Consider the following 55,744-nt stretch of genomic DNA (forward strand, 5'->3'; position numbering starts at 1 on the left):
CTCGCCGCCCACAACAATTTGAACAGGTTTGTGCTGGTGTTGTCGGTCACCACCATTTCGCCCGCATCGGCCCCGATCAGCGGGGCGAGCCGGTCGCCCAGCGTCACGGGCAGATCGAACCAGCCGGCACTGTTCCAGCTCCGGATCAGATCGCCGCCCCATTCGCGCTCGATGACGCGCGCGGCATGGGCCGGCGCGGCATCGGCCATCGCGCCGAGCGAATTGCCGTCGAGGTAGATCACACCATCGGGGATCAGGAACGCATCGCGGAAGCCCGCCAGCGGGTCCGCCTGATCGCGCGCCACGCACCAATCGCGCGTGAGTTTTCCCTGTTCTTCAAGCAGCATTGAAACACACCGTTTTTGTCTGAGACATTTCGCGGATCGCGAAACGCACGCCCTCGCGCCCTATATTCCCGCCCTTCGCCCCGCCAAAGGGCATCGCATCGAGCCGATAATCGGTCGAATCGTTGACCATCACCCCCGCCGCCTCCAGCCGTCGCGCCGCGTGGAGCGCATCGCGCAGGCTTTCGGTGAAGATCGCCGCGTGGATCGCATGATGCGGCGCGTTGGCCCGGTCGATCGCTTCATCAAGTTCGGTGAACGGGAACAGGCTGACGACCGGCCCGAACGCTTCCTCGCACACCAGCGCGGCGGTGTCGGGGGCGTTCTCGATCACGGTGGGCGCGAACAATGCGCCGTCGCGGGTGCCCCCCGTCAGTACCCGCGCGCCCATCGCGCGCGCTTCCTCGATGCGATGTTCGAGCCGCTCGGCCTCGGCCACGCCGATCATCGGGCCGATCCGCGTTTCGGGCAGCGCCGGATCGCCAACCACCAGCCCCTCGGTCGCGGCGACGAAGCGCGCGCGGAAATCGTCATAACAATCGACATGGACATAGATGCGCTGCACGCCGACGCAATTCTGCCCCGCCGCCGAAAACGCGCCGGAAACGCACGCATCGACAGCCTTGTCGAGATCGGCGTCGGCGGCGACGATCACCGGGGAATTGGCCCCCAGTTCCATCGCCAGCCGCTTCGCACCGGCGGCGGTCGCGATCCGCTCGCCGGTGCGCGCGCCGCCGGTGAAGGACACCATCGCGACGCCGGGATGCGCCACCAGCACATCGCCGAACACCTCGCCCCGCCCCGTGAGCAGGTTGAGCGCCTCCGCCGGCAAACCCGCCGCCAGCAGCAGTTCGGCGAGCATCACGCCAACGAACGGCGCCTGTTCCGCCGGCTTGAGGATCACCGCATTGCCCGCCGCGAAGGCCGGGCCGAGCTTGTGGCAAATGAGATTGAGCGGATCGTTGAACGGCGTGATCGCCACGATCACCCCAACCGGCTCGTAGAGATAGAAGCCGCTGCGCGCTTCACCACCGGGCACGCTGTCAAAAGCGAGCGTCTCGCCCGCCAGTCGCACCGCTTCCTCGGCGGAGAGGCGCAGGGTGTTGACCGCGCGCGCCACCTCGCGCGTGGCATGGGCGATCGGCTTGCCGCTTTCCGCCGTGATCGCCCGCGCGAACCGCGCGACATCCCGCGCGAGCGCATCGGCGGCGCGATGGAGGATCGCGGAACGCGCGCCGCTGCTCAGCGCCCGCATCGCCGCCGCGCCGCGCGTCGCGCTCCTCACCGCCTCCAGCGCATCGGGCACGTCGGCGCAGGCGGCAAAGCCGATCACCGCGCCGGTGAAGGGGTTGACGACCGCCATCGTTTTCGCCGCCGACCGCCATTCCCCGCCGATCAGCAGGGTGCGCGCCGCCACATTGGTCTCCGGCGAGCGCGGAGCAGCCGCGATCACTGCTTGTCCTTGCGTAACACCAACCCGTCATATTCGCGGCTGTCCACCAACGCCTCGACGATGCGCGGCCCGTCCGCCGCGAATGCCTCGTCAAGCGCCGCGCGCAACGCCTCGGGCGTCGAGACGGTCGTGACGGGCACGCCGAACAGCGATGGGCCGCCGATCGTCCCCTCCTCGCGCACCGGGGTGCCGTAGATCGGGTTCTGCTTGCGCTGCTGCTTGATGCGGATCAGCGCGAGATCATTGTCGGTCAACACCAGCACGACGATCGGCAGTTTCTCACGCACCGCCGTCGCGAGTTCGCCCACCGTCATCAGGAAGCCGCCGTCGCCGACAACCGCGCAGACCTTCTTTTCCGGTCGGCACAGTTTCGCGGCGATCGCGGCGGGCAGGCCGAAGCCCATCGCCGACCAGCCATTGGTCATGATCTGAAGCCCCGGCGCAGGGGTCGGCCATTTCTGCCCGATCAGATGGGTATGTGCGCCGACATCGCAGGTCATGATGCCGTCCTGCGGCAAAACCTCGCGCAGCACTTCCAGCGCGGCGCACGGCCCCATCGCCCCGGTTTGCGGGCGCATCCGCTGGAACATCGCCGCCTTGCGCGCTTCAAGCTCGGCAAGCGACCATTCCTTGCGCGGCGCCTGCACCGCCTCCAGCGCCGCGAGGCCGGCGGCGATATCGCCTACCACCTCCGCCACCACCGGATGTCGTTCGCGATCCACATCCACCGGCGCGATATCAATGCTGGCAAGCGGCAGCCCGTCGCGCATCCACGATTCGTAATTGAACTCCACGGGGTCATAGCCGATCGCGATCACGAGATCGGCCTCGGCATGAGTCTTCCCCACCTCGTCGCTCAGCGCGTGGAACAGCACCCCGGCGTAATTGGGATGGCTTTCCGGCAGCATCCCCTTGGCCATCGGGGTGAGCACCACCGGCAACGCGAACCGCTCCGCCAGCGCAGCAATCCGCCCCTCGATCCCCAGCCGGGTCGCGCCCAGGCCGATCGCCAGCACCGGCTTGCGCGCCGCGCGAAAGGCGGCGACCAGCGCATCGAGTTGCGCCGCATCGGGCGCGGGCTGCGCGGGGCGGGCCACCGCCTCCCCTTCCGCACCCGCCGGCTCCGCGCTCAAGCCGACCGGCAGGCCGATATGCACCGGGCCGCGCCGCCCCTCCATCGCCACCGCCGCCGCATCGGCAAGGACCGCATCCACGTTCGCCGCGTCGAGCCGCACCGTCTTCTTGGTGATCGGCGCGAACAGCGCCTGATGGTCGATACCCATCTGCGTCACCCGGCCGCGCATCGCCTCGGGCATTTCGTCGGTGAACGCGATCATCGGCGAACGATCGAGCAACGCCCCGCCCACCCCGGTCGAAAGATTGGTCGCGCCGGGGCCGAAGGTGCCGAAGCACACGCCGGGCACGCCGGTCAGCCGGCCGCACACATCGGCCATGAAGCCCGCCCCGCCCTCATGGCTGGTCAGCACGAAATCAATCCCGTCGGTTTCGCGCAGCGCCTCCATATAATCAACCCAGCCGCCACTCGGCACACCGAAGACATGCCGCACCCCCATGTCGCGCAGTTTCCGCACCACCCTGTGCGCAACCGTCTCGCCGCTCATCCCACCTCCTGCGCGTTATGTACCGATCACGGCTAGCGGTTGGGCGGCATGGAAGAAAATACCTCTCTGCGATCCTCTCTATGGCAATTCGATTATAGGAACGGCGGATTTGATCCGCCCTGTGAATAGGAACCCTTTTTCGGCCCCTCGCTGATCGTTGAATTTGATGGATTATTCGTGCCGACCGGCGCCCGGCAATATGCCGGCGCGCCAGCGGCTGGTTTCGTCACCCCGCCCCACGCAGGAGGGCCTGCTTCTTCCGTTACGCGCCGCGCTTTCCCACATTTGATTCCATCACCAGCTTTTCTTTTGGAGACGCAGCTGTCGGTGGAAATATCGCAAACGCTCGGCTGGCCAGCAGGAACGTCCATGTAACGAGGACGAACGGCAACGTCAGCGCAGGCATACCGAAAGGCTCAAATGCGGCAGCGATGGCAGCGGCAACAAACGGGGTGACGATGGCCCCGAACAAGGCATAAAAAATTGCGGATCGGGTTGGCGCGAGGAACATGCTGGTCAGCGCAATGGCGACCAGCACGCTGTTGAAACCGAACGCACCGGCACGGATCGCGCTTTCGGCGGCCCCCATAGCCCATGCGACAATGAGGCCACCCGACGAACCAGCAAGAGCCATTGCAAAAGCCTTCCGGGAAGCCACCAGCAGCCCCGCAAGGAAAAGCAAGCCGGTGACGACATTTTCCTGAAAGAACACCTGCCCGATACCGGACGCCACCCCGTGCGCAATTGTGGATATGCTCACCACACCTTCGACCGTTGCCGATTTCGGTAATCCGGCGGTGGGCAACAGCCCCGTGGGCTCCATGCGGCCGAAGCGCGCGGTCGCCAGAAAGAAGCACAGCGAAACAAGGACGAACGGCGCCGTCAGCACCGGCATTCCGCTGCGATTGAAGGCTGTCAGCATGGCGGCCATCACCAACGTGGAACAGGCAGCGGCAAGGACAACGCAGGCCCAAGTCAGCGGCTCCGGTTGCAGAAAATAGAGGAGGCCTATGCCGACCAGTCCGCCGTTGAAGCCGAACAGGCCATCACGCAGCAATGCTCGATCCGTCCTCAATACCATCGCGGTCAATGTGCTGACCATCGTGCCGACAAGTGCGGCAAGGGCGAACAACCAGGAATTACAGGCGATACCGATCAGGAACAGCAAGCCGGTATAACTGTTGTTCTGGAACATCACCTGACCGAGCCCGCGCTATACGCAGTCGAAGAAGATCAGCAGATGCCGCGACAAGCCCGCGCCTTGGACATCGAGCCCTGTCGTCGAAAAGCGAATGCCTGTCATGGCGCAACCTTCCGCAGCAGCACTTCGGCCTGTGCTGGCATTATCCGCACGATATCGCCTGCAAGGTCAGATCGGCAGACAAACCGTTTGATGATCCGTTCCACCAATACCCGCATCCTGGCACGAACTCTCTCGCGGTGACGCACCTTTTCGAACCGACCAGCGCTGCCACGGTTGACCATTCGGCCTTGGGCGCATGGCCCCGCCTGAAAAGCAAGTCCTATCGGTTATATCAGGCGCTCCATTCACCGAAGCCGTCTATTTGACTTGTTCGTCGAATAACTTCGCCGGATCGCGGGCTGCGGCTGGGAAATTTGGGCTTGGGTAATAAGGCGGCGTGTCCCGCGGATCCTTCGCGGCTGGACAGCCCGCGATTACTGGTCCGTTGGCATAGTTAGTTGATACGCGCTGCGATGCCAGCCCGAACGAGATCGGAGGTTCGCGTGAACAGCACACGCCAGCCATTTTCGATGAGCGCCAGGCCGATCGCTGCCGCCAGATGGCTCTTTCCTCCGCCGGATGGGCCGAACAGGACGAGGTTGGCGCCCTGTTCAAGCCGCATCGCCACACGGAGACCGCATGGCTTCATTTCGCCGGCACTTCGCTCGGCATAGCGGTGCTCACGTCGATTGCTGGCAACGCGCTGTGAAACCGTATGAGCTGGCTGCTGCCGCGCACCCTGGTCTGGCGGATGATCCTGTTCGAAAACCTGTTCGCACTGCTCTATGGTTTTCTCTGGGAACAGTGCTGGCCGACCGGCCTGGAGGCCGGCGCATTCATGCCGGCGGTCCTGAGCGTGACGAGTTGCATCGCCGCCCAGCAGCGCGTCAAGGCGCCCAATCCGACGGCGGCAACCGCTCGCGTCACTGCGCGGTCATGCCGCCATCGACGACGAATTCGGCGCCGGTGATGTAGCTCGCTTCGTCCGAGGCGAGAAAAAGAACGCAATTCGCAATCTCCTCCGGCTTGCCCATGCGCGCCATCGGGACCATCGCGGCGATGCGCTGACGCTGCTCCTCGGGATCGGGCGCGGCAAGCGGCGCGGTCATCCCGGTTTCGATCATGCCGGGATGAACGCTATTGACGCGGATGCCATCCCGCGCGGTCTCCATCGCCAGCGCCTTGCCGAACACGCGCACCCCCGCCTTACTCGCGCCATAGGCATGGGTACGCGCCAGGCCGACGATGCCGCCGACCGAGGAAATGTTGACGATCGACCCGCCATTGCCCGCCTCGCGCATCGTCGCGACCGCAGCGCGCATCCCGAGGAAAGCGCTCGTCATGTTGACGTCAATCTGTCGGGAAAAACGCTCCAGCGTCATCTCCTCGATCGGATAGAGGATCGCCACACCCGCGTTGTTCACCAGAATGTCCAGCCGACCACGATCGGCGACTATACGACACAGCACATCCGCCCATCCCGCTTCGGAGGTAGCGTCATGCGCCAGGCCGATCGCATTCCCGCCGATCTCGGTCGCGCGCGCATCCGCGCCCGCCGCATCGACATCGCCGAGGTAGACCGTCGCCCCTTCTTCCGAAAGCCGGCGAGCGATGGCCTGACCGATCCCACCGACCGACCCCGCGCCGGTTACCAGCGCCACTTTGCCCTCGACTCGTCCTGTCATCGTCAACCTCCTGTGTGAAAAATGTAAAAAGCGTCTGCCGAACGAGATGAGGGGGCACCGCGAACATGCGTCGCCCCTCCCCATCCGATCCGCGGTCGCGATAAGGCGAATGAATCATGATTCTATCACGAACATCATAAATTTCCCGAACATCCGCACAATGGCAGGTTTTGCGCGAGTGAAATTTGCCTGCCGGCGCTCGGCTCAAATAGAAATTGACATGCGTGCGATAAAAAAGTTACCCCATCCCGGCCAGACTAGAAGATCTGCTTTAGGGAGGGGACCATAGCCATGCTGCGTATGGATTGGGCTGCGCTTTGCCCGTCGAAATCCAAAGATTTTTCCGCCTGTTCGGCGCGCGGATTGCTGCTCTGTGCAGCAGCGCCGCTCGCCACTCTGGCGCTGACACCGGGCGCAATCGCGCAAATAACGACCGCCGCGCCCGTCGACAGCGTCGCGGCAGCTCAAACGCCGCCCGTTGCAAATGAGCCCGGCGACGTAATCGTCACGGCGCGGCAGCGCTCCGAAACACTCGCAACCACCCCGCTATCCGTGACGGCAATCGCGCCAGCGCAATTGGAAAATACCAACGCGCTGACGATCCAGGATGTCAGCGGCGCGATTCCGAATCTCGTGATCCAGCAGGTCGGCGCCGGCCCCTCCGCCGCCGCGATCGCGATCCGCGGGGTCGTGTTTGCCGATATCGAAAAGTCCTTCGATCCCGCCGTCGGCGTGTTGGTCGACGGCGTCTTCATCGGCACTAACACCGGACAATTGCTAGACTTCTTCGATATCGGCAGCATCGAAGTGCTGCGCGGTCCGCAGGGCACCCTCTTTGGCCGCAACACGATCGGCGGTGTCATCAACATCCGCCGCACGCGCCCGACCGGCGAGTTCGGCGGCAAGGGCGAAGTCGCCTTCGGCAACTACGGTCTTTTCCAGGCGCGGGGCATCCTGAACCTGCCGATCATCAACGATGTGCTGGCGGTGAAGCTGTTCGAGCAGCACACGCACAGCGATGGCTATTATTACAACGTCACCTTCAAGCGCAGCGAGCCAGGCATCACCGCCGACAATTTCGGCGCCGCATTCCTCCTCACGCCGGCGCCGAATTTTGACGCGCTGCTGACGATCGAGAAACAGACCCAGCGCGGACATACGGTCAATTCGTCAGGAAGCACGACCGGCGATCTGGTCTGCCTGGTAGCGCCCGCCAATCAGTGCAATCGCAACCTGACGACCGATCTGTACACCACCTTCACCGAGTTCGATAACCCCGCAACCTATTCGTCGCCGGCGGCAACTCTCGAAATGAACTGGAACGTAAGCGACAATGTGAAGCTCACGTCCATCACCGGATGGCGCAAGAGCAATGAGCTTTTCTATCAGGATTTTGACGGCACATCGGCGCATCTATACGAAACGATCCGCGATCAATTTTATCGGCAACTATCACAAGAACTTAGACTGTCGGCGAAAATCAGCGATACGTTCGATTTCGTTTCTGGACTCTATTATTTCGATAATCGCTATACCAATCACCAGACGACGTTTCTCGGCCCGATCCTGGGCGGCACCACGGCCAATCAGTTCGCCGAGCAGAATTCGAAATCATACGCGGCCTATCTCGACGCCAACTGGGCGTTTGCGGACCACTTCCGTGTGACCGTCGGCGGCCGTTACACGCGGGACTCCAAGACTTTCCGCAACCGCTTCCCCGGCGCGTTCGACGTATCCGCCAGCAAGGATTGGAACAAATTCACCCCGAAGATCTCGGTCGATTATCGCCCGAACGAGCAGGTGATGCTCTATGCGTCTTACTCGCGTGGTTATCGCGCCGGCGGGTTCAACGGACGCGCCACGTCTATCGTCACGTCGCAGCAATCATATGATCCGGAAACGGTGGACAGCTACGAGGGCGGCATCAAGACGCAGTTCTTCGATCGCAAGCTTTCGTTCAACATCGCCGCATTCAAGACCAAATATGACAACAAGCAGGAATCGATCATCCGTCGCACGCCGCCGGGATCGCCGACCGCGAGCGAAACAGTCGTGGCGAACGTCGCCGCCGCATCAATCAAGGGCATCGAGGCGGATTTCACGGCGCGTCCGATCCGGGGCCTGTCGCTGAATGGCTCGGTCGGCTTTCTGAAATCGAACTACAACGATTTCAAAACGCTTAACCCGCTTACACTCACCCCGGTGGACCTTTCGGGCCTCAGCCTGACCTTCAACCCAAGCTTCACCGGATCAGTCGGCGGCTCCTATACCGCGCCAACAGCGATCGGGGCGATCACGCTGTCAACCAACTACCGTCATATCTCGACCTACTTCACCGCGATCACGCCTGATCCGTCGAACCCGAACCCGGCCGCACCGACACTCAACATCCTCGCCAGCCAGACGCGACCGCTGGATCAGTGGGACATGAGCGTTGCATTGGAGCCCGATCTCGGCACGGGCAATTTCAAGCCGCGGATCAACCTGTACATGCGCAATATCCTCGACAAGCGCGCGATGGCGGCGAACACGATCGTGCCGGGGCTTTTCAAGTCCCCCAGCGCGCGCGAACCACGGACCTATGGCATCGAACTCGGCTTCAACTTCTAACGAGGCTGATCGGGGAGTGATCGGCGGACAGGCGGCGCGAAAGAAGGGGGCGCCGACCGTCCGCCGGTCGTTCGATATAAGGCGAACGACGATGCGCGCGCGACGCATGGTCACATGATCGAGTTGTACCCGGAAAACGAGACCATCCGCGCCATGTATCGCATCGCGCGGAAGGCTCCGAAGAAATGGAACGGACAGGAATTGATCACTCCTTGGAACCACTAAGAGTGATAGCGACGAGCGGAGTCGAAAACCGAGATGACCACGATCGACTATCACGCGAAGATCCGTCTGCTGGTCGCGGTGCGCGGACATCCATTCGATCGCAACGCCTTTGCCGCCTTGTTCAACGATATGCCGGGGATCACGGCCACCTTCGTCGATCAACCGGCGGCGGCGCATATGATGCGCCCGGACTTGATCGACACGTTCGATGCGCTGGTGCTGTATGATATGCCCGGCCTCGACTTCGCGGCGAAACAGCGCGCCGCGCCCGTTCCCCCGCCCGCGGGATTTACCGCGAATTTCACCGCGATGCTCGATCGCGGCATCGGGGTGGTGGCACTTCATCACGCGCTGGCGGGCTGGCCGGCATGGCCCGGATATGCGGAATTGCTAGGCGGCACTTTCCTCTACCGGCCCGGCACATTGCGAGGCCGGAACCGGCCCGATTCCGGCTATCGCCATCAGGTTGCCTATACGGCGGAGGTCGCCGCGCCGGATCACCCGATCATGGCCGATATCCCGCCGACCTTTCCCATGGTTGACGAACTTTATCTCGCCGAGATGTTCGAAGACGATGTGATTCCGCTGTTGCGTGCGCGGCACGCCTTTACGCAGGAAAATTTCTACTCCGCGACCGCCGCGATCGAGGGCCGGATGTTCTCGAACGAGGGATGGGCGCATCCCGAAGGCTCGAACCTGATCGGCTGGGCCAAGCGCGCGGGGAACAGCCCGCTGGTGTATCTTCAGCCGGGAGACGACCAGGTGACGTATGACAATCCCGTCTATCGACGACTTGTCGAGAATGCGATCCGCTGGGTCGCGTCGCAGGCAGCGCGGGATTGGGCGAAATGAGCGCGCGGCTCGGCGGGCGCCATATCCTCGTCACCGGCGCCGCCTCGGGGATCGGCGCGGCGACGGTCGCGCGACTTGAGGCGGACGGTGCCCGCGTGTTCGGCGTGGATCGGGCCGGCGCGGTCGATCTTTCACTCGACGTCACCCAGGCCGGGGCGACCGAGCGGATCGTCGCTGCGGCGGTCAAAGCGATGGGAGCACTGGACGGGCTGGCGCTTTGCGCGGGCGTTTCAGGCGCGGAGAGTATCGACGGGCACAGCGACGATTGGTGGGACGCGGTAATGGCCGTCAACGTGACGGCGGTGTTCCGCACCATCCGCGCCGCGCTCGCGCCGCTGAAGGCGTCGGGCAAGGGGCGGATCGTGACGATCGGCTCGGTGATGTCGAGCTACGGCGCGCCCGGCCTTGTCGCTTATGCCGCGTCCAAGCACGCCGTTCTGGGGCTCACGCGCGCGCTGGCCGCCGAACTCGGGCCGGACGGGATCAATGTCACCTGCATCCAGCCCGGCGCTATCGACACGCCGATGACCGCGCCGGCCTTCACCGCCAACCCCACCTATGCCGCGTTCTGGGAGCAGAAGGCGGCGCTGAAGCGGCTCGGCAAACCGGAAGATATCGCCGACGTGATCGCGTTCCTGATGTCCGACGATGCGCGCTTCGTCAGCGGCTGCGGGATCATGGTGGACGGTGCGGCGATGGCCGCACCGTAGCCGTAACTCGCGTCAGAACTGGACGCGCTTGGTGTATCCGCCATCTACGATCAGGTTGGTGCCGGTGATCCAGGCTGCCGCCGGGCTGGCAAGGAAGGCGATCGCGTTCGCCACGTCCGTCGTCTCACCGAGCCGCTTCACGGCGGTCGCATCCTCGAACGACTTGTACATTTCAGGCGCGCCCTTCCTGATGTCGTCCCAATTGCCGCCTTCGAACCACACCGGCCCCGGCGACACCGCGTTGACGCGAATGCCCTTCGGCCCCCACGCTTGGCTTAGCTGCCCCGAATAGGTCAGCAGCGCGCCCTTGATCGCGTTGAAGGCATTGGGCGCGAAGAAGGTTTCGGTCGCTGCGATGCTGGCGAGGATCACGATCGCGGCCGCCCTTGATTTTTCGAGATACGGCAGCATCGCCTCGCACCCGCGCACGGTGCCGAGCATGTCCATCTTGTAGCAGGCGTCCCAATCCTGCGCGAGCTTCGAGCCGGAGGCGCTGGCCGATGGAATAAAGATATCGCAGCCGCCAAGCTCATCGGCGATTTCGGCCAGCAATGCGGGATAGCGATCGAGATCGGCCAGATCGCCCCGCTTCGCCACCACCTTGCCGCCGTGGCGCGCGTAAGTCGCCGCCGCGTCGTCGATCTGTTCCTGATTGCGGGAAAAGAAGCCGACATCGCAGCCCTCCGCCGCGAGCAATTCCAGCGTGGCACGCCCCGTCCCGCGGCTGCCGCCGGTCAACACCACTTTCAGGCCCTTGAGTTTCAGGTCCATGTCTCTCTCCTCAATATGTTGCGTGGATCGTTGGTTCGGCGCGCTGCTTCAGACGCCTGACATGCCGGCGGTCGCCCCGCCGTCGATCACATAATCCGCTCCCGTCACGAACGCGGCGTCATCCGATCCGAGATACGCGACCAGCCCGGCGATCTCCTCAAGCGTCGCCATCCGTTTCATCGGCGATACGCCCTCCAATACTGCGCGCGCCGCGACCGGATCGGGCGCGCCGGCGATCGCGCCCTCGATCAGCGCGGTCGCGACCACGCCGGGCAGGATCGCGTTGCAGCGGATGCGATAGCCGCGCGCCGCGCAATGCATCGCGATAGATTTGGCGAGCAGGCGGACGCCGCCCTTGGTGGCGGTATAGCCGACATTGCCCGCCAGCCCGAGCATCCCGCTGATCGAACTGTTGAGCACGATCGCCCCGCCCGGTCCGTGGGGATTGTCGCGCATGATGCGGATCGCGGCCTGCGCCGTTAGCATCGGGCCGGTCAGGTTGATCGCGATGATGTCGTTCCACGCCTCCAGCGTGACATCTTCGACATTGGTATCGCCCCCTTCGCCCCCGGCGTTGGCGAATGCGAGATCGAGCCGGCCGAGCGCGCGAATGGCCGCCTCCACCTCGGCCCAGCCATCGCGATCCTCCACCGCGTGGCGCACGAACGTCGCGCCAGTTTCAGCCGCCACTCGCGCGCCTGCGCCCTCGTTGCGCCCGGTGAACACGACGCGCGCGCCCTCGCGCCGCAGCCGCGCCACCGTGGCCTCACCGATGCCGCTTGTGCCGCCCGTGATGAGCGCGACCTTGCCGCGATAACGCTCCATCAGCGCACCTGAAGCACGGTGTAGCCGCGCGACACGAAGCGCCATTCGCCATCGTCATCGCGGCGCAGATCATCGTCGTAGCGCCCCGAGACAAACCGTTCCGCCCCGTCGGTCTGCTTGAGCATTTCCAGCATGTAGCTGCGCGCGGTCGCCGTATCGCCGTCGATCGAGACCGCGCCATGCGCCACATACATGCCCGCGCGCTCAAAGCCGGCCATCAGCTTCACCCACAGATCGGATATCGCCTGCCGCCCCTCGGCGCGATGTTCGCCAACCTCCCAGTGCGCGTCGGCGGCCCAGCATTCGGCGTAATCCGCCAGATCATGCCTGAACACCGCGTCGTTATAGGCTTCGATCCGCTCGCGAATGGCGAGACGATCGGCGACGCTGCCGGTGAACCCGCGCATCAGATCACCACCGCGAAATGCGCCTGCGGCGTGCCGGCTGCGTCATAAACCTGCTCCACCGCGTCGCAGCGATACTTCTGCGAGCGCGCCCGGATCAGCCCGGATTTGTCGACATGATCGCGCATCGCGGCATAGCTCGGATCGCGGAAATGGCCGGCGAGCGCATCCTCGCTCTCCCATTCCTCATAGACGTTGACGCGCCCCGGTCTGGCTGGGTCGAGCGACCAGTCGTAGGCGATGCAACCCTTTTCCGCGCGCGAAGCCTCGATCAGCGGTTGCGCGTCAAGCAGCGCCTGCCGTGCGCCGGCAGGCTCCAGATCAATGACGGCATTGATGATGACCGGCACGGATTCCTCCTCGTCAGGTTCGTTTGAGTTGCCCGCCCGCCGCGATCGTGGGGCGGGTGATGAGTACGGCGGCCAGCGCGACGACGATGCCGCCCGCGAGCGCCAGGAAAGGTATCGTGAAATCGTCGGCAGCCAGCACCTTCGCGCCGGGATCGAGCAGCACCATCGTCACCGTGGCGCCAAGGCCGGTGCCAACCTGCTGGGCGGTGAAAAGCAGCGCGGTGCCCACCCCTTGCTCGCGCGGGGCGAGCGGTGCGGTCGCCGCCTGCATCATGACGATGAAGGCGGTGACGCTGCCCAGCGCGCAGATCACCATGCCGGGCGCAATGCTGGTGGCATAAGGCTGCCCCATCGACATCGCGAGCCAGGTGAGCCCGGCCAGGTTAATCAGCCCCGCCCCCAGCACCGCCGCCCGCGCCGGGGCTCGCGCCAGCAAGGTCGGGGCGAGCTGCCCCGCCGCGATCACGGCGAGCGCGTAAGGCATCGCCGCCAACCCCGCCAGCGCGGGGGCAAAACCTAGCACACGCTGCATGTATAGCTGCGAAAGAACGAGCAGCCCGCCGACCGCCGACATGAAAAGGGTAAGCGTAAAAGCGGAAAGCGCGAACATCGGCCTCCGGATCAGCGCGCCGGGCACCAGCGGCGCGGCGACGCGACGCTCGATCGCGACGAACATCGCGATCATCACCCCCGCGCCGGCCAGCATCCCAAGCGTCGCAGGCGACACCCCGATCCGCCCGAGCAGCGCGATCCCGCCGACCAGCAACGTCATCGCGATCGTCGCGGCAATCGCGCCCGCGCCGTCGATCGCCTCGCCGCGCGTCGTCGCAACCTTGGGCAGCCAGGCCAGCGCCATGGACAAGGCGATGCCCATGAGCGGGACATTGACGAAGAACGCACCGCGCCAGCCGAATGTCGAGACGATCCAGCCACCGACGAGCAGCCCGATGATGAGCGACAGGCCCTGCGTAATCCCGAAAATGCCAAGCGCGCGATGCCGGATCGGCCCATCCGGCAGGAAAGCCGTGATAAGCGCGAACGCGCCGGGCGATAGCAGCGCCACCGCCAGCCCCTGTGCAACACGCGCGGCGAGAACCAGTGCGAAACCCGGCGCGAGGCCCGCCGCCAGCGACGCCGCCCCGAACAGCGCCAGCCCAACGGCAAGCGCGCGGCGATGTCCGTAGCGATCAACCAGCTTGCCGCCCACGATCAGCGTGCCGGCCAGCGCCAGCGTGTTCGCGGTGACGACCCAGCCCAGCACAGCGGGCGATACGCCCAGATCGCGCCCGATCGAGGGCAGCGCGAGGCTGACAATGGCGAAATCCGCCGTCAGGATCAGCTTCGTCAGCGCCATCAACGCGATCACGCGCCGGTGGTGTCGGGCGTCGCTCGCCTCCATCGCCTCCTCCCGCTATCGTTCGCGCCTGATACGCGATAACATGCACAGCGTTATATATTTTGCCGAACAACACAAGGAGAAGATGATGCCGACAAACCGCCGCTTCCTGCTCGAACGCCGCCCGAACGGCGTGCCGGCCCTCGCGGACTTCCGCTTGGCGGAAGCACCCGTCCCGGTGCCGGGGGACGGCGAGTTCGTGGTCCGTACCATCTATGCCTCGCTCGATCCGGCGATGCGCGGGTGGCTGGACGATGCGCCGTCTTACATGCCGCCGATCCCGCTGGGTGACGCGGTTCGCGCCAGCACCGTTGGGCGCGTGGCCGCCTCACGGAACGCGGATTTTCCCGACGGAGCATGGGTCAGCGGGCTCGGCGCGATCGAGGAATATTCCTTGGCGCAGGCTGGCGGCTTCATGCGGCGCGTCGATCCCGATGCGGTCCCCTCCCCTTCCAATTATCTCTCGGTGCTCGGCGCTGTTGGCATGACGGCCTATTTCGGCGTTGTGGATGTGCTGGCGGCGAAAGCGGGGCAGACGCTGCTGGTGTCGGGTGCTGCGGGCGCGGTCGGCTCGCTGGTCGGGCAGATCGGCAAGATCCTGGGTTGCCGCACGATCGGGATCGCCGGTGGGCCGGAGAAGATCGCGCGGCTGACGCGCGACTACAAATACGATGTCGGCATCGACTATCGCGGCAAGGATCGCGTGACGCTGGAGCGGGAAATCCGCGCCGCCGCGCCGGACGGCGTCGATCTGGTGTTCGAGAATGTCGGAGGCGACATCCTGGATGCCACCCTCTCCTGCCTGTCTCCCCATGCAACGATCGCGCTGTGCGGCCTCATCAGCGAGTATAATTCGCCGGAGAAGATCGGCGCGCGCCAATTATGGCAGTTGATCGTCCACCGCGCGTCGATCCGCGGTTTCCTCGTGTCCGATTATCTCGCGCGGTTCGAGGAAGGTGGTGCGCAGATGGCGGCGTGGATGCAGGAAGGCAAGCTCCGCTTCGACGAGCATATAGATCACGGCATCGAGAATGCGCTGCCCGCGTTCCTGCGCCTGTTCGACGGCACGAATGAGGGAAAGATGATCCTCCAGATCGGCGAGCCCTGACCCGCGCGATGATGGGCACAGTCGCGCCGATCACGTCGATCGGCGCGGCAACGTCCGCCTCTTCAGTCGTTCATCCACTTTTCCAGATTTTCGTGAAAATAGCGCACCCGCCGCTCCTGCCACGCCAGATATGCCGATCGAGGTGGCCGACAGCCGATGCCGCGCATCGTAAACTGCGCGCCGGCGCCATTCGAGGCGCGCGCGACGGTGAATTGCGGAGTGGAAGCGGCGATCTTCTCCAGGCTGGTCAGGTCGCGCTTCTGGATCTGTTCGCCGCTGATCGCCTGCACGGAAACAGGAATGTGCTGCACGCTCTCGGCCCGGCGCCGCGCTGTAACGACGACATCCTCAAGGCCGCCGACCTACGGCGCGCGTGCGATCGTGCTGGCAGTCGCACTCGCAGGCGGCGCGGCTTCTTATGCGCTCGCCGGCATCATCAGGCAGGTGAACATGGATCCAGCGAGCTGGCAGCTCCGCGACCGAGCAAACGCCGTCACCCCATCTCCTCTCCGACAATCGCCTCATGGGCAGCCACGTTTTCGCGCGCGGAAACACGCGCCTCAAATTTGAGGGAATGCGCAATTATTTTGCATTGCGCATTCCTTTTTGTGCTCAGTGGACAAATCCGTTCGCGCAGGGCAGATATGATACATGCCGCAAACGGAAACCCGCGGCGCGCTCGACGCGCACCCCGACAAGCCATTGCTCTATTCGAGCCCGCTCATCCTGGAGCGGCGACGGCGGCTGCTGCGCGAGGCGCGGAAGATGATCGCGGAAGGCGGCGTCGAGAATTTCAGCGTGCGCCGCCTGTGCCAGCGCGCCGAGGTTGCCCAGCGCACCCTATATAATGCGTTCCACAACAAGGATCGCGTGATCGCGCTCGCCATCCGCGAGGCATATGACGAGTTCAACCTCAACGTCCGCTACCGCACCGACCTGAATACCCTGCCCGGCGTGCTCGACCGCACGACCGCAATAAACCGCCGCAACTTCCGCGTCCGCAACTACACCAAGGCGGTCGTCGCAATCTATTTCGCGCCCACCACGCCGCGCGATGTGTGGGAAACGCTGCGCGACATGTCCGTCCATGCGATCCACGAATGGCTGGTGGCGATGCAGGCGCGCGGCGAATTGCGACAGTGGGTCGATATCAATCACTTCGCGACGACAATGGCCAATGTGCAATATTCGGTCATCAACGACTGGTGCCTCGGGCGCCTGTCGGACGAGGAATATCTCCCGCGGTTGGCGGAGAGCATGTTGCTGCTGCTGATCGGCGCAGTCCAGGGCGCGGTGCGCGAGGAGGCGGAAGCGTTCCTGATCGACATCCGCCGCTCCGGCGAGGTGCCGAAGTTCCCCAACGTGGTTTGGGTGCCTCAACCCGTGGCGGCGGAACCGGCTGCGCAAGCCGAGGTTGCGGCGAAATAGACGCAGCGGCAGCGCCGCGCGCGTCAACTCAGCCGCACATGCAGCGCCGCTAACCCGCGCAGCAGCCGGTTCGGCACATGGCGGAAATCGTTCGCCCCCTCGGTCAGTTCGAACCGGGCGTAGCGGGCAAACAATTCCTCGAACGTCACCGCCAGTTCCTTGCGCGCGAGCATGTTGCCCACGCACATGTGGATGCCCCGCCCGAATGCGAGATGACTGCGCGCGTTCTTCCGCTCCACATCGAAACGGTCCGGCTCGGGGAACACCGCCGGATCGCGATTGGCCGCCGCAAAGCGCAGCATCACAATCTGGCCGCGCTCGATCGCGACATCGCCCAACATCATATCCTTCGCGGCGACCCGCCACAGGCCGGCGGTCGGTGACAGGAGGCGCAACATCTCCTCCACCATATTCGGGATGAGCGAGCGATCCGCGCGAACCTTCGCCGCCTGGTCGGGGTTCTGGATCAGCAGCAGAAGACCGCCGGCGATCGTTGACGTCGTCGTCTCGTTGCCGGCGACCATCAGTTGCTGGACGATGGAGAGAATCTCTGCGTCATCGAGCGGACGTTCGCCCTCGATCGTCGCATTGACGATCGCGCCGAGCAGGTCGTTCGGCCCGTTGCCACCGCGCCGCGCGTCGATCAGCCGTTTCACCTGCTGTTGGAATTCCACGACGAGATGCGCGCATTCGATCTCGCGTTCGCGTGTCGCCATGCCGCCCAGCCGATCCGCGAACGCGTCCGACCAGCGCTTCACATTCGCGGCGTCGTCAGGGCTCATCCCGATCTGCGCCGCGATCACCGCGACCGGCAGCGGGACCGCGAAATCGTGGACCATCTCGATCGACTCGCGCGCCACCAGTGAATCGAGCAGGCCGCGTACGATGGCGCGGATTTCATCATCCATCGCATTCACGCGGGGCATCGAGAACGCCAGATTCACCAGCTTGCGAAAACGCGTATGCACCGGCGGATCGGCGGTGAGCATCGTATCGACCTGTGGCCAGCCATCCGCCTCGACCCTGGCGATCTCCGCATCATCGGCGCGCGCACCGCGCATCATCGCGCCAAAATCGCTGGACAGATCGTCCGGTCGCCCCGCGGCTTCCGACACCATCTTGTGCGAAAGGACGAGATGAACCGCGCCGCCGCCTGCCGTGGCGACCGGGCCGCGCGCCAAAGCCTCCTGATACCAGACGAATGGTTCCTCCAGCACTTCGGGATCGAAGAATTCCGGCAGCGTTTCGCCCATCGTCGTCATTTGCCCCTCCCCTGAAATGTTCGCTCGGCTCAACCTTGCGCGCTCGGTCGTGACGCGACCCGCGCGCGCCACGCCGCAAGCTTGTGCAGATCGTCGCGCAGCGGCTGGCCGACCAGCGCACCGAACTCCACGAACGAGAAAAGCAGGATGTCGGCCAGCGTGAAGCGATCGCCCGCGATCCACTCGCGTCCGCCCAATTGTCCGTCGATCCAGGCGAGACCATCCGCCGCGATTTCTTTCAGATCAGGCGCGGTGGTCGCCGAGACGACGCGCATCCGCGGCTCGAACATCGGTCGGCCTTCCGCGCCGCGAAACCCGGTCGTCATCGGCTCCGCCACCGTCAGGTCGATGCGCCGCGCCCACATCCGCGTGCGCGCTCGCTCCTCAGGTGTGGTGCCGATCAGCGGCGGCTGCGGCTGTTTCTCCTCAAGATATTCGCAGATCGCCACGGTCTCAGACAGGGTCGTGCCGTCGTCGAGCACCAGCGCCGGCGTGGTCCCGCCGGGGTGGATACGCTTGTACGCATCCTGCCGATTCTCGCCGCTCATGATGTCGATCGCGCGGCGCTCGACCTCCATCCCCTTCTCCGCGAGGAACATCGACACCACGCGCGGGTTCGGCCCGATCGATTCGTACAGGATCATGTCTCTCTCCTAATGTCGCAGCAGGTGCACGATCGACGCGATGATCGTGCCCAGTACGAAGATGTAGATCGGCGGCATACTCAGGTAGATGCCGATGCGCCGCTTCTCCGCCGCCCGGTGATATCCCATCGCATAAGCAAGGCGCGCCGGCGGCCAGATCGCGCCGATCGCCGCCGCCCAGATGGGCGAGACGGTCAGCGCGAACAGCCACATGCCCGGCAGGAACAACACCAGATGCTCCAGCGTATTCTGGTGCGCGCGGACGCGGCGGACATAATCCTCCGGCCCGTCGTGCGATGGCGCGGGCACCTTGAAGCGCACCCGCGCGACGCCCGCGATCAGCAGCGTGAAATAATAGGTCAGCAGCGCCAGGCCGCTGACCAGAGTGACCCACCAATAACCGGGTAGCAGCATCGCCCCTCAACCCGCCGGCGGGCGTTTGGCGTTGGTGTTGCGCCAATCCTGGCGCTTCGCCCAATCGGCGAAGGTTTCCAGTTCGATCGGGATGCGGCGCAGCATCTCATCGGTATCGACCTCGAACGGGCGGGTCGGCGAATTGACGTTATATTCGTAGAAGTCGCCGATGCCCTTCGCCATCGCCTCGCCCTCCTCCCGGCCCATCTCGTCGCCATAGGCATGGACGAGATGTCGGCCGAATTCCGCCGGCGAGCAGGCGTCATAACGAATTTCGCGCCCGAGCACGCTCGACAGCGAGTCCGCGAGTTGTCCGGGGCGCAGTCGCTCCGGCCCGCCGATGTTCATCCACGCGCCTTCCATGTCCGGGCGGTCGAGCGAGTGGATCATGATGCGGGCGACATCGTCGAGGCTGATCCAGTTGGCCTCGGTCGTGGGCTTGTGCGCGTACACGAAGCGCCCCTCGTTGATGATGAACGGGCGCGCCCAGTTGGTCAGCAGATTGTCCATGAACAGCACCGATCCGAACACCGTCGCGCCGACGCCCGAGCGCCACAGCGCGTTGATCCCGGCGGTATTGCCGGCATAGGTGAAGGCGTCGCCGGGGCGATCCGGGATCCAACTCGACGTGTTCCACACAACGCGCTTCACGCCCGCTTCCCTGGCCGCCCGGCCGACGGCACCAGCGATCGCCGCACGATCAGCGCGCGCGCGCAACGGATGCGTGTGAAACACTGCCTCCGCGCCATCGAACGCCTTCACCAGCGAATCGTGATCGTAGAGGTCGGCCGGAATCACCTCGACGTTCGCTGGCTTTTCCTCGTCATAGAACGGGTTATCACGCCGGGAGAGCGCCTTCACGGCAAAGCCGGCCTTGCTCAATTGCCGCACTTGCGCGCCACCTTGCCGGCCGCTTGCGCCGATCACCGCCACTGTTCGCATCACGCTCTCCTCGATTTTCTTCGTCGTTCTTACTTGTCGTCCCGCGCCATCCGCTCGAGATGCCACGCCGCCGTGCCGAACTGGCTCTGCATCGTCGTCGCGCGCTTGAAATAATGGGAGACCGCGATCTCCTCCGTCGTGCCGATGCCGCCGTGCAGCTGGATCGCGCCTTCACCGACGGTTTTCAGCGCCTGGCTGATGAACGCCTTCGCCGCCGATGCCGCGCGCCGCCGCTCGCGGGGTGGGAGGGCAAGCGCCAGCGTCGCCATGATCGCCATCGAGCGTGACCGTTCCAGCAAGGTCAGCATATCAGCCATGCGATGCTGGAGCGCCTGGAAGCTGCTGATCGCCACGCCGAATTGCTCGCGCTGCTTGGTATAATCCACCGTCCGCGTAATCATCGCATCGATCACGCCAACGCTCTCGGCGGCCAGCGCGGCGATGCCTTCGTCGATCGCCTGCTCGATGCGCGGCATGGCGTCGCCCGCCGTGCCGATCCGGGTGGCGGGGGTCGCGGCGAATGTAAGGTCGGATGCGGGGCGCCCGTCGATCAACTGATAGTCGCGCCGCTGGATGCCCTCGGCATTCGCATCGGCCAGGAACAGCGAGACGCCCCCCTCCTCCTTCGCCGATACCAGGAAGTGCGTGGCGATCGGCGCCGCTGCCACCACCGCCTTGGCGCCGTGCAGCGCCACCGCATCGCCGGATGCGGATGCGGTGGTGTCCGCTACGACGGGGCTTGATCTGCCCTTCGCCTCATAAAGAGCCGGCGCGACGATAGCGTCGCCGGCCACGATCGCCGCGCGTAGCTGCTCGGCCGCACCCTGCGCATCGCGCAGCAATGCGGTCGCCACGACAACCCCTTCGATATATGGCTCGATCACCAGCGCGCGGCCCAGTTCCTCCGCGATCACCATGGTTTCGACCGGGCCGCCGCCGATGCCGCCGGCCTCCTCGCTCAGCCCCGCGCCGAACAGCCCGAGTTCGTCGGCGAACTTTCGCCACACATCCGCACGCCAGCCGCCGTTTCGCGCCGCTGCGCGACGCGCATCGAAATCATAGCCGCGTGCAAGATAACCGGCGAGCGATTCGCGCAGCAGCCGCTGCTCGTCGGAGAGAGAAAAATCCATGTCACCCCAAAAGTAATTTGCGCGCTACTTTTACGTAAACACCGTCCGCAATCAAGAGGAGATGATTGCAGGTTGCGTGGCGGCCATTGCTGCGCCACTCTCCCGAACGGGGAACTCAGGAGGCATTGCGAGGGATGGCTGCGGAATTCGGACGGGGCGAACTGGCGCCCCATCCTGACAAGCCCCTGCTCTATTTCAGCCCGATGATTATCGCGCGGCGGCGGCGGCTGCTCAAAGAGGCGCGCCACATGATCGCGGAAGACGGGCTGGAGGGCTTTTCGATCCGCAAGCTGTGCCAGCGCGCGGGCGTGGCGCAGCGCACGCTCTACAACGCCTTCCAGAACAAGGACCGGCTGATCGCCTTCGCCATTCGCGAGGCGTTCGACGAATTCAGCGCCTATGTGCGGTCCGGTTCGGACCCGGCGTCGCTGTCCGGTCTGCTGAGCCGCACGATCGCGATCAACCGTCGCAATTTTCGCGTGCGCAACTATACCAAGGCGGTCTGCGCGATCTATTTCGCGCCCACCACGCCGCGCGACGTATGGCAGACGCTGCAGGACATGGCGCTGCGCGGCAACGGCGACTGGCTGTCGCACAATGCGGTCAGCATCAATCCGTGGATCGAAATCGACCATTTCAACCACAGCCTCGCCAACGTCGAATATTCGACGATCAACGACTGGTGCCGGGGCCGCCTTACCGATGAGGAATATCTTCCGCGTCTTGCGGAGAACATGCTGGTGCTCATCATCGGCGCGGTACGTGGCGCGCTCGCGGATGAAGCCGCGCATTATCTCGACGAGATAAAGCGGACCGGGGAGGTGACCAGTTTCGCCAGCCCGATCGCCGACCCGCCGAAACGCCGGCACCCCGCGAACCCCGAGGAAGTCGTGGCGGCCAAGCCGCGCCGCCGCCGACCGCGCGCGGCGGACTGACTGCGCCCTATCGGCGGCGGCGCGATCCCGCACCGCCACCAGGTAGCGCGATCAGCCCACCGTCGCGATCAGGTGGCCGACCTCATATACTTCTCCCGCCGCTGCGATGATGCGGAGCTTGCCGGATACCGGCGACTGTACTTCCTGCACGCTTTTGTCGGTTTCGATCGCGTAGAGATCCTGCCCTTCGGCAACCTCCCCGCCATCCTCGACAAGCCACTCCACCAACGTCGCATCGGTCATGCTCATGCCGAGCTTCGGAATCGAGATATCTGCCACTTTTGCTCCTCGGGTCAGCCGCGCGCGCGGCGGTCGATCGTGCTGCGCACCGCGCCCGCGATCTGATCCTGGCTGTAGATCCACGCCTTCTCCAGTGGGGGCGAGAAGGGCACCGGCGAATAGGTCGAGCCGACCCGCGCGACGGGTGCCTTCAGCGTATCCCACAATTCCTCGGTGATCCGCGACGCGATCTCCGCACCCGTGCCATAAGCCTTCACCGCCTCATGAACGACAACCGCGCGGCGCGTCTTGCCGACCGAGGCGAACACGGTCGCCTCGTCGAATGGCGCGATGGTGCGCAGGTCGATCACCTCCGCCGAGATGCCCTCGCCCGCCAGCTTCTCGGCCACCGCCAGCGCATCGAGCACCGCGCGACCATAAGCGATGATCGTGACATCGCCGCCCTCGCGCGCGACCGCCGCCTTGCCCAGCGGCACGCGATATCCCGGCTCCGGCGCTGGCCCCATCTGACCATAAGCCATGATATTCTCGATCATGATGACCGGATCATCATCCTCGATCGCGGAAGCGAGCAGGCCCTTCGCATCCGCCGGATTGGACGCCATCACGATCTTCAGGCCCGGCACATGCGCGAACCACGCTTCCAGCATGTCCGAATGCTGCCCGCCGAAGCCGACGCCAGCGCCCGTCGTGGTGCGGATGACGAGCGGCACATTGGTCTGCCCACCGGACATGAAGCGCAACTTCGCGGCGTGGTTGACGATCTGATCCATCGCCACCGTCACGAAGTTCATCAGCATGATCTCGGCGACCGGGCGCATGCCCACGATCGCCGCGCCGACGGCGGCGCCGATGATCGCCTGTTCCGAAATCGGCGTGGAGCGGATGCGGTTCCTGCCGTATTTCTCGGTAAGCCCCTTCGTCACCTTGAAGATGCCGCCGCCCTGCGCGTCGCCGATATCCTCGCCCAGCGCGATGACGTTCGCGTCGGCGGCCATCGCCTCGTCGAGCGCCTGGTGCAGGCCCTGGATGAAATTGATCTTGCTCGCCTTCACGGCCGTTTCCGCGTTCATGCCGCGATCTCCTGCTTGACCACGTCGAAGCGCAGTTCGTCCACCTCGGGGAAGGGGCTTGCGAGCGCGAATTCGACCGCCTCGTCGATCTCCTTCTCGATCGCCGCGACGATCGCGTCGAGTTCGCTCTCCGGCACCTGCATATCCAGCAGCAACTGGCGGAAGCGGGGAATCGGGTCTTCCCTCGCGCCCTGCTCCGCGAGTTCCTTCGGCACATAGCTGAAATCCGCGCCGAACAGGTGCCCGAGCATACGGAACGTCATCGCCTCGATCAGCGTCGGGCCTTCGCCACGCCGCGCACGATCTACCGCTTCCTTCGCGGTGTTATACATATCGACCGGATCGTTGCCGTCGCACTGCACGCCGCGCATCCCGTAGCCGGCGGCGCGGCTGACGATCGACTCACTGTCGGTATGCGCCGCGAACGCTGTATGCTCGCCATATTTATTGTTGGAACACAGGAAGATGACCGGCAACTTATAGAGCTGCGCCATGTTCATCGCTTCATGGAATGCGCCGATATTCGACGCGCCGTCGCCGAAACACACCACGGTAACCTTGCCATCGCCCCGGTTCTGCGACGAGATCGCGAGGCCATTGGCGATCGGCAGTCCGGAACCGACGACACCCGTTGTCACCATCACGCCCGTTTCCGGGTGGGTGATGTGCATCGGGCCGCCTTTGCCCTTGCATGTGCCCGTCGCCCGCCCAGTGAACTCGGCCCATAGCAGCTTGGAGGGAATGCCCTTGCTGAGCTGGTCGGCGACGCCGCGATAGGTGGTGATGAGATAATCGTCCTGATTGAGCGCGGCCATCATGCCCGCCGAGACGACCTCCTGCCCGCGCACCGGATAATAGACGATCGCGAGCTTGCCCTGCGTCAGCAGCGCGCGAAAGCGCTCGTCGCTGCGATGGATCAGCATCGCGCGGCGATAGATATCGAGCAGCTTTTCGCGGCTCGGGGCCGATGTCGTATCGGTCATTCTTCCCCTCCTTGAGGACAGTGCTTCTGTTCTTCGGTTGCTCGTGATCCGCGGACTAGGCTTCGAGCAGCACACAACCCGATAGACCGGGCGCGCCATATACCTGGCTATACCCGATCCGCGCGCCCTCCACTTGTCGCTCGCCGCCGCGCCCCCTCAATTGCTCTACGTTTTCATAGACTTGTCGAAGTCCAGACGCACCGATCGGCTCGCCGCACGCTAGGCATCCGCCATCGGTGTTGATCGGCAGTCGACCGCCAATCCGCGTTTCGCCGTCGGCGATCAGGCGCTCCTGCTCGCCGTCCTTGCAGAAGCCGTTCTCGGCCATGTGCATGATCTCGGCGCCGCTTTCGGTATCCTGAAGCTGGGCGACGTCCACGTCCTCCGGCCCCAGCCCCGCCATCGCCCATGTCGCGGCGGAGGCCAGTTCCACCGCGGACTTTCCGCGCTCGATCTCCAGCGACGGGGCGAACACCTCGAAGCTGCCGAGCGGGCGCGTGCGGATCGCCGCGCCGCGCACCTTCGGTCCGCTCAGTCCAAGCTCGCGCATCTTCCTGTCGGACGCGAGGATCAGCGCGGTGCCCCCTTCCGCCGGCGAGCAGAACATATATTTGGTGAGCGGATCGGAGATCATCGGCGCGTTCATGATCGTATCGAGATCGACCGGGGACCGGCGCCATGCATGAGGGGTCCTGGCGCCATTCTCGAACGCCTTTTCCGCAACCCGACCGAGCGTCGTGCCGCTGATACCGTGGAGCGCCATATAGCGCGTGATCTTGTTCGCGAAGAATTGCGTCGTCAGCATCATTCCGGTCTCGCCATACCAGCGCGGCAGACCGGACGCCTCGGGATCGGCGTTGAACGCGCCGCGTGGATGCTTGTCGAAGCCCACGACGATGCCGATGTCGAACTCGCCCGACTTGATCGTCGAATAGCCGGAGAGCAGCGCCGATCCGCCGGTCGCGCAGCCATTGTTGACGTTGATGAACGGGATGCCGGTGAGCCCGAGTTGCGGCAGCACCGCATCGGCCGATCCGGCTGCGGAGGAACCGCCATAGGCGAACTGCATGTCCTCCCAATCCAGGCCAACATCGGCGAGTGCCTGGCGGATCGCGAAGATGCCCTGTTCACGCCCGCTGCGACCGTCCGTCCGCCCGAACGGGTGAATGCCTGCGCCGATTATATGTACGTCGGTCATGCCGCTTCTCCTTCCCTGACGGGCGCGAAAGCATAAGTGAGCACGGGCTCGCCGCTCTCGTCGGTACGATAGGCTTCGGTGGTGATACGCATCGGTTCGCCGATCCTGAGGCTTTCAAGGTCGTTTGCGACAAGGCGGGATTCGACGATCAACTGCCCCGGCAACTCGACATAGCCGACGCCATATGGCTTGAAATTCTGCTCGTCGCCGTCGCCGTTGAACGGCGTCTTCGGGCGGAAGCGCTGGATCGTATAGGACCAGAGCCTGCCCTCCGGCGCCAATTCCACCGTCTCGTAATCGTCCGCGCCGGCACCTGCGGGCAATGGAAAACGCAACCGTCCGGTCTGCCGCGATTTGCCCGCGAGCAGCCGCGTCGCTGCCCCTTCCCCGATAAACAGCCCCTCAGCCACTGCCCGTGCCATTGTCTCTCTCCCTAACGCTCAGAGCCCGAGGCCCGCTTTCGCGATGATGTTGCGTTGCACCTCGCTCGATCCGCCGAAGATCGTCGTCGCCCTGGTGTTGAGGTAACGGGCTGTCGGCGTCAGCGCATGGGCGAGGCCGACGACATCCTCGTTCGCGCCCATACCGAGCGCATGGCGCTGATCGACCGCGGCATATAATCCGAGCGCCTCCGACGTGAGTTGCGCCAGCCGTTGCGTCGCCTCGCTGACCGTCAGCTTCAGGATCGACGCGGTGACGTTGCTCGTGATCTCGCCCGTACCGCGACTGGCGATCTGGCGGCGTTCGGTCCAGTCGATCGCGAGTATCTCGGTCTCAAGCTGCATGATGCGATGCCGGAAATCGGCGATGTCCCACAAATTACCGCCGTCGTCGCCCGGCTCGCTACGCGCGATCCGCTTGAGATTGGCAAGCTGCGCATTGAGCCGACCCGCCGCCGATCCACCGCCGCGTTCGAAAGTCAGCAGGTATTTGGCGATCGTCCAGCCTTCGCCCTCCTCGCCGATCCGGTTGTCGATGGGTACGCGGACGTTATCGAGGAACACCTGATTGACCTCATGTTCGCCCGACATCGAGACGATCGGCGTGACGGTCAGGCCGGGCGAATCGATCGGCGCGAGCAGGAAGCTGATCCCTGTCTGTCGCGGCCCTTCCCGCCCCGTGCGCACCAGCAGGAAAATCCAGTTCGCCTCGTGCGCGTGCGTCGTCCAGATTTTGGTGCCGTTGATGACGTAATCGTCGCCGTCGCGCTCGGCCCGCGTCTTGAGCGAGGCGAGATCGGAGCCGGCGCCAGGTTCCGAATAGCCCTGGCACCAATAATGTTCACCAGAGAGCATCTTCGGCAGGAAGAAGTCCTTCTGTTCCCGCGTGCCGAATTCCATGATGACCGGCCCGCACAGCGCCAGCCCCATCGCGGGCAGCGTAGGCGTACCCGCCAAGCCGCATTCGCGATCAAAGATATAGCGCTGCATCGCCGTCCAGCCGGGGCCGCCATATTCCTTCGGCCAGCTCGGCGCGATCCAGCCCTTTTCGAACAGGATGCGATGCCATTCGCGCGCCAGCGCACCTTCGGCAAAAACGCCGGCCTGCTTCGCCGCCGCCGCGCGCAGCGCCGGCGTGAACTTCTCGGCGAGGAATTGGCGTACCTCAGTTTCGAAAAATAGGTCTTCCTGGGTTGGCGTGGTATCCATCGCTACATCCTCACTTGAGGTTGCCGGCATCGGCGATCAGCGCGGCGAACGCCTGCAGCCAGCGCGCGCCGGTCGCGCCATCAATAACGCGGTGGTCGCAGGTAAGCGTCACGGTCATCATCTTTGCGACACCGGGTGCGCCGTTCACCGGCACCACACGATCCTCGACCGCGCCGACCGACAAGATCGCGCCATGCGGCGGATTCAGGATCGATCCGAAGCTTGACACGCCATACATGCCCAGGTTCGAGATGCAGAAGCTGCCGCCGTTATATTCGTCCGGCTTCAACCGCTTGCGTCGCGCTCGATCGGCCAGATCGCGTACCTCGATCGCGATTTCGCGCGCCGCCTTGACTTCCGCATCGCGCACGATCGGCGTAATCAGCCCGCCCGGAATGGAGACCGCCACCGCAACGTCAGCGTGATGATGACGAACGACGCCATGCTCGGTGAAGCTGGCATTCACCTCCGGCACCGCGATCAGCGCCTGCGCGACCGCCGAGACAAGCATGTCGTTGACGGAAACCTTGCCCGCCTCACCCGGATCATAAGCGGCCCGCGCGTCGATCAGCGGCTGCGCCGCGATATGCGCGACCAGCGGAAAGTGCGGAATGTCGCGCGCCGCCTCGGCCAGGCGCCTTGCCACCACGCGGCGCACGCCATCGAGCGGCGTCAGGTCGTAGCGCCCACGCGCGATGCCAAGAAGTTCCAGCGCCTCCGCTATGGGATCGGCCTGCGGCGGAATCGAGATCGGTGCTTGCGTCGCCATGGCTCTTGCTACACAACATTTTGCATAACGCATCAACTTTTTTCGGAGTCCCCATGCGCTGGAGAATTGCCGCCCGACCGACCGGCCGGGCGCTGCGCCCTGACGACTTTGAGCGCGACGAAACCCCACTCGATCGGGAACCCGCGCCGGGCGAATTGAAGGTCCGCGTGCTCATGCTTTCCTGCGACCCTGCGCAGAAGGGCTGGATGGAGAATGCCGGCGGCTATGCCGCACCGACCGAAATCGGCGACATCATGCCGGCCGGCGGAATCGGCCAGGTGATCGAAAGCGCGGCCGAAGGTTACGCGCCTGGCGACCTGGTGCAGAGCTCGCTCGGATGGTCCGACGAGATGATCGTGCCGTCAAAAGGAATACGCGTGGTCCCGCGCGAGCCGGACGCGCCGCGCCTCAATCTCGGGCTGCTGGGGTCGAGCGGCCTCACCGCCTATTTCGGGCTGACGCGCATCGGTGAACCACGTGCGGGCGATACACTCGTGATAACGGGTGCCGCCGGCGCCGTCGGCTCGATCGTCGGGCAATTGGGCAAGATCGCGGGCTGCCGCGTGATCGGAATCGCCGGCGGGCCGAACAAATGCCGCTGGCTCACCGAGGAACTCGGATTCGATCACGCGATCGACTACAAGGCCGAAAAGGTGAAGCATCGCGTCAGGGAGCTGGCGCCGGATGGCATTGATGTGTTGTGGGACAATGTCGGCGGCCCAATGCTCGACGATCTGATGGCGCGGATCGCGCGACGCGCGCGCATCGTGATCTGTGGCGGCATCGCGCGCTATCAGCAGGAAGGACGACCGCCCGGCCCGAGCAACTATTTCAACATCGTCTTCAAGAGCGCGCGCATGGAGGGGTTCCTGCTCTCCGACTTCCAGGGCGATCTGGACATCGGGCGCGACCGGCTGCGCCGCTGGCTGGCGGAAGGACGGATCATCCAGCGCGACGAGGTTGTGAACGGGCTGGAAAAGGCGCCCGAAACGCTGATGCGATTGTTTGCGGGCGACAATCTGGGCAAGTTGCTCATTCACGTGGCGGAGCCATCGTAAGCAGATGATCGCAATAGATTTCGTCCAGCCGGACGGCACGCGGGAAAAGATATTCACCCGCGAGGGATATACGTTGATGGAGGCCGCGGTCCGCAGCGGCGTTGCCGGCATATTGGCCGAGTGCGGGGGCTCATGCGCCTGCGCGACATGCCATGTGATCGTGGACCCCGATTGGGTGGAAACCGTTGGGCCACCGAACACGATGGAGGAGCAATTGCTCGAAATGCTCGATACCCGGCAAGCAGCATCTCGCCTCGGCTGCCAGGTGAAGTTGAAGCAGGCGTTCGACGGGCTGGTCGTGCAGGTGCCCGCGATAGATTGACCCGCAGGGTTTCGCCCCCCGCGCACAGCGCGCGGGGAGCGAAACTTCAGAACTGCACGCGCTTAGTATAGCCGCCGTCGATCACCACGTTCGTCCCCGTGGTATAAGACGATGCCGGGCTGGCGAGGAATACCACCGTTCGCGCCACCTCCTCGGCGCTGCCGAAACGGCCAAGCGCCATCTGCGCTTCGGTCGACTTGTAAAAGTCCGGCATACCCGCCTCGATCTTCGACCAGTTGCCGCCATCGAACCGGATCGGGCCGGGCGATACCATGTTCACGCGAATGCCCTTCGGCCCCCACGCCTGGCTCAACTGCTTACCATAAGTGATGAGCGCGGCCTTGAGCGCGTTGAACGCCTGCGGCTGGATGAACGTCTCGAACGCGGCGGTGCTCGACATCAGGATGACCGATCCGGCGCCCGATTTTTCGAGATACGGCTCCAGCGTCTGGCAGCCCTCGACCGCGCCCTTCAAGTCATACTGGAACGTCATGTCCCAGTCGCCCGTTCCGCCGGCCCCCGACGAACTGACGTTGTGAATGAAGATATCCACCCCGCCCAACGCATCAGCAGCCTTTTTCAGCCAGTCGAGATAGCCGCCATCGCTCATGTCGAGGCTGTCGCCGATCACCTTGCCGCCATGTTTCGCGAGCGACGCCTTCGCCTCCGCCACCTGCCTCGCATCGCGCGAGAAGAAGGCAATGTCGGCGCCCTCCGCCGCAAAGATTTCCAGTGCGGCACGGCCCAGCCCCCGGCTACCGCCGGACAAGATCACCTTCTTGCCCTTAAGCGCGAGGTCCATGCTTACTCTCCCTTCATGCGTTGGATGGCGGGCGCCTTCGCCCAATCGAGCCCGCGCCGCAGTAATTCGTAATAAACGTCGAGTTCCCATGAGCAGCGATCGACGGTCGGCCACCAGTCGCGCAGCGGCTGAAGATCGTAATGCCCCCGGCAATGGCCTAGCGCGTTATAGAGCACCGCGCCCTCACCAAGCGGTCGCAGATAAACGACCGGGTGCCGCGCCTTTTCCCATGTCGCATCCACGAAGCCGGGCGTTTCCCCGCCGAATTCGGTATCGAGCAGGACGTGCAGATCGGCGCGCGGACGGCTGAGATACAGTTCGTCCGTTGTCTCGAACGGCTCGATTCCGGCGGAAATCGGATGCTTCGCGTCCGCCACCTCGATGCGGATCGGCTCGATCGGAGGATGCGAGGCGAAGGCGGACCCGAGCGTCTCCATGAAATGTGGCGCCCAGTCCGGCGTGTCGACCAACCCGTTCTCAAGGAAGCGCAGGATCGAATTGGTGCCGTGCAGGGCGTAATATCGCCCGCCCCCCGCAACGAAGGCGCGGATCGCTTCCTGCGCCTTCAGGCTCGGCATCACGTCGCAGGTATAGCTTACGAGCAGGTCGCAGGCAGCGATCGCCTCGACGCATTCGAAATCCTCGAACACGCGCGTGCGCACCCGTTCGTCCTCGGCCAGCAGCTTGAGCAGTTCGAGCCGGGCGAAATCTATGTCGTGATACCTGCCGCCCGCGATCAGCACGCAATTGATGGGCCGCTGATCCGCTTTCCGTTCCTCAGCCATTATCGTCCCCTCACCGGATCGGTGCCATCCCAGGTGCGATGCGCCTCGCGCATCATGGCGAAACCCTGTCGCCCGGCCTCGCCGATCTGGAGGTATTCCATGACCGTGCCTGGCCCGCCGCCAGTATCGACATAGATCACCGCGCCCATCCCGCCGGGAAGGGTTCCCTCCTGCACCACGATGCCGCCCTGCCGCACCACGCGGCGGCGCGCTTCGCCGATATCGTCGACCAGCACGCACATATGCTGCACGCCCTCACGGCCCTGCGCACGCCATTCCGTGTACATCGACGGCGCATCATTGTGCTGCCGGATCAACTCGATCTGAATGTCCCCCAGGTAACCGAGCGCCATCGAGAAATCTATGTCGCTCGGCTGGCCGCGAAACTTCACATTCTCCAGTTTCACATGATGGTTCTCGAAGAACGGCCCCGCGCCCAGCGACACCCAATGCGCCAGCGCGGCATCGTAATTCGCCGGGCAATAGGATAGCTGCATCACCGGCCCTAGCGCGGCGACGCTGTCGCCCGCACCCGGCCCTTCGCGCAAGTCACTCATTGTGCCACCTGCATCGCGGCCACCACCGACGCCTGAATCTCGTGCTTCCACGGGTTGCGGCGGAGCGTGAGCCCGCCATTCACCTGCAGATTCTGCCCGGTCATGAAGCATTCGTCGGAGGACAGCCACACGGCGGCGGCGGCGATATCGTCGGAGGTGCCGACGCGCCCCAGCGGATAGCTTGGCACGAACGCTTCCCACAGGCCGGGCGTCTTGCCGTTCGCCGCCGTCATTGGCGTTTCGGTCAGTCCCGGCGAGATCGAGTTCGCCTTGATCCCGCGATCGCCGAACTCGTTCGCGATGCAGCGGATGACATGATCGGTTCCCGCCTTCGTGCCCATATAGGCGGCGTGATCGTTGAGCATGATCGTTGCGGTGGCCGACGAAATCTGGATCAGCGAGCCGCCGTTCTTCATCGCCTCGATCATAGACTGGAAGAACAGGAACGGTCCTTTGAACTGGAGATCGCCGATCTGCTGCAATTCCTCCGCCGTCGTCTCCAGAAACGGCTTGAGCAGGCCCCAGCCAGAGGCGTTGATCGCGATGTCAATGCCGCCCATCTGCTCGACGGCAGATTTCGCCAACGCATCATTATCGGCCTTGCTGGTGATGTCGCACGTCGCCATGAACGCCTTGCCCGGATGCGCGGCGACAAACTGTTCGAGAAACTCCGTCCTGCGCCCGGCGACCAGCACGCTGGCCCCTTCCGCGATCAGGCGATGGCCGATCACCTGCCCCATATTGTCCTTGCCGGCGGCGCCGAGCACGATCGCGCGCTTGCCCTGAAGCCTCATTCTTCCTCTCCTCTCGATATCATCCGATGGTGCGATCGGACGGCCAGAACGGCCGGCGTAACTCGCGCTTGTTGACCTTGCCCATCGCGTTGCGCCCGACTGTCTCCACCAGATCAATGCTGCGCGGGCGCTTGTAACCGGCCAGTTTCTCGCGCACGAAAGCGAACAACTCGTCGCTCGTAACCGCGCGGCCCGGCTTTACGACGACCAGCGCCTTCACCTCCTCGCCCATGTCCGCGCTCGGCACGCCCACCACCGCGACGTCCTCGACGCCGGGATGCGCGATCAGCACCTGTTCGATCTCGGCGGGATAGATGTTGACGCCGCCCGAGACGATCATGTCGGACGAGCGATCCGTTATGAAAACATAGCCTTCGTCATCGACATAGCCGATCTCGCCCAGCGTGAAGACGCCCGGTTCGATATGCGCCGCCGCGGTCTTTTCGGGATCGTTGTGATAGACGATGCCGCGCCCGGTGGGATCGCGGAAATAAAGCTGGCCGATCTGGTTCGCGCCGAGCCGCTCGCCATTTTCGCCGATCACCACCATCTCGAACGGCGGCATCGCCTTGCCCACCGAGCCCGGCTTGCGCAGCCATTCCTCCGACGAGATCATGTTGGTCGAACCCGCCTCCGTCGCGCCATAGGCTTCGAGCAGGACTGGCCCCCACCATGCGATCATCGCGCGCTTCACATCGATCGGGCACGCCGCCCCGGTGTGCGAAACCAGCTTCAGGCTGGAAACGTCATATCGGCGGCGCACCTCCGGCGGCAGCGCCAGCAAGCGTTGGAAGTGCGTCGGCACCATCACGGAAGTGGCGACGCCGTATCTCTCGATATTGACCAGGATCTGCTCCGCATCGAACTTCGGCATCACGACGAGCGGTCGTCCGCCACCTAGCTGCCGCATCGAGCCGAGCGGGCCGGTGTGATAGTTCGGCCCGACGAGAATCCCCGGCCCCTGCGCGCCCGCTGCAACCTGCTGCGCCAGCACCGCGAACAGGCCCGCGATATCATCCTCGCGCGGGAACATATTGGGGGGCGTCTCGGTGCCCTTGGGCCGGCCGGTCGTGCCGGAGGTATAGTGCATATAGGGCAGCGGGCGCATATGCGTGGGCGGTTCCACGTCGCTTGCCGCGGCAAGCCAGTCATCCCACGGCTGCACGCCGGCGATGCCGGTGCAGCGCCAGCCGATCACGCGTTCGATGCCAACCGCTTTCGCCGCGGCAAGCCCCGCCTCCGCTGTCTCCGGCCCGACGAACAGCAGCCGCGCGCCGCTATCCTTCAGGATATAAGCCAGTTCCTCGGCAGTGAGGTGGAAGTTCGCGGGCACACCCGAAACGCCCGCATGGAGCAGCGCGAGATAGGCCAGCGCCATTTCCGTCGAATTATGTGCGAACACCGCCGCGCGTGGTGCCCCTGCGCCGAAATCCTCGCCCAGCAGCGCATTGGTCGCTCGGTTCATGATTGGGTCGAGCGCGGCCCAGGTCAACGTCATCCGGCCATCGGTTACGGCCATCGCATCGCCCGTGGTCTTTGCGCGGTTGGCGGCGGCAAGCGACATCTTCTCTCCTGTCAGGCGGCGCGCCACGCCTCGGCCTGGCCGAGCGCGGTGCGGAAATGCGAAAGGCAGCGCCAGATGCAGAAGGCGCCGATCGGGTAATTCACAGCGGCCATCAACGCGAGCGTGCCGCCCAGCGATTCGCCGTGGAACAACTGGTCGCTGACGAGCCCGCCCAGCAGCGGCCCGAACGAATAACTGAGGAAATTCACGACCACGAAATAGAGCGCCATCACCTGCCCGCGCAGTTCGTTCGGCACGATCAACTGCAACGCCGCCGCGCCCAGCCCGTTCGGCCAACCCATGAAGAACACCGCAGCCGCGACCAGCGTCATCGCAAGCGCGTAGCCAGGCACCAGAAACGCGGTGACACCCAGCGTGACGAGCACGAGCGTCGCGCCGAGCACCAGCCGCAGCGTCGCGTCCGTCCGCCCGAGGCGCATCATTCTCGCCGCAACCTCGCCGGCGAAAATTCCACCGCCGCTCCCCAGCAGCAGCGCAATGAGGCCGAAGGTGAAGCCCACCTGCGCACGGCTCGCGCCATGTTCGCGCAGGAAGAACTCCACCACCCAGTAGAATAGCGCCCATCCCTGCATCGCCAGCGCGGTGAAGCCGATGAAGTGATAGACAAGAAACCTGCGGCGCCCGGCGAAGAACCGCGCCGCCTCGCCAAGCGTCATCCCGGCAGCATTCGCGTTGAGGCGCCCGATGCGCAGCGGCGACTTGATCGTCAGGGTGGCGACGGAGAGCAGCAAGCCCGGCGCCCCGACAATGACGAACATCGCCTGCCACGATCGCATCTCGCCGAACACCGGCAGCGCGATATGCGGCAACGCCTCCAGATGGCTCACGATCGCGCCGCCGAGCAGATTGGCAAGGCCAAGGCCGATGAACGGCGCGACGCCGAATATCCCCATCGCCAGCGGCAGCCGCGAACGATCGAAATAATCGGACAGCATTGATATCGCCGCCGGTGACAACGTGGCCTCGCCGACGCCAACCGTCGCGCGCGCCAGGAACAGATGCGTGAACTTCGTCGCGAACCCGCACGCCATCGTGGCCAGGCTCCAGAAGAAGATGCCCAGCCCGATGATCCGGCGGCGGTTCGCCCGATCCGCCAGCCACGCCATCGGAATCGTCAGGATCGTGTAGAAACAGGTGAAGGCCAGGCCGCCCAGCAGCCCCATCATCGTGTCGCTGATGCCAAGATCGCGCTTCATCGGCCCGATCATCACCGCCAGGATCTGGCGATCAATGACCGACACGGTTGAAGCCAGCGTCAGAAAGCCGACGACATACCAGCGGTGAAAGACGGTTCCCTGCGAGCCATGCGCCGATATCGCCGAAACATCGGCGTCGTTCGGGAGCAAGGCGACCGTCACCGACATTTCTATACCGTGCTCATGGGGGAAGGCGCGCAGATGGTCACGTACTCACGCCCTCCTCTCCCTCAGATTACGTCCGCCCATCCGGCGACACGCTATGCGCGTCGCCACCGTCAGTTATGCCGATATGTGCCCGCCTCAACGGGCAGTGCCGGTCGCCTGCTCCATGCCCTCGGTCATCACCCGATCGAGCATCTGATGCATCTTGCGGATGCGCATCTCGGCATATCTGCCCAAGTGCAGCACGCCGGTCGCCGACGCCTCCATGCCGCTTTGCACGTGCGGGAGATTGCTCATGTCCTGTTCGAACACAGCCGCAAGGCCGGCAGACATTCCGCTGTTCGGCGCAAGCTCCACGATGCTCTCGTCGACGCCAATCTCAAACACCGGCGCCGGCTTGGGCCGGGGCTTCCCTTTGGGCACGCGCTTGAGCATGTAGATATCCATGATCGACGTGGTGTGATCGTGCCCGTTCGGGCGCCAGCGATAGGTGAGGTTCGGCATGAACCCGGCCCAGAAGCTCATGTGCGGAAAGATATTGTAGAGCAGCGCATCAACCATCTCGGCATCGGATGCTGCGCTATAATCATGCCCATCCTCGGCGGAGAGCGTCTTGCGGGTCACTTCCGCCATGAAGGTGCGCGCCGTCTCGCCATCGGGCACCTTCATTTCACCGGGCTTGGCGCCGGCCCCTGCCGCCGATCGCGAGCCGACGCCTAGCAGCGCCTCGACGATCTCGTCCTCGCTGTAATCGCGCTGATTGAACGGACTCGGCACCATCTGCGCGGAGAATTGCCGCGTTATATAGTCCGACAGGATGTCATACTGGCTGTTGACGTCGGCCAGATAGGGCAGAAGCTGGGGATGCGTGGTGATCGCGTGGTGGCTCTCCATGAACGCCTCCGCCGCGGTCTTCCAGTTGCACGGCACGATCTTCTGCACATGAAAATGGATGTAGCGATCCTCGTTCTCGTAGCGTGCGAAATGCTCCTTGATCGGCCCGAGTACTTCATCGAGCGGGACGGCATTGCGATCCATGTTGACGAACACGAAACCCGCCCATGTGCCGACCAGCGCCTCCGGCAGCGACAGGTCCGTCCCTTCCCATTGCGGGAAATCCCAGGAAATCGGATTGTCCTTGAAGCTGCCGTCGGTGTTCCAGGCGATTCCGTGATACGGGCAGCGGAACTCGTTCTTGCAGCCGCCCAGCGTCGCGAGCTTGCGCCCGCGATGCAGGCACGAATTATAGAACGCGCGGATTGCGCCATCCTTCTGGCGCACGATCAGCAGCGATTTGCCCGCGATCTCGTACACGATCGTGTCGCCGGGATTGGGGATTTCCTCCTCGCGGCACGCCATCTGCCAGATGCGCGGCCACAGATATTTTTCTTCCAGCCGGGCGAACGCGGGGTCGATGTAGCGATCGACCGGGACCGCGTCGGTGCCGAGATCGGGAACCGGGCCTTCGCGGAGATGCTCAGGAATCGGGCGCGTATCCCGTTCGAGGATCTCCTCGTAGGTTTCGGCCGGGTGACGGTCTGGGCGGAATTCTTTGGCCTGGACGTTCATGGATCACCTCTGACGCTGTAGCGTCATCCTCTCTCGCTAGAAACTAACACAATCTGCAATCTTGCCAAGTCTTATCGCCCCTCCGGCACCCACGAAGCGCGCGTGCCGAGCACCACCGTCTCGCGCTCGATCGCCGCGCCCAGCGCGGCGGCCATATCCGCGAAACGGTCATGCCCGCGCAGCGCGGCAAGTCCGCGCTGGTATGCGTCGACATCCGGCAGCCGCCACACGTCGATCGCGGTGTGGAGGCGCCCGGTGATCTGCTCGATCGCGGCGACGAGGTGCCACCCTTGCGCCTCCACGATCGCGACAAGCTCGATCATGGTCGTGCGGAATCGCGTGAGGTCCGCCGCGCGCAGTTCGAGCGTGGACTGCATGTAGATCGTCATTGCCCCTCCCCTCTCAGCCTGAGCAGTTGCTTGCCGGTGTTCGCGCCGGAGAACAGGCGCATCAGTGTGCGCGGGGCGTTCTCGAACCCCTCCTGAATATCCTGCCGGGCGATCAGCCGGCCTTCGGTCAGCCACTGCGACAGGCGTTTACGGGCAACGGGAAACTCCGCCTCGTGATCGTTGAGCAGAATCCCCTGCATCGTCGCGCGTTTGAACACGAGATTGAAGTAGTTCGCCGGGCCGATCGGCATCCCGCCGGTCTTGGAACGCGATATCCCGCCACAGATCACCACGCGCGCATGTAGCGCCAGATGCGCGAGAATATCGTTTAGGATCACGCCACCGACATTGTCCCAGACGACATCTGCGCCATCGGGCGCCAGCCGCGCCAGTTCCGCCCCGATATCCCGCGATTTATAGTCGATCGCCGCGTCGGCGCCCAGTTCGCCAGTGAGCCACGCGCATTTCTCCGCCCCGCCCGCAATGCCGATCACGCGGCAGCCCGCGATCTTCGCCAACTGAACGACGATCGCGCCAACCCCGCCCGCCGCGCCCGTCACCACCACGGTATCGCCGGGGAACGGCCTGCCGACATGCTTCATCCCGAAATAGGCGGTAAGCCCGACCACGCCGAGCACGTCGAGTTGCGCGGAAGGGTGCGCCTCGCCCTCCAGCGACTGGAACTGATCGCCGGGCAACGTGGCATATTCCTGCCAGCCGAACGGCCCCAGCACCTTCTCGCCAACCTTCAGATGCGGCGCCCGGCTCTCCAGAACGGTGCCGATGCCCGATCCGCGCATCATGTCGCCGATCTCGGTGCGCGCGACATAGCCGCCGATATTCTCCATCCAGCCCTTCATCGCCGGCTCGAACGCGAGCATGTCGACCTGAACCAGCACCTCGCCCGCGCCCGGCGAACGAACCTCGCCTTCGGTCATTGCGAAGTCGCTCTCGTTCACGTCGCGCGCCGTGGGCCGCCCCGCGATCGTCCAGCGGCGGTTGATTCGACTCAATGCACCCTCCTCTTGCTACCCTAATGCCGCGCTTTCGAGAAAAGGTCGACAACTTTAACACGCGCGGCATAATAAGCCGATGCAAACCCTATCGCTCGCCGCCGGTGTGCTGCCCGATCACACGCCCCAAACGACTGCCCGCGCCGCCGCCGCGGCCGGCTATGACGCAACCGGCGTCTGGGTCGATCTCGATAACTGGACGGCCGGGACAACCCGCGAATTGAAGACGATCCTCGCCGAGAACGCGCTCGCCGCGCTTGATATCGAGGTCGTCTGGCTGATGCCCGGCCCGTTCGACGACAAACACCGCCGCATCATTGATATCGGGCGGGAGATTGGCGCGGCGAACGTGCTGTGCGTCAGTTCCGACCCGGATGACGGCGCGACCGCCGCGAAATTGGCCGCACTATGCGAACACGCCGCCGGAGACATCCGGATCGCGCTGGAATTCGCGCTGTTCACCGAGGTGAAAACGATCGGGCAGGCGAGTTCGATCCTGCGCGCGGTGGGCGATCCCGCCATGGCAATGCTGATCGACCCGCTCCACCTCGCGCGTTCGGGTGGCACCCCGGCGGACGTCGCCGCGCTCCCCCCGGCATGGCTTCCTTATGCTCAATTCTGCGATGCGGAGCCGCTGACCTTCGACACGTCCGATCGCGCCGCGATCATCGCGGAGGCGGTCGATCGGCGGCGCCACATCGGCGACGGTGTGCTGCCGCTGCGCGAACTCGCGACCGCGCTCCCGCGCGACATCCCGCTAAGTATCGAATTACGCTCGAAAGCGCTGCGCGACAGGCACCCCGATCCCGTCGCACGCGCGCGCGCCGTTCTAGCCGCCACGCGCCAGTTTCTGCGGCAGGAAAGCTGACCGCTCCGCCATACCGGACGCGATAGCCGAAACGACTATTCGGCGGCGGCCTGAAGGCTCAGTTCGTCCAGCCGCGGGTCGTTCGGCACGATCCAGTCGGCTCCGATCACCGGCGCCACGCGCAAGTCCGCCGGTATCCGATCGTGGCCGATCATCGCATCCGCCTGCTGATGCCAGTGATAGATGCGCGCCTCCTGATAGCTCAGCGGCACGCCTTGGAAGCCGTAGCTTTCCTGGCTTTTCTGTATCCACTTGCCGAACTCGGTATCTTCCTCAAGCACACTGTTGAGATAGGTGATCGTGGCGTCCCAAAAGCCAGGGCGCACGCCCTCGCCCCAATCCGGGCCGAACCACCAGACCTCCATTTTCGATCGAGTCGGCCCGTTCGGCCAGAAATTCAGCACGAAATACCCGGTCGGCCCAAGCGGAGAGACCCAGTTCGGAAAGAGATTGTACGATTGCGTGCAGGTCCGCCCGATCTCCCCCACGCTCTCGATCTCGGGCCGCTGAAAATCACCGACGTTGGCGGCGCGATAATTCTCGCCTTCCTTCTTCTCCCAGCCGGGCGCGATCATCCGCCCATGGCCATAGGGATAGAGGCTGTTCACGTTGCGGCGATGATCCAGCCCGAGCGCCACGGTGGAAGGGTGGATATTGGGAACATGGTACACTTCCATGTTCGCCTCCATCGCGATCTTCCAGTTGCAATCCAGATCCCAGATATAGTGGTCCACCAGCCGCGTCGCGTCGAAGCGGAATTCCTCCCATTCCTCCGCGATCGGGCCGAGCCATTCGCTGAGCGGTGGCGCGTCGGCGCTGAAATTTACGAAGATCAGCTTGCCATATCGCTCGCACCGCACCTGACGCAGCGACCGGCAGGAGAAATCGAGATCGGCGAAATCCTCGGGATCACGAACCGATACGAGCTTGCCCTCGTCGTCATAAACCCAGCCGTGATATTTGCAGGTGAGCCGCGCGCGCCGGCCCTTCTCCTGGGTCACGACCGGCGCGCCGCGATGGCTGCACGTATTGTAGAAGGCGTTCACCTCGCCCGAGCGGGCGTGGACGAGCACGATCGGCTGGCCGGCGGTTTCCCACAGCTTGAAGCAACCGTGCTGCGGAATCTCGTCCATATGCCCCGCGAACAACCAGCTCTTCCGCCATAACTGATCGCGCTCGAGTTCCGCGAAACGCGGATCGGTATAGCGCCCTCCCGGCACGTCGGGGAGCTTGGGGAATGCCGGCGGCGGCGCGGCGCGCGCTGCCTCATATTCCATCAGCGCGCGCAATTGATCGACCGTCGCCTGATCCATCGTTCTGCTCCCCGGTTACTCTGCCGCCTGCAATTGCGGCCCGGCGAACAGGCCGACGAGTTCATCATCATCCGCGGCGATGATGCGATCGGTCCACTTATGGAAAGCCTGTGCGCCGCCCTCATTGCGGCCGAACAACACCTTTTCGAGCGTGCCGTGATCGAGCGCGCGCTGCTGGCGCAGGCCGGTCGCGTAATCCTCGTCCTTCACCACCGTTTCCAGGAAGGCGAACTGCGCATGTGCCGCCTCCTCCTGCTCCTCGGTGGGGCGGCGTTCCATCAGATACATCTGGCGCGTCCAGGATTCGCCGACCTGATCGCCCGGCAGAAGCTGTGAGATCATCACCCCGCGACCGCCGCCATTGAAGCTGGCGATCGAGATGCACGGGAAGATCGTCCACACCCCGTTGAGCACCAGATCGTCGGACCATTGCTCCTCCGGCAGATCGGCGAGTTCGCGCGCCGCACGATCAGGCGCGACCAGTCGCTGATGCGGCCCCCAGGCATGATAATGCGCGCGGTTGCCGAGCATGTTGTTGGCGTTCAGCGTATCCTTGTGGAGCACTGGCAGGTGATAGAAATCCAGATAGCCGTCATAGGCGATCTTCCAGTTCGGCCCGCGCAGCACGCGGCTGGAGAAGAAGAACCAGTCCTTGAAGTTGAACGCCTCCAGCAGCGCATCATAGCCGGACAGGAAATCGTCGATATCCAGCTTCAGCTTCGGATCGACGCTGCCGAAGATCAGCCCGGCACGTTCGGCCACTGGCAGCGCGGTGAGGCCGAGGCATGATTTGTCCACCTTGCCGAAATCACCCGCCGCCGCGACCGCGATGAGTTCGCCTTTCTGTCCGAAGCTCCAGCCGTGATAGGGGCACACGAAACGCTTGGCGTTGCCAGTGGGATCGACCGCGACATTGGTGCCGCGATGGGTGCAACTGTTGACGAACAGGCGCACTATTCCATCCTGCCCGCGCACGAGCAACAGCGGGATGCCCGCCACCTCCATCGTCTTGAAATCGTTCGGGTTGGGGATTTCGCACGACGGCGCGAGCATCAGCGGCAGCCGCTTGAAGATGCGATCCACCTCCAGCTTGAAGCGCCCCGCGTCAGTGTAATTCTTCGCCGGCACCGCGAGCACGTCGTCGACCAGTTCGAACGTGTTCTCGCGTGCGTGCTTCACGCTGTGCCGCATCATTGCCGCGATCGCGGCATTCGCCATGGCTCTCATCGAGCGGCCCTCTCCTATAAATGTAGCAAGCGTTATATCTTCGTCATCAATGTCGCGTCAATTCAGCTCGTAGCACCACCATCCACCACCATCGCCGCCCCCGTGACGAAACGGGATCGCGCGGAGGCGAGGTAGAGCACCATTTCCGCGATATCGTCCGGCTCGCCGATATGGCCGATCGGATGCACGGCGACGAAACCCTCCATCAGTTCCTGCGGATTCGGCACCTGCGCCATCACCTTGTCGAGCATCGCGGTACGGATGACGCCGGGGTGGACGGAATTGACGCGAATCCGGGTGCCCGTGGTCGCGCAATGCAACGCGATGGATTTCGTCATCAGCGTTACGCCTGCCTTGGCGGCGTTATACGCGACGAGGTTCGCCGACGCCTGAAGCCCGGCGATCGAAGCGATGTTCACGATTGATCCGCCACCCGATCGCGACATCAATGGAATCGCCAGCTTGCACCCGATAAAGGTGCCCACCAGATCAACGTCGAGCGTGCGCCGAAAACCCGCCAGATCCATCTCGTCGATTGATCCCATCAGCGTGATGCCCGCGTTGTTCACCAGCACATCAAGCCGCCCGTAGCGTTGCTCCACCGCCGCTAAGGCGGCGGCCCAGTCGGCCTCGCTGGTAACATCGTGGCGAACGAACATCCCGCCGATCGAACCGGCCACAGCCTCTCCGGTCGCGGTTTCGATATCGGTCACAACCACAGTCGCGCCCGCTTCGGCCAGCTTGCGCGCCGCCGCTTCGCCCAGCCCTGCCGCCGCGCCCGTGACCAGCGCTACCTTGCCCTGCAATTCCATACCCTCTCCCCCTATCGCGCGACCGGCTGTTCGTCGGGTCCGGGCGCCTTGTCCGGCACCACGACGGTGATCCATCCATCCACTTCTTCCGCCGCGAAGGTGCACAACGGGCAATGCTCCCCCGAATCAATTACGCGTGTCAGTATTGACCGCCCCCTCCCGCTCTGCAAGCCTTGGGGCAAGGAGGGAGTCGATGGAACAGGATGACCACGATCTGATATTGGTCGATCGCCCGGCGGAAGCGGTGCTGCGGCTCACGCTCAACCGGCCAGAAAAGCGCAATGCGCTGTCAAATGGCATGAGGCAGCGGCTTTTCACGCTGCTGGAGGAGACGGATCGCGATCCGGAGGCCCGCGTCACGATCATCCGTGGCGCCGGCACCTGTTTTTCGGCAGGCTATGATCTCGGCGGGGGAACGGCGCCACCGTTTCCCTATCACACCGCGCCGGGCGCCGGTCACTGGCCGCGCCATGTCGTCGAGGGCGCGTTCCGCATCTGGGATCTCGCAAAGCCTGTGATCGCACAGGTTCACGGCTGGTGCCTGGCGGGCGGATCGGAATTGGCGACCGCATGTGATCTTGTCTACGTCGCCGAGGACGCGCAGATCGGCTACCCGCCGGTGCGGATGATGAGCCCGCCCGACAACCAGTTCCACGCCTGGCTGTGCGGGATGCGCGCGGCGATGGAAATGATGCTGACCGGCGACGCGATCGACGGGCTGGAGGCGGTTCGCCTCGGCTTCGCCAACCGCGCCCTTCCCGCCGCCGAACTGGACGCAGCGGTGGTCGAACGCGCCGGGCGGATCGCGCGCATTCCCACGGATGTTCAGGCGATGAACAAGCGATCGGTGCATCGCGCGATGGAAATCATGGGCCTGCGCGCCGCCATTCGCGCCGGCACCGAAATACAGGCGCTCGCCATGACGACCGAGACCAGCCGCGCGACCTTCGCCAGATTCCGCGAGAACGTGACGCGGGCGCTCGATGCGCGCGATGGCATGTTCGGCGATTATCGCACCACGGCATCCACCGCCAATGAGGGCGCCCAGCAATGATGGAAGACATTCGGCTCGAACGCGACGGCGCTGTCGGGCACATCGTTGTGGCGCGTGGCAGCGGCAACACAATCCGACCGCAGACGATGCGCGAGATCGGCGCCGCGGTCGATGAACTGGAGGCCGATCAGGCGATCCGCTGCCTCGTCCTGCGCGCCGAGGGCAAACACTTTTCGGCAGGCGCCGACTTCACTTTTCTGGACGCGTTAGTTGAAACCCCCGCGGTCGACGTGCAGGCGCAGGTCTATACGCATTTTCAGGGCGCGGTCCGGCGCTTCTATGCCTGCGCGAAGCCGACGATCGCGCTCGTGCAGGGCGCGGCGGTGACGGTCGGCTGCGAACTGGCGCTGGCGGCGGATTTCCGCATCGCTTCAGAGGATGCGATGTTCCAGGAAAGCTGGATCAGGCTGGGCATCATGCCGCCGCTGGGCGGCACCTTCCTGCTCCCGCGCATCATCGGCGCGGGCCGGGCGGCGAAAATGTGCCTGCGCGGGCGTGCCGTGCGGGCACAGGAGGCGCTCGCGATCGGGCTGGTCGGTGAAGTGGTAGCCCGCGATGCCCTTGCGACGCGCGGCGACGAACTGGCGCGTGAACTGGCCGCATCGGCGCCGCTTGCCTATTCCGCGGTCAAGCGCGCGCTGCATCGCGGCCTCGAAACGAGCATGGAGATCGAATGGGCGGCGAATCTGCCGACGCAGGCGGTGCTGCTGGGCAGCGACGATTTCAGGGAAGGATTGTCGGCAGCGAAGGAAAGGCGGACGGCGGCGTTCAGCGGCCGCTAGGCATCCAGATACATCAGGGTCATGCTGGCCTGCCATGACCCTCACCAGCGGCACGTCGCGGATCGACAATTTCCGGCACGACCTCGCCGGGCTCCGGGCGCGTTGCTCATCCGGCCAGCGCGCCCTAATTCACCAGCAGCGCTGCGTGTGCCTCATCGCGGGGAGCGACCGACCGCGCGTCGGCGTCGCCGCGAGGAGCGGCGCTCTGTGCCTGCTTCACGATCGGGCGGAAGACGATCGACAGGACCAGCGGCTCATCCACCGCCGCGCGCGGCGGCGGGACGAACAACAGGCTGTTTTCATCGCACCGCCACAGGCCCTCAGCGAGCGGCATCATCGAATCGAACACCGGGCTGGCCGCGATCGGCGACGCCGCGATATCGGGCTTGTCGGCGCCGAACACGCTGATGCGATGGAACGCGATCTCGTCGATCTGGACGACTTGCCCGAACGCCCCGATCTGAACCCCGGCATCGAATTTCGCCGCGCCCACCGGGATATTGAGCACATAGAAGCCGTCATGCGTGGGCGATGCCGTCAGGCTTTGCACGATCTGTTCGCCCCCCGCCGCAAGAAGAACCGCGACGGGCAGCTTTTCGACCGCGAAATCGGCCAGCCGCAGATCCAGCCCGAAGCGATTGGCCGAAAGCCACGACAGGGAGACCGGCAGGCCATGCGCCTGCAACTCGCCCGATAGAAACATGCGATCGACGCGGCGCACATAGGCCATGCCGTGGCGCCGCAATTCCCGGCGCGCGCCTTCCTGATCGACCATCCCGACGAGATCGTCGGTGCCAAGATTCACGTCATGCTCGAACCGGCTGAAGATCGCCACCTCATCCGGCTGTGGCATGAACAGCAAGCGCCCGAGAATGGCGAGCGCCATGCGTCGCCGCGCATCCGACTGATCGGCAGCCGGAGGGCGATGGAAAGCCGCATCGCCCGATCGGGCGAAAGCGATCGCACCGGCCTGAATCCTGGCGCGCGTTTCCGATTGCGCCTTGTCGACGCGCGTGGCGCGATATTTGGCGCGCCCGTTATCGGCATAATCGAGCACCGATCCCGCGCTCGATGTGCAGACCTGCTCGATAATCGCGATCTGGCTGCACAGCGCCCGCAGCAGCCGGTGATCGTAGTGGCGGGAATCGAACAGGCCGCGCTTGCGATCGGGATCGACGTTACTGTTCGAAAGCAGCAGATAGCGCCCTGTGACGGTGACGCCGAGGCGGTCTTCCAGAACAGGTGCCGCAAGATCCTGCACCGTCCCGCGATACCCCAGGTCCACCAGCATGACGATGTCGCCATCGGCGATCCTCGCCTCCCGCCGCAGATGCGCGATCAGGCGCTTCGCATAAGCGGCGCTGCGCCTGAAAATGCGGCTCAGCGCGTCGGGCGCGAATATGTTGCGCCGGAAAGCGGCATTCGTCCCGCCGATTTTCGCGGCTTCGGCTGGAGTGAGGCCGAGTTGCGCCGCAAGCGCATCGACGCGCTCGGTGCTTTCCTCGTCCAGATAGCGTTCCACCGCGCCCCGATCGGCGAACGATGCCTGCCGCGCGGCGAAGCGGCTGATCGCCACGCAGGCGCACTTGCCGCCGATCGCTTCGTACATCGCATGGGGCAGGAAGCCATCACGCAACAGGAACAGCGGCTTCACCGGGCGCCCGGTTTCGGCAGCAAGCGCCGCCACCTCGGCTTTCAACCAGCGCGAAAACGCATCCAGCACCGGCCCGACGATATCATGCCCCAGGTGCCATGCCGGATCGCTGCGTTCCTGCATGGCAAGCGGCGCGCGGTGCAACTGGATCACCGGCTGGCTAACGCGCGTCATCGGATCGAGCATCACCGCCGCATTGGCCTCAAGCCGCAGGATATTCGCGGTCGCCTCGTCGAATTGCCGGATGTGGACGGCATTCAGCCCCGCCGCTTCCGCCGCCACTCCATCCGCATCGGGATTGTCGCCGACATGCAGGATCGCCTTCGCCGGTTCCCCGATTTCACGCAGCACATCGGCGAACAGCCCCCCGCCCTTCGAGCGGCCATATTCCGACGAGCAGAATATCCGGTCGATCATGCCGACCAGTTCCTCTCCGCCGACCGCCGCGATCAGGCCATGCAGTTGCGATCGCGACAGATAGGTGTCGCTGACGATGATGATCTTCAGCCCGCGCGCTTTTGCGTCCGCGATCAGCGCCACGGTGGGCGCGAACGCGAAACAATGCCGCGCCTCCAGCGCCAGTTCCCGCGCCACCCCGGCATCGGAATCGCCGGGCAAATGCGCGTGGATTTCCTCGATCGAAACCTCTGAAAGCCCGTCCCTGCGCAGCCGCAACCGGCGCGCTTCCTGCTCCGCCTGAACGCGCGGCTCGATCCCGCCGCCGGGATAATCGAATTCCGCGAACACGTCCTGCGGCAGATTAGTCGCACGCCAGATCAGCGTATCGAAGCAATCGAGCGAAAGGACGCGAACGCCTTCGGGCGCGTCTTCCAGCAACGTCGCTACGTCTCGTGGAGTAACGGTCTTGCGCATCTTCTCATCTCTCGGGCGTGGCGCTGATCTTGTGCCGGGCGGAATAGGGGCAATCCGATTGCCAAAGAGTTAACCTCTTTTGTTAGCCAACCGCGCGCAATGCCGCATTAGCGGTCGGCCCGCGCGCTTAATTCTTGTGGTTAACCAAATGCTAAGTCCGGCCTGCGACGAGGGTGCGAAATCGAAAGGCCCTTCAGATGCCGGACCTGCTTATCCATTCCATGGCCGAATTCTCCGATCTCATCCTGACCGGCCTCGCCATCACCGACGCGCGGGAGATCGTGGAGATCGGCGCGGAGTTTGGTGGCATGTCGAAATTGCTCGCCGATCATGCCTCAGCGGTGGATGGATCGCTCACCAGCATTGATCCGTCCGTCAAGCCGGAGTTCGCCGCCTGGGCGGCGGCCAATCCGGCGACGCGCCATATCGCCCAGCCGAGCCTTGTCGCACTCGATCATGTCGGGCCGGCGGACGCATGGCTGGTCGATGGCGATCACAACTGGTTCACGGTCTATCACGAACTGCATCGGATCGACGCGATCTGCCGCGAGCATGGCAGGCCGTTGCTGGTCTTCCTGCACGATATCGGCTGGCCGTCCGGCCGGCGGGACATGTATTACGCGCCGGATGCGATCCCGACGGATTATCGCCACGCTTATGATTATGGCGGCGGCGCGGTTCCGGAATCGAACGCGCTGCTGCCGCGCGGCGGGTTTCGTGGAAACGGCCAGTTCGCCTTTGCCTGCCATGAAGGCGGGCCGCGCAACGGCGTGCTTTGCGCGGTGGAGGATTTCATCGCGGATCTGCTCGGCAATGGCCGCACCCTTGCCTTTGCCGAGATCAACGCGGTCTTCGGGCTAGGCGTCCTGTTCAGCGAAGACGCGCCGTGGAGCGAGGCGCTGGGGCAGCATCTGCTGCCGTTTCACCAAAATCCGCTGCTCGCCACGCTCGAACGGAACCGCCTCGCAAACTATCTGCGCGTTATCGAGTTGCAGGAGGCGGGCCTCCCCGCCTGAACCGTCCGGGCGGGCAACCGGCGCTCCTATCCGAATTGCCGCAGCGGCAGCACAAGCCCCGAAACGACGAAATAGGCCGCGCCCATTCCCGCCGCCACCTTCTGGTTCAGCCGCCCGGCGGCATCGCGGAATTCGCGGCCCAGCGGGTGCGCGGGGACGATGCCCAGCCCCACCTCGTTCGTCACGATGGCGATCGGCAGCGGCGTTGCCGCGATCGCGGCGATCAACTCGTCGGCGCGGCGCTCGATCGGGTGGCCGCCCAGCATCAGGTTGGACAGCCAGAGCGTAAGGCAGTCGACCAGGATCGCGCCCGACGGGATCGCCGCGATCGCCTCTGGCAGATCGAGCGGGCATTCGATCGTGCGCCACCGCGCGCCGCGTTCGGCGCGATGCCTTGCGATCCGCGCCGCCATCTCGCCATCGCCCGCCTCTGCGGTGGCGAGATAGTGGAGCGGGCCGGCATGGCGCTCGGCGGATTCCAGCGCGAGGCGGCTCTTGCCGGAGCGCGCGCCGCCCACGAACATGGTTTTTGCGGTCATCTTGCGTTCTGCTCCGCTGGTCCGTAGAGGCGCCGACGCGACAGGTTTCCAGAGATGGAATCAAAAGGGAATTCGGAAGCAGGCGTCAAGCCTGTGATCCGAAGCTGCCCCCGCAACTGTGACCGGCGAGCCTTGCTCCATCCGTGTGCCACTGGATCGTTCTCGATCTGGGAAGGCCGAGCAGGACGATGACCCGGAAGCCAGGAGACCTGCCTGTCGCGGTTGTCCTTCGTGCGGACGGGGTGTTCCGGGCGATCGAGGTTTTCCTCGCGTGACGACGTTGTCGGGGTCGTGCGCGACGGAACACCTGTTCCGGCGAACCGTGGTGCGCGCCCCCTTGGATACGAGGGGAAACCACCGTGAAGAAATACGCCTGCCTGATTCTGCTGCCTTATGCCGTGGCGGCGACCTCCGCTTTCGCCCAGAGCACATCCTCCCTCCAGAGCGACGCCGCCGCCGGCCCGGATGTCATCGTCGCCGCCAACCGCGAGGCGCGGGCGGCATCCACCATCGGGCAATCGGTTACGGTGCTCGATGCCGAAACCATCACCCGGCGCCAGGCCGTCATCGTCTCCGATCTGCTGCGCCAGGTGCCGGGCGTCACCGTCACCCGCAACGGCGGCCCCGGCACCTCCACCTCGGTCAACATCCGCGGCGCCGATAGCGACCAGACCGTCGCGCTGATCGACGGCATCAAGCTCAACGATCCCTCGTCGCCGGGCGGCGGGTTCAACTTCGGCACGCTGCTGATCGGCAATATCGCGCGGATCGAGGTGCTGCGCGGCGCGCAATCCGTTTTGTGGGGCAGCCAGGCGATCGGCGGCGTGGTGAACCTGATTACCCGCCAGCCGACCGAGGCGCTCGCCGTGAACGCGCGCGTCGAAGGCGGCTGGCACAATACGGGGCAAGCCTTTGCCAACGTCTCGGGCAAGGCCGGCCCGGTCTCCGCGAGTCTCGGCGGCGGCTATTACAGGACCGACGGGATTTCGGCCTTTGCCGATGGCGCCGAGCGTGACGGCTTTCGCACCCACGCCGCGAACGGCAGCCTCAAGATCGACCTGACCTCGCGCATTTCCATCGACGTGCGCGGCTTCTATTCCAGTGGCCGCACCGATATCGACGGTTTCCCACCGCCGCGCTTCGTCTTCGGCGACACCCGCGAATATAGCGATAGCAAGCAGTGGACCGGCTATACCGGGCTGAACTTCGCGCTGTTCGACGGGCGCTTGCGCAACCGCATCGGCTACGCCCATACAGACACCAACCGGCGCAATATCGACCCCGATGGCACGCCGACCGAGACGTTCCGCGGCATCGGGCGCAACGACCGGCTGGAATATCAGGGCGTCGTCGATCTGAACTCCGCCGTGTTCGCCACCTTCGGCGCCGAACGCGAAGTCTCGCGCTTCTCGACATCGAGCTATGGCGGCCCGGTCACGCGCGGGCGCGCGCGCAGTTTCAGCGTTTACGGCCAGATGGCGGTGACGCCGATCGCCGGGCTGACCGCGACGGCGGGCGTGCGGCACGACGATCACAATATCTTCGACGGCGAAACCACCTTCTCCGGCAGCGGCGTCTATTCGCCCAACGGCGGCGCGACGACATTCCGCGCAAGCTATTCCGAAGGCTTCAAGGCGCCGACACTGTATCAGCTCCAGAGCGAATACGGCAACGCGCACCTCGGCCCGGAACGGTCGCGCGGCTGGGATGCGGGCGTGACGCAACGCGCGCTGGATGGCGCGATCGAAGCGAGCGCGACCTATTTCCGCCGCACCTCACGCGATCTGATCGCCTTCGTTTCGTGCACCGCGCCGCTGGCCGGGATCTGCGCCGGGCGGCCCGGCGGAACATATGACAATATCGCAAAGGCGCTGTCGCAGGGAGTCGAACTGGCGCTGCTGCTGCATCCGGTGGACGCGCTGACGGTGGGCGCGAGCTACACCTATCTCGATGCCACGAACCGCTCGCGCGGGACAGCGAACTTCGGGCGCGATCTGCCACGCCGGCCAGGCAGCAGCGTGACGGTGAACGCCGATTATCGCTGGCCGTTCGGGCTGACGACCGGCGCCACCGTCACCTCGATCGGGAACAGTTTCGATAACGCCTCGAATGCGCGCCGCCTCGCCGGCTATGTACTCACCGATCTGCGCGCCTCCTTCCCGATCAGCCGCCAGATCGAAATCTATGGCCGCGTCGAGAATCTGTTCAACGAGCGGTATCAGACGATCTACCAATATGGGCAGCCGGGCCGCGGCGCATTCGGCGGCATCCGGCTGACCTACTGACCAATGCTTGCGCCGCGCGCCTTTGCCACCTTCTGCGCCCATGGCGGGCGGGTGGCGGCGGCGCGCGCCTTGTTCGGGGGCGATGGCTGGATTGATCTGTCGACCGGCATCGCCCCCTGGGCATGGCCCGCCGGCACGGCGCTGCCGGGCCTCGCCCGCCTGCCCGAGCCGGGCGAGATACAGGCGCTGGAGGCCGCCGCCGCAGCCGCATTCGGCGGCGTGGACCCGGCCCGCGTCGTCGCCGTGCCGGGAACTGACCTCGCGATACGATTGCTGGCGCCGCTGATCGGCGCGCGTTCGCCCGCATTGCGATCGGGATACGCCGGCCATCATGCCGCCTGGCCGGAAGCCCGATCCGTGGACGATATCTCGACGGAAAATCTGACAGGCCGCGATCTGCTGGTGATCGCCAGTCCGGCCAATCCCGATGGTCGCCTCACCGATCCGGCAAGGCTTCGCGCGCTTGCCGAAAATCTCACCGTCGTGGTCGACGAAGCCTATGCCGATCCCGCACCCGGATTGGCCCCGCACGCGTCGGACCGGCTGATCGTCCTGCGCTCCTTCGGGAAATTCTATGGCCTGCCCGGCCTCAGGCTCGGCTTCGTCATCGCCGGGCCGCGCGTGACGGCGCAACTGCGCGCGATGCTCGGCGACTGGCCGGTTTCCTCGCCCGCGATCGCGATCGGCACGGCGGCATATCTGGATGGTGCGTGGCGGCGCGCGCAGCACGCCCGCATCGTGCGGGAAGGCGCCTTGCTCGATGCGCTGCTTGCCCGCGCCAGCCTGCCGATCCTCGGCACCGCCCCGCTCTTTCGCCTGATCGGCTGCACCGATGCGCACCGCCTGTTCGAAACGCTGGCGCGCCGCGCGATCCTCGTCCGGCCATTTGCCGGCCAGCCCCATCGCCTGCGCATCGGGCTGCCCGCCGATGCGCCCGCCCGCCTCCGCCTCGCCAACGCCCTTCAGGAGTTCAGACCATGACCGACAGCCCGGAAGATCACGCCCGCCACAACGCGCGCATGGCGCGGATCGCCACGGCGCGCGCGAAGATGCAGGCGCGCCGCACGCTGGAGCGCGGCCTGCTGATCGTCCACACCGGCAACGGCAAGGGAAAATCCTCCTCCGCCTTCGGCATGGCGATCCGCAGCATCGGCTGGGGGCTGAAGGTGGCGATCCTGCAATATGTGAAGGGCAAGTGGGAAACCGGGGAGCGCAACTTCTTCGACGCGCATCCCGATCTCGCGACGTTCGAGGTGATGGGCGAAGGCTTCACCTGGGACACGCAGGATCGCGCGCTCGATATCGCGGCGGCGCGCGCGGCGTGGGAACGGTCTAAGGCGATGATCCTCGATCCGGCGATAGATTTCGTCATCCTCGATGAACTGAACATCGTGCTGCGCGACGATACGTTGCCGATTGCCGAGATCGTCGCCTTCCTGAAGGAACGTCCGCTCACCAAGCATATCTGCATCACCGGGCGGAATGCCAAGCCAGAGCTTCTGGAGATCGCCGATCTCGTCACCGATTTCAGCGAAGTGAAGCATCCCTATCATGCCGGGTTCAAGGCGCAGAAGGGCGTCGAATATTGATCGCCTTCCGCCTTGGCCGCGCCGCCCTCGCGCTGCTCGCGCTGGCGGCGACGGCGGCCTCACCAGCGCAGCGCGTGCCGCGCCCCCCGCGTATCGTGTCGATCAATCCGTGCGTGGATGCCGTGCTGATGCAGGTCGCCGATCCGGCGCAGATCGTCGCCGTCAGCCATTATTCGCACGATCCGCGCGCCACCTCGATCCCGCTGGCGCAGGCCCGGCGTTTCAAGGCCACCTCGGGCACGGCGGAGGAAGTGGTCGCGCTCGCGCCCGATATCGTCATCAGCGGGCCGCATGTCGCGCCCGCGACGATCGCCGCGCTGAAACGGATGCGGATCGCGCTGGTCCAGTATCCGGTGGCCGAATCGGTCGCCGAGAGTGAGGCGCAGGTTCGCGATATCGCCCGGATCGCGGGGCATCCGGCGCGTGGCGCGGCGCTCGCGGCGCGCATCGCGGCGGCGGCGCATCCCGATGCGCTGGCGCCGGTCCCCGCGCTGGTGTGGCAATCGGGCGGGCTGGTGCCGGGCGCGGAAACGCTGACCGACGATCTGCTGCGCCGCGCGGGGTTTCGCAACATGAGCGCAGTCTATGGCCTGAAGAAATGGGATGTGCTGCCGCTGGAATATCTCATCGCCAACCCTCCCCGCGTGCTCCTTTCGGTCGGGGCGACGGCGATAAGCGACGATCGGCTGACCTCGCATCCGGCGGTGCGGCGACTGGCGCGGCGCATCGCGGTCGCGCCATATGAAACCCGCCTGATGAACTGCGGCGGGCCGACGATCATCGCGGCGATGGCGCGATTGCGCCAGGTGCGGCGGAGTGTAGGCGGATGACCCGTCTCAACGCGCTGTTGCTCGCCGCGCTCGCGATCGCCTGCTGCCTGTCGGTCATGGCGGGCAAGGTGCTGGTGCCGTGGGATGCGTGGTCATCGGCGGACCCGCGATCCATCATCATCGTCGAACTGCGCGTGCCGCGAACGATCCTCGCCGTTCTGGTCGGCGCGGCGCTCGGCCTGTCAGGCGCCGTGATGCAGGGTTATCTGCGCAATCCGCTGGCCGATCCGGGGCTGTTCGGCGTCTCGTCCGGCGCGGCGCTTGGCGCGGTGCTCTCGCTCTATTTCGGGTTTGCCGCCCAATTATGGCTGCTCCCCGCCTTCGCGCTGGCGGGGGCGGCGGGAACCACCGCGCTGCTCGCGCTGATCGCCGGGCGATCCGGCAGCCTGATCCTGTTTACGCTGGCGGGGATGATATTGACCAGCATCGCCGGGTCGATGACCGCGCTCGCGATCAGCCTTGCGCCAACGCCGTTCGTCTCGTCGCAGATCGTCACCTGGCTGATGGGGGCGTTGACCGATCGTAGCTGGGATGATGTCAGGGTCGCGCTGCCGCTGATCGTGCTTGGCGCGGCGGTGCTGGCGTCGACCGGGCGGGCGCTCGATGCGCTTACGCTGGGGGAGCAGGCCGCGCGATCCATGGGCGTCGCGCCGGGCCGGTTGCAGGCGAAGGTGATTATCGGAATCGCGCTCATGGTGGGCGCGGCGGTCGCATCAGCAGGCGTGATCGGGTTCGTCGGGCTGATGGTGCCGCATCTCGTGCGCCCGCTCGCGGGCAACCGGCCCTCGGCGATCCTGCTGCCCTCCGCGCTTGGCGGCGCGCTGTTGCTGACGCTCGCGGACATTCTGGTCCGGATCGCGCCGACGGTGAGCGAGTTGCGGCTCGGCATCGCGATGTCGATGCTCGGCGGCCCCTTCTTCTTCCACCTCCTAATTCGCCTCCGCCGGAGGCTCGCATGAGCATTTTGACCGCAGAAAATATCGGCCTGAGCCTCGGTGGCAATCGGGTGCTCGACGATGTCAGCTTCCGCTTCCGCTCCGGTCGCGTCACGGCGCTGCTGGGCGCGAACGGCGCTGGCAAGAGCACCTTGCTCGCCTGCCTCGCCGCACTGCGCACCCCGGATGACGGCGCAGCGAGGCTGGACGGGATCGACGTGCGGGCGATCCACAGGCGGGAACGCGCGCGGGCGATCGGGCTGTTGCCGCAAGCCGCCGACGTTCATTGGGATATTGATGTCACCACGCTGGTCGAACTTGGCCGGCTGCCGCATTGTGACCGCTGGGGCCTGACCGCCACCGATCGCGAAGCCGTACAACGGGCGCTCGCCGCCACCGACATGACCGCCCTTGCCCGGCGCGGCGTGGAGCGTCTGTCGGGCGGCGAGCGCAGCCGTGCGCTGCTGGCGCGGGTGCTGGCTGGCGAGCCGGACTGGCTGCTCGCCGACGAACCGCTCGCCAGCCTCGATCCAGCGCACCAGCTCGACGTGCTCGATCGCTTGCGAAGCGTTGCGAACGAAGGGCGCGGGGTGATCCTCGTGCTGCACGATCTGCATCTCGCGGCGCGGATCGCCGACGATGTGGTGCTGCTGCGGCGCGGCGGTGTCGTGGCGGCGGGGCCGGCCCGGGACGTGCTCACCGCCCCGCTGATCGCCAAAGCCTATGGCGTCGAGGTGGAGGTAGGCATGACCCCCGGCGGCCAGCACTTCATCCTGCCGATATCGCGATGAACAACGCTGCGTTGCTGGCCGCGATCCTGCTCGGCGAGGCGGCTTTTGGATATCCCAGACGCTGGCCGCACCCGGTGATGGCGGCGGGCGCGATGATCGCCGCGTGCGAGCGGCGCTGGAATCGCGGCGGCGGGTTGCGACGGCGCGGCGGCGGCGCCATGCTTCTCCTCCTGCTGATCGCGGCTTCCGCTGCGCTTGGCGGCGCGATCGAATGGGTCGTGCGGGATTTCTGGGGTGCATTTGTTATCGTCGCAATCGGCACGACCGGGCTGGCCCAGCGCAGCCTTTACGATCATGTCGCCGCAGTGCATGCGCGCCTCAGCGATGCGGACCTGCCCGGCGCCCGCGCGGCGGTGGCGATGATCGTCGGACGCGATACCGCCACGCTCGACGAAGCCGGCGTCGCCACGGCGGCGATAGAGAGTCTCGCGGAAAGCTTCTGCGACGGGGTGATCGCCCCCGCCTTCTGGTTCCTGTTCGCCGGGCTGCCGGGGCTGTTCGCGGCGAAGGCGATCAATACGGCGGATTCGATGGTTGGCCATCGCACCGATGCGTTGCGCGCATTCGGCTGGGCATCGGCCCGCGCCGACGATGCCGTCAACTGGATACCGGCGCGACTGGCCGGCGTGCTGATCTGCATTGCCGGGAACGGCGGATGGCGGACGATGTGGCGAGA

At 65.0% G+C, this 55,744-nt stretch carries 55 protein-coding genes, 3 pseudogenes and 1 riboswitch (1 of these 59 cut by a window edge); of the genes and pseudogenes, 20 read left to right on the top strand and 38 right to left on the bottom strand.

The genetic code is table 11. The features are described 5' to 3' along the window. The 5 genes and pseudogenes from Q0316_RS18820 to Q0316_RS18840 form a co-directional block, all read right to left on the bottom strand. Nucleotides 1–347: pseudogene (locus tag Q0316_RS18820) on the bottom strand (kynureninase); the annotation flags it as partial. Next, a complete protein-coding gene (locus Q0316_RS18825; protein WP_298675365.1) occupies nt 337–1,797 on the bottom strand; it encodes an aldehyde dehydrogenase family protein in 1,461 nt (486 codons plus the stop codon). The gene Q0316_RS18825 and the pseudogene Q0316_RS18820, both read right to left, overlap by 11 nt. Continuing rightward, nucleotides 1,794–3,419 carry a thiamine pyrophosphate-binding protein gene (locus tag Q0316_RS18830; RefSeq protein ID WP_298675368.1) on the bottom strand — a complete coding sequence of 542 codons (1,626 nt, stop codon included), beginning with the start codon at nt 3,417–3,419 and terminating at the stop codon, nt 1,794–1,796. Before Q0316_RS18830 ends, Q0316_RS18825 begins: the two co-directional genes overlap by 4 nt. Nucleotides 3,420–3,681: 262 nt before the next feature. Next, a pseudogene (locus Q0316_RS18835) lies at nt 3,682–4,620 on the bottom strand (urea transporter); the annotation flags it as partial. 523 nt (nt 4,621–5,143) lie between these two features. Further along, a pseudogene (locus Q0316_RS18840) lies at nt 5,144–5,278 on the bottom strand (ATP-binding protein); the annotation flags it as partial. Nucleotides 5,279–5,377: 99 nt separating this feature from the next. On the opposite strand from Q0316_RS18840, the gene Q0316_RS18845 reads away from it, so the two are divergent. Continuing rightward, on the top strand, nt 5,378–5,632 hold the full coding sequence (locus tag Q0316_RS18845; RefSeq protein WP_298675371.1) for a hypothetical protein: 255 nt from the start codon (nt 5,378–5,380) through the stop codon (nt 5,630–5,632). Here the strand turns inward: Q0316_RS18845 and Q0316_RS18850 are convergent. Next, nucleotides 5,586–6,347 carry an SDR family NAD(P)-dependent oxidoreductase gene (locus Q0316_RS18850; RefSeq protein ID WP_298675373.1) on the bottom strand — a complete coding sequence of 254 codons (762 nt, stop codon included), beginning with the start codon at nt 6,345–6,347 and terminating at the stop codon, nt 5,586–5,588. The genes Q0316_RS18845 and Q0316_RS18850 overlap by 47 nt on opposite strands. Nucleotides 6,348–6,647: 300 nt before the next feature. On the opposite strand from Q0316_RS18850, the gene Q0316_RS18855 reads away from it, so the two are divergent. The 3 genes from Q0316_RS18855 (at nt 6,648) to Q0316_RS18865 (ending at nt 10,744) form a co-directional block, all read left to right on the top strand. After that, nucleotides 6,648–8,957, top strand: a complete 2,310-nt coding sequence (locus Q0316_RS18855; RefSeq protein ID WP_298675794.1) for a TonB-dependent receptor — start codon at nt 6,648–6,650, stop codon at nt 8,955–8,957. Between the two features lie 258 nt (nt 8,958–9,215). Further along, nucleotides 9,216–10,034: a ThuA domain-containing protein gene (locus Q0316_RS18860; RefSeq protein WP_298675376.1), complete on the top strand. Its 819-nt coding sequence runs from the start codon at nt 9,216–9,218 to the stop codon at nt 10,032–10,034. Next, nucleotides 10,031–10,744, top strand: a complete 714-nt coding sequence (locus Q0316_RS18865) for an SDR family NAD(P)-dependent oxidoreductase (protein WP_298675379.1) — start codon at nt 10,031–10,033, stop codon at nt 10,742–10,744. Before Q0316_RS18860 ends, Q0316_RS18865 begins: the two co-directional genes overlap by 4 nt. A gap of 12 nt (nt 10,745–10,756) precedes the next feature. On the opposite strand, the gene Q0316_RS18870 is transcribed toward Q0316_RS18865, so the two are convergent. The 5 genes from Q0316_RS18870 to Q0316_RS18890 are packed head-to-tail and all read right to left on the bottom strand — an operon-like array spanning nt 10,757 to nt 14,493. Next, nucleotides 10,757–11,515: an SDR family NAD(P)-dependent oxidoreductase gene (locus Q0316_RS18870; RefSeq protein ID WP_298675381.1), complete on the bottom strand. Its 759-nt coding sequence runs from the start codon at nt 11,513–11,515 to the stop codon at nt 10,757–10,759. A gap of 48 nt (nt 11,516–11,563) precedes the next feature. After that, nucleotides 11,564–12,340: an SDR family oxidoreductase gene (locus Q0316_RS18875; RefSeq protein WP_298675384.1), complete on the bottom strand. Its 777-nt coding sequence runs from the start codon at nt 12,338–12,340 to the stop codon at nt 11,564–11,566. After that, nucleotides 12,340–12,747, bottom strand: coding sequence for a nuclear transport factor 2 family protein (locus tag Q0316_RS18880; RefSeq protein ID WP_298675387.1), 408 nt, complete (start codon nt 12,745–12,747; stop codon nt 12,340–12,342). Before Q0316_RS18880 ends, Q0316_RS18875 begins: the two co-directional genes overlap by 1 nt. Then, nucleotides 12,747–13,094: a putative quinol monooxygenase gene (locus Q0316_RS18885; RefSeq protein ID WP_298675389.1), complete on the bottom strand. Its 348-nt coding sequence runs from the start codon at nt 13,092–13,094 to the stop codon at nt 12,747–12,749. The genes Q0316_RS18880 and Q0316_RS18885 overlap by 1 nt, the downstream gene beginning before the upstream one ends. 13 nt (nt 13,095–13,107) lie before the next feature. Continuing rightward, complete coding sequence (locus Q0316_RS18890; RefSeq protein WP_298675392.1) at nt 13,108–14,493, bottom strand: MFS transporter; 1,386 nt, start codon at nt 14,491–14,493, stop codon at nt 13,108–13,110. Nucleotides 14,494–14,578: 85 nt separating this feature from the next. On the opposite strand from Q0316_RS18890, the gene Q0316_RS18895 reads away from it, so the two are divergent. Beyond that, nucleotides 14,579–15,598 (top strand): NADP-dependent oxidoreductase, encoded by a 1,020-nt coding sequence (locus Q0316_RS18895; protein ID WP_298675395.1) that lies wholly within the window; start codon nt 14,579–14,581, stop codon nt 15,596–15,598. Nucleotides 15,599–15,660: 62 nt separating this feature from the next. Here the strand turns inward: Q0316_RS18895 and Q0316_RS18900 are convergent, their stop codons facing one another. After that, nucleotides 15,661–15,909 (bottom strand): Plug domain-containing protein, encoded by a 249-nt coding sequence (locus tag Q0316_RS18900; protein WP_367179708.1) that lies wholly within the window; start codon nt 15,907–15,909, stop codon nt 15,661–15,663. Nucleotides 15,910–16,249: 340 nt separating this feature from the next. Here Q0316_RS18900 and Q0316_RS18905 point away from each other — a divergent pair, with 340 nt between their 5' ends. Continuing rightward, nucleotides 16,250–17,026 (top strand): TetR/AcrR family transcriptional regulator, encoded by a 777-nt coding sequence (locus tag Q0316_RS18905; RefSeq protein WP_298675397.1) that lies wholly within the window; start codon nt 16,250–16,252, stop codon nt 17,024–17,026. A 23-nt stretch (nt 17,027–17,049) separates the two neighbouring features. Here Q0316_RS18905 and Q0316_RS18910 read toward each other — a convergent pair whose 3' ends face one another. Genes Q0316_RS18910 through Q0316_RS18930 form a run of 5 tightly spaced genes read right to left on the bottom strand, consistent with a single transcriptional unit; the run spans nt 17,050 to nt 21,418 of the window. Further along, entirely contained in the window at nt 17,050–18,288 is a 1,239-nt protein-coding gene (locus Q0316_RS18910) for a cytochrome P450 (RefSeq protein ID WP_298675400.1), read from the bottom strand. A 29-nt stretch (nt 18,289–18,317) separates the two neighbouring features. Beyond that, nucleotides 18,318–18,932 (bottom strand): glutathione S-transferase family protein, encoded by a 615-nt coding sequence (locus Q0316_RS18915; protein ID WP_298675403.1) that lies wholly within the window; start codon nt 18,930–18,932, stop codon nt 18,318–18,320. A gap of 9 nt (nt 18,933–18,941) precedes the next feature. Then, complete coding sequence (locus Q0316_RS18920) at nt 18,942–19,346, bottom strand: MAPEG family protein (RefSeq protein WP_298675406.1); 405 nt, start codon at nt 19,344–19,346, stop codon at nt 18,942–18,944. Between the two features lie 6 nt (nt 19,347–19,352). Further along, on the bottom strand, nt 19,353–20,288 hold the full coding sequence (locus tag Q0316_RS18925) for an SDR family oxidoreductase (RefSeq protein WP_298675409.1): 936 nt from the start codon (nt 20,286–20,288) through the stop codon (nt 19,353–19,355). A 29-nt stretch (nt 20,289–20,317) separates the two neighbouring features. Then, nucleotides 20,318–21,418: an acyl-CoA dehydrogenase family protein gene (locus tag Q0316_RS18930; protein ID WP_298675411.1), complete on the bottom strand. Its 1,101-nt coding sequence runs from the start codon at nt 21,416–21,418 to the stop codon at nt 20,318–20,320. Between the two features lie 134 nt (nt 21,419–21,552). Between Q0316_RS18930 and Q0316_RS18935 the strand changes: the two genes are divergently transcribed. Next, nucleotides 21,553–22,353 carry a TetR/AcrR family transcriptional regulator gene (locus Q0316_RS18935; protein WP_298675414.1) on the top strand — a complete coding sequence of 267 codons (801 nt, stop codon included), beginning with the start codon at nt 21,553–21,555 and terminating at the stop codon, nt 22,351–22,353. A gap of 51 nt (nt 22,354–22,404) precedes the next feature. Here the strand turns inward: Q0316_RS18935 and Q0316_RS18940 are convergent, their stop codons facing one another. Genes Q0316_RS18940 through Q0316_RS18970 form a run of 7 tightly spaced genes read right to left on the bottom strand, consistent with a single transcriptional unit; the run spans nt 22,405 to nt 28,265 of the window. Continuing rightward, entirely contained in the window at nt 22,405–22,632 is a 228-nt protein-coding gene (locus Q0316_RS18940) for a lipoyl domain-containing protein (protein ID WP_298675417.1), read from the bottom strand. A 14-nt stretch (nt 22,633–22,646) separates the two neighbouring features. After that, entirely contained in the window at nt 22,647–23,666 is a 1,020-nt protein-coding gene (locus Q0316_RS18945; RefSeq protein WP_298675419.1) for an alpha-ketoacid dehydrogenase subunit beta, read from the bottom strand. Next, the gene (locus Q0316_RS18950) at nt 23,663–24,649 is read right to left on the bottom strand and encodes a thiamine pyrophosphate-dependent dehydrogenase E1 component subunit alpha (RefSeq protein ID WP_298675422.1); all 987 of its coding nucleotides are present in this window, start codon (nt 24,647–24,649) and stop codon (nt 23,663–23,665) included. Before Q0316_RS18950 ends, Q0316_RS18945 begins: the two co-directional genes overlap by 4 nt. Nucleotides 24,650–24,704: 55 nt before the next feature. Beyond that, complete coding sequence (locus Q0316_RS18955) at nt 24,705–25,847, bottom strand: thiolase family protein (RefSeq protein ID WP_298675426.1); 1,143 nt, start codon at nt 25,845–25,847, stop codon at nt 24,705–24,707. Continuing rightward, nucleotides 25,844–26,269, bottom strand: coding sequence for an OB-fold domain-containing protein (locus tag Q0316_RS18960; RefSeq protein ID WP_298675429.1), 426 nt, complete (start codon nt 26,267–26,269; stop codon nt 25,844–25,846). The genes Q0316_RS18955 and Q0316_RS18960 overlap by 4 nt, the downstream gene beginning before the upstream one ends. Nucleotides 26,270–26,287: 18 nt before the next feature. Next, the gene (locus tag Q0316_RS18965; protein ID WP_298675432.1) at nt 26,288–27,496 is read right to left on the bottom strand and encodes an acyl-CoA dehydrogenase family protein; all 1,209 of its coding nucleotides are present in this window, start codon (nt 27,494–27,496) and stop codon (nt 26,288–26,290) included. 10 nt (nt 27,497–27,506) lie between these two features. Next, the gene (locus Q0316_RS18970) at nt 27,507–28,265 is read right to left on the bottom strand and encodes a 2-oxo acid dehydrogenase subunit E2 (RefSeq protein ID WP_298675435.1); all 759 of its coding nucleotides are present in this window, start codon (nt 28,263–28,265) and stop codon (nt 27,507–27,509) included. 53 nt (nt 28,266–28,318) lie between these two features. On the opposite strand from Q0316_RS18970, the gene Q0316_RS18975 reads away from it, so the two are divergent. After that, nucleotides 28,319–29,323 (top strand): NADP-dependent oxidoreductase, encoded by a 1,005-nt coding sequence (locus tag Q0316_RS18975; RefSeq protein ID WP_298675437.1) that lies wholly within the window; start codon nt 28,319–28,321, stop codon nt 29,321–29,323. Between the two features lie 4 nt (nt 29,324–29,327). Continuing rightward, the gene (locus tag Q0316_RS18980; RefSeq protein ID WP_298675440.1) at nt 29,328–29,645 is read left to right on the top strand and encodes a 2Fe-2S iron-sulfur cluster-binding protein; all 318 of its coding nucleotides are present in this window, start codon (nt 29,328–29,330) and stop codon (nt 29,643–29,645) included. A gap of 46 nt (nt 29,646–29,691) precedes the next feature. Here Q0316_RS18980 and Q0316_RS18985 read toward each other — a convergent pair whose 3' ends face one another. The 9 genes from Q0316_RS18985 to Q0316_RS19025 all read right to left on the bottom strand — a co-directional run bounded on the left by Q0316_RS18985 (nt 29,692) and on the right by Q0316_RS19025 (nt 38,500). Continuing rightward, complete coding sequence (locus Q0316_RS18985; protein ID WP_298675443.1) at nt 29,692–30,447, bottom strand: SDR family NAD(P)-dependent oxidoreductase; 756 nt, start codon at nt 30,445–30,447, stop codon at nt 29,692–29,694. 2 nt (nt 30,448–30,449) lie between these two features. Next, complete coding sequence (locus Q0316_RS18990) at nt 30,450–31,232, bottom strand: ThuA domain-containing protein (RefSeq protein WP_298675446.1); 783 nt, start codon at nt 31,230–31,232, stop codon at nt 30,450–30,452. Then, nucleotides 31,232–31,789 carry a VOC family protein gene (locus tag Q0316_RS18995; RefSeq protein ID WP_298675448.1) on the bottom strand — a complete coding sequence of 186 codons (558 nt, stop codon included), beginning with the start codon at nt 31,787–31,789 and terminating at the stop codon, nt 31,232–31,234. Before Q0316_RS18995 ends, Q0316_RS18990 begins: the two co-directional genes overlap by 1 nt. Continuing rightward, a complete protein-coding gene (locus Q0316_RS19000; protein ID WP_298675451.1) occupies nt 31,786–32,583 on the bottom strand; it encodes an SDR family oxidoreductase in 798 nt (265 codons plus the stop codon). Before Q0316_RS19000 ends, Q0316_RS18995 begins: the two co-directional genes overlap by 4 nt. A 19-nt stretch (nt 32,584–32,602) precedes the next feature. Further along, nucleotides 32,603–34,147: an AMP-binding protein gene (locus Q0316_RS19005; protein ID WP_298675454.1), complete on the bottom strand. Its 1,545-nt coding sequence runs from the start codon at nt 34,145–34,147 to the stop codon at nt 32,603–32,605. A gap of 11 nt (nt 34,148–34,158) precedes the next feature. Further along, the gene (locus Q0316_RS19010) at nt 34,159–35,532 is read right to left on the bottom strand and encodes an MFS transporter (RefSeq protein WP_298675456.1); all 1,374 of its coding nucleotides are present in this window, start codon (nt 35,530–35,532) and stop codon (nt 34,159–34,161) included. A gap of 135 nt (nt 35,533–35,667) precedes the next feature. Then, a complete protein-coding gene (locus tag Q0316_RS19015; RefSeq protein WP_298675459.1) occupies nt 35,668–37,098 on the bottom strand; it encodes an aromatic ring-hydroxylating dioxygenase subunit alpha in 1,431 nt (476 codons plus the stop codon). Between the two features lie 71 nt (nt 37,099–37,169). After that, a complete protein-coding gene (locus Q0316_RS19020; RefSeq protein WP_298675462.1) occupies nt 37,170–37,487 on the bottom strand; it encodes a hypothetical protein in 318 nt (105 codons plus the stop codon). Next, nucleotides 37,484–38,500: an NADP-dependent oxidoreductase gene (locus Q0316_RS19025; protein WP_298675465.1), complete on the bottom strand. Its 1,017-nt coding sequence runs from the start codon at nt 38,498–38,500 to the stop codon at nt 37,484–37,486. The genes Q0316_RS19020 and Q0316_RS19025 overlap by 4 nt, the downstream gene beginning before the upstream one ends. 79 nt (nt 38,501–38,579) lie before the next feature. Here Q0316_RS19025 and Q0316_RS19030 point away from each other — a divergent pair, with 79 nt between their 5' ends. Next, nucleotides 38,580–39,368 (top strand): TIM barrel protein, encoded by a 789-nt coding sequence (locus tag Q0316_RS19030; protein ID WP_298675467.1) that lies wholly within the window; start codon nt 38,580–38,582, stop codon nt 39,366–39,368. A 35-nt stretch (nt 39,369–39,403) separates the two neighbouring features. On the opposite strand, the gene Q0316_RS19035 is transcribed toward Q0316_RS19030, so the two are convergent. From Q0316_RS19035 to Q0316_RS19045, 3 genes are all read right to left on the bottom strand, one after another. Beyond that, nucleotides 39,404–40,681, bottom strand: a complete 1,278-nt coding sequence (locus Q0316_RS19035) for an aromatic ring-hydroxylating dioxygenase subunit alpha (RefSeq protein WP_298675470.1) — start codon at nt 40,679–40,681, stop codon at nt 39,404–39,406. 15 nt (nt 40,682–40,696) lie between these two features. Next, nucleotides 40,697–41,908 carry an aromatic ring-hydroxylating dioxygenase subunit alpha gene (locus tag Q0316_RS19040; protein ID WP_298675473.1) on the bottom strand — a complete coding sequence of 404 codons (1,212 nt, stop codon included), beginning with the start codon at nt 41,906–41,908 and terminating at the stop codon, nt 40,697–40,699. Nucleotides 41,909–41,970: 62 nt separating this feature from the next. Further along, nucleotides 41,971–42,720 carry a glucose 1-dehydrogenase gene (locus tag Q0316_RS19045; protein ID WP_298675475.1) on the bottom strand — a complete coding sequence of 250 codons (750 nt, stop codon included), beginning with the start codon at nt 42,718–42,720 and terminating at the stop codon, nt 41,971–41,973. Nucleotides 42,721–42,913: 193 nt separating this feature from the next. Between Q0316_RS19045 and Q0316_RS19050 the strand changes: the two genes are divergently transcribed. Beyond that, the gene (locus Q0316_RS19050; RefSeq protein ID WP_298675477.1) at nt 42,914–43,774 is read left to right on the top strand and encodes an enoyl-CoA hydratase-related protein; all 861 of its coding nucleotides are present in this window, start codon (nt 42,914–42,916) and stop codon (nt 43,772–43,774) included. After that, a complete protein-coding gene (locus tag Q0316_RS19055; RefSeq protein ID WP_298675479.1) occupies nt 43,771–44,556 on the top strand; it encodes an enoyl-CoA hydratase/isomerase family protein in 786 nt (261 codons plus the stop codon). Before Q0316_RS19050 ends, Q0316_RS19055 begins: the two co-directional genes overlap by 4 nt. A gap of 124 nt (nt 44,557–44,680) precedes the next feature. On the opposite strand, the gene Q0316_RS19060 is transcribed toward Q0316_RS19055, so the two are convergent. After that, on the bottom strand, nt 44,681–47,083 hold the full coding sequence (locus tag Q0316_RS19060; protein WP_298675481.1) for an HAD family hydrolase: 2,403 nt from the start codon (nt 47,081–47,083) through the stop codon (nt 44,681–44,683). Nucleotides 47,084–47,280: 197 nt separating this feature from the next. Here Q0316_RS19060 and Q0316_RS19065 point away from each other — a divergent pair, with 197 nt between their 5' ends. Next, nucleotides 47,281–48,099: a class I SAM-dependent methyltransferase gene (locus Q0316_RS19065; RefSeq protein ID WP_298675483.1), complete on the top strand. Its 819-nt coding sequence runs from the start codon at nt 47,281–47,283 to the stop codon at nt 48,097–48,099. A gap of 26 nt (nt 48,100–48,125) precedes the next feature. On the opposite strand, the gene cobU is transcribed toward Q0316_RS19065, so the two are convergent. After that, entirely contained in the window at nt 48,126–48,638 is a 513-nt protein-coding gene (gene cobU / locus Q0316_RS19070; protein ID WP_298675485.1) for a bifunctional adenosylcobinamide kinase/adenosylcobinamide-phosphate guanylyltransferase, read from the bottom strand. 25 nt (nt 48,639–48,663) lie between these two features. Continuing rightward, nucleotides 48,664–48,870: riboswitch (cobalamin riboswitch) on the top strand. A gap of 127 nt (nt 48,871–48,997) precedes the next feature. Between cobU and Q0316_RS19075 the strand changes: the two genes are divergently transcribed. The 7 genes in view from Q0316_RS19075 to cbiB are tightly spaced (at most 3 nt apart) and all read left to right on the top strand, a layout consistent with a single transcriptional unit that may run on beyond the window. Continuing rightward, nucleotides 48,998–50,923 (top strand): TonB-dependent siderophore receptor, encoded by a 1,926-nt coding sequence (locus Q0316_RS19075; protein WP_298675487.1) that lies wholly within the window; start codon nt 48,998–49,000, stop codon nt 50,921–50,923. A gap of 3 nt (nt 50,924–50,926) precedes the next feature. After that, a complete protein-coding gene (locus tag Q0316_RS19080) occupies nt 50,927–51,904 on the top strand; it encodes an aminotransferase class I/II-fold pyridoxal phosphate-dependent enzyme (protein ID WP_298675489.1) in 978 nt (325 codons plus the stop codon). After that, nucleotides 51,901–52,512 (top strand): cob(I)yrinic acid a,c-diamide adenosyltransferase, encoded by a 612-nt coding sequence (cobO, locus tag Q0316_RS19085; protein WP_298675491.1) that lies wholly within the window; start codon nt 51,901–51,903, stop codon nt 52,510–52,512. Before Q0316_RS19080 ends, cobO begins: the two co-directional genes overlap by 4 nt. Then, entirely contained in the window at nt 52,509–53,342 is an 834-nt protein-coding gene (locus Q0316_RS19090; RefSeq protein ID WP_298675493.1) for an ABC transporter substrate-binding protein, read from the top strand. Before cobO ends, Q0316_RS19090 begins: the two co-directional genes overlap by 4 nt. Then, entirely contained in the window at nt 53,339–54,301 is a 963-nt protein-coding gene (locus tag Q0316_RS19095; protein WP_298675495.1) for an iron ABC transporter permease, read from the top strand. The genes Q0316_RS19090 and Q0316_RS19095 overlap by 4 nt, the downstream gene beginning before the upstream one ends. Beyond that, nucleotides 54,298–55,068, top strand: a complete 771-nt coding sequence (locus Q0316_RS19100; protein WP_298675497.1) for an ABC transporter ATP-binding protein — start codon at nt 54,298–54,300, stop codon at nt 55,066–55,068. Before Q0316_RS19095 ends, Q0316_RS19100 begins: the two co-directional genes overlap by 4 nt. Then, nucleotides 55,065–55,744: the 5' portion of an adenosylcobinamide-phosphate synthase CbiB gene (gene cbiB / locus Q0316_RS19105; RefSeq protein ID WP_298675499.1), read on the top strand. 232 nt of this gene lie beyond the right edge of the window; the window shows 680 of its 912 coding nt (coding positions 1–680); it begins with the start codon at nt 55,065–55,067; the stop codon falls past the right edge of the window. Before Q0316_RS19100 ends, cbiB begins: the two co-directional genes overlap by 4 nt.

It is taken from the genome of uncultured Sphingomonas sp. (assembly GCF_937871615.1).
GTDB lineage: Bacteria > Pseudomonadota > Alphaproteobacteria > Sphingomonadales > Sphingomonadaceae > Sphingomonas.

Coding starts and splice junctions, on each gene's coding strand:
- Q0316_RS18930 (WP_298675411.1), bottom strand. CDS start 21,418: ATGGATTTTTCTCTCTCCGACGAGCAGCGGCTGCTGCGCGAATCGCTC.
- Q0316_RS18995 (WP_298675448.1), bottom strand. CDS start 31,789: ATGAGTGACTTGCGCGAAGGGCCGGGTGCGGGCGACAGCGTCGCCGCG.
- Q0316_RS19015 (WP_298675459.1), bottom strand. CDS start 37,098: ATGAACGTCCAGGCCAAAGAATTCCGCCCAGACCGTCACCCGGCCGAA.
- Q0316_RS19080 (WP_298675489.1), top strand. CDS start 50,927: ATGCTTGCGCCGCGCGCCTTTGCCACCTTCTGCGCCCATGGCGGGCGG.
- Q0316_RS19050 (WP_298675477.1), top strand. CDS start 42,914: ATGGAACAGGATGACCACGATCTGATATTGGTCGATCGCCCGGCGGAA.
- Q0316_RS18870 (WP_298675381.1), bottom strand. CDS start 11,515: ATGGACCTGAAACTCAAGGGCCTGAAAGTGGTGTTGACCGGCGGCAGC.
- Q0316_RS18960 (WP_298675429.1), bottom strand. CDS start 26,269: ATGGCACGGGCAGTGGCTGAGGGGCTGTTTATCGGGGAAGGGGCAGCG.
- Q0316_RS19095 (WP_298675495.1), top strand. CDS start 53,339: ATGACCCGTCTCAACGCGCTGTTGCTCGCCGCGCTCGCGATCGCCTGC.
- Q0316_RS18850 (WP_298675373.1), bottom strand. CDS start 6,347: ATGACAGGACGAGTCGAGGGCAAAGTGGCGCTGGTAACCGGCGCGGGG.
- Q0316_RS18855 (WP_298675794.1), top strand. CDS start 6,648: ATGGATTGGGCTGCGCTTTGCCCGTCGAAATCCAAAGATTTTTCCGCC.
- Q0316_RS18895 (WP_298675395.1), top strand. CDS start 14,579: ATGCCGACAAACCGCCGCTTCCTGCTCGAACGCCGCCCGAACGGCGTG.
- Q0316_RS19055 (WP_298675479.1), top strand. CDS start 43,771: ATGATGGAAGACATTCGGCTCGAACGCGACGGCGCTGTCGGGCACATC.
- Q0316_RS18985 (WP_298675443.1), bottom strand. CDS start 30,447: ATGGACCTCGCGCTTAAGGGCAAGAAGGTGATCTTGTCCGGCGGTAGC.
- Q0316_RS19060 (WP_298675481.1), bottom strand. CDS start 47,083: ATGCGCAAGACCGTTACTCCACGAGACGTAGCGACGTTGCTGGAAGAC.
- Q0316_RS18905 (WP_298675397.1), top strand. CDS start 16,250: ATGCCGCAAACGGAAACCCGCGGCGCGCTCGACGCGCACCCCGACAAG.
- Q0316_RS18945 (WP_298675419.1), bottom strand. CDS start 23,666: ATGAACGCGGAAACGGCCGTGAAGGCGAGCAAGATCAATTTCATCCAG.
- cobO (WP_298675491.1), top strand. CDS start 51,901: ATGACCGACAGCCCGGAAGATCACGCCCGCCACAACGCGCGCATGGCG.
- Q0316_RS19035 (WP_298675470.1), bottom strand. CDS start 40,681: ATGGATCAGGCGACGGTCGATCAATTGCGCGCGCTGATGGAATATGAG.
- cobU (WP_298675485.1), bottom strand. CDS start 48,638: ATGACCGCAAAAACCATGTTCGTGGGCGGCGCGCGCTCCGGCAAGAGC.
- Q0316_RS19040 (WP_298675473.1), bottom strand. CDS start 41,908: ATGAGAGCCATGGCGAATGCCGCGATCGCGGCAATGATGCGGCACAGC.
- Q0316_RS18955 (WP_298675426.1), bottom strand. CDS start 25,847: ATGACCGACGTACATATAATCGGCGCAGGCATTCACCCGTTCGGGCGG.
- Q0316_RS18830 (WP_298675368.1), bottom strand. CDS start 3,419: ATGAGCGGCGAGACGGTTGCGCACAGGGTGGTGCGGAAACTGCGCGAC.
- Q0316_RS18990 (WP_298675446.1), bottom strand. CDS start 31,232: ATGGCTGAGGAACGGAAAGCGGATCAGCGGCCCATCAATTGCGTGCTG.
- Q0316_RS19100 (WP_298675497.1), top strand. CDS start 54,298: ATGAGCATTTTGACCGCAGAAAATATCGGCCTGAGCCTCGGTGGCAAT.
- Q0316_RS18910 (WP_298675400.1), bottom strand. CDS start 18,288: ATGACGACGATGGGCGAAACGCTGCCGGAATTCTTCGATCCCGAAGTG.
- Q0316_RS18920 (WP_298675406.1), bottom strand. CDS start 19,346: ATGCTGCTACCCGGTTATTGGTGGGTCACTCTGGTCAGCGGCCTGGCG.
- Q0316_RS18935 (WP_298675414.1), top strand. CDS start 21,553: ATGGCTGCGGAATTCGGACGGGGCGAACTGGCGCCCCATCCTGACAAG.
- Q0316_RS18950 (WP_298675422.1), bottom strand. CDS start 24,649: ATGACCGATACGACATCGGCCCCGAGCCGCGAAAAGCTGCTCGATATC.
- Q0316_RS18875 (WP_298675384.1), bottom strand. CDS start 12,340: ATGGAGCGTTATCGCGGCAAGGTCGCGCTCATCACGGGCGGCACAAGC.
- Q0316_RS18975 (WP_298675437.1), top strand. CDS start 28,319: ATGCGCTGGAGAATTGCCGCCCGACCGACCGGCCGGGCGCTGCGCCCT.
- Q0316_RS18915 (WP_298675403.1), bottom strand. CDS start 18,932: ATGATCCTGTACGAATCGATCGGGCCGAACCCGCGCGTGGTGTCGATG.
- Q0316_RS19065 (WP_298675483.1), top strand. CDS start 47,281: ATGCCGGACCTGCTTATCCATTCCATGGCCGAATTCTCCGATCTCATC.
- Q0316_RS18860 (WP_298675376.1), top strand. CDS start 9,216: ATGACCACGATCGACTATCACGCGAAGATCCGTCTGCTGGTCGCGGTG.
- Q0316_RS18890 (WP_298675392.1), bottom strand. CDS start 14,493: ATGGAGGCGAGCGACGCCCGACACCACCGGCGCGTGATCGCGTTGATG.
- Q0316_RS19020 (WP_298675462.1), bottom strand. CDS start 37,487: ATGACGATCTACATGCAGTCCACGCTCGAACTGCGCGCGGCGGACCTC.
- Q0316_RS19005 (WP_298675454.1), bottom strand. CDS start 34,147: ATGTCGCTTGCCGCCGCCAACCGCGCAAAGACCACGGGCGATGCGATG.
- Q0316_RS19010 (WP_298675456.1), bottom strand. CDS start 35,532: ATGTCGGTGACGGTCGCCTTGCTCCCGAACGACGCCGATGTTTCGGCG.
- Q0316_RS19030 (WP_298675467.1), top strand. CDS start 38,580: ATGCAAACCCTATCGCTCGCCGCCGGTGTGCTGCCCGATCACACGCCC.
- Q0316_RS18970 (WP_298675435.1), bottom strand. CDS start 28,265: ATGGCGACGCAAGCACCGATCTCGATTCCGCCGCAGGCCGATCCCATA.
- Q0316_RS18980 (WP_298675440.1), top strand. CDS start 29,328: ATGATCGCAATAGATTTCGTCCAGCCGGACGGCACGCGGGAAAAGATA.
- Q0316_RS19045 (WP_298675475.1), bottom strand. CDS start 42,720: ATGGAATTGCAGGGCAAGGTAGCGCTGGTCACGGGCGCGGCGGCAGGG.
- Q0316_RS18865 (WP_298675379.1), top strand. CDS start 10,031: ATGAGCGCGCGGCTCGGCGGGCGCCATATCCTCGTCACCGGCGCCGCC.
- Q0316_RS18880 (WP_298675387.1), bottom strand. CDS start 12,747: ATGCGCGGGTTCACCGGCAGCGTCGCCGATCGTCTCGCCATTCGCGAG.
- Q0316_RS18925 (WP_298675409.1), bottom strand. CDS start 20,288: ATGCGAACAGTGGCGGTGATCGGCGCAAGCGGCCGGCAAGGTGGCGCG.
- Q0316_RS18965 (WP_298675432.1), bottom strand. CDS start 27,496: ATGGATACCACGCCAACCCAGGAAGACCTATTTTTCGAAACTGAGGTA.
- Q0316_RS19000 (WP_298675451.1), bottom strand. CDS start 32,583: ATGAGGCTTCAGGGCAAGCGCGCGATCGTGCTCGGCGCCGCCGGCAAG.
- Q0316_RS18845 (WP_298675371.1), top strand. CDS start 5,378: ATGAGCTGGCTGCTGCCGCGCACCCTGGTCTGGCGGATGATCCTGTTC.